Below are 50891 nucleotides of genomic sequence, written 5' to 3' on the forward strand. Positions count from 1 at the left end.
TGCTGGGAAAACTTGGAAAAAAGTTACCAATGGTTTACCTGGTGGTCATGTGGGAGGTATGGGAATTGCCATTTCTTCTGTGGATAGGAATGTAGTCTATTTAATTATAGAAGCACAAGGGGAAACAGGTGGTTTCTTTCGTTCGGTAAATAGAGGAGCGAGTTTTGAGAAAATGGGTGATCATTCTGCCAGTGGACAATATTATAATGAGATTTATTGTGATCCAATCGATGTGAATACAGTATATTCTGTAGAAACCATTAGTAAAGTAAGCCGTAATGGTGGTAAAACATGGAATTCGATTGGTAATAATGGAAGACATGTTGATGATCACGCTCTTTGGATTGACCCTACAGATACCAAGCACTTCATGATTGGTACTGATGGTGGTGTTTATGAATCTTATGATGGAGGTAATAATTATATTTTCAAATCTAATCTTCCCGTAACACAATTTTATAGAGTAGCTGTAGATAATACAGAGCCTTTCTATTGGGTATATGGTGGAACACAAGACAATAACAGTTTTGGTGGACCTAATATGAATACAACAAGAGGAGGAGTAACTCAAGGGGAATGGAAAACAACTCTTGGAGGTGATGGTTTCTGGCAAGCAATCGATCCAGATGATCCAAATATCGTTTACTCAGAATACCAATATGGTAATGTTTCTCGCTACGATAAAAAATCAGGAGAAAGTATTTCAATCAAGCCTCAACCTAACAAAGATGAATTAACACATCGTTGGAATTGGGATGCGCCTATGTTGATTAGTCCTCATCAAGGTCAGACTTTGTATATAGCTGCCAATAAGGTATTTAAAAGTACCGATAGAGGTCACAGTTGGAAAACAATAAGTGAAGACTTAACCCGCAACGAAGATAGAAATCAGTTTAAAATGATGGATAAATATTGGCCATCAGATGCTGTGGTAAAAGATATGTCTACTTCACAATGGGGAACTATTGTTGCGATGGCTGAATCTAAAGTAAAAAAAGGTTTACTTTATGTTGGTACAGATGATGGTTTGATTCAAATAACAGAGGATGATGGTGACAACTGGTTCAAAGTTAGTAGCTTCCCTGGCGTTCCAGAATATACTTATGTTAGTGATATTATGCCTTCTAAATTTGATGAGAATGTGGTTTTCGCTACTTTTAATAATACCAAGGCTGATGATTTTAAACCTTATGTTCTAAAGTCAACAGATAAAGGTCGTACATGGACTTCTATAGCTGCTAACCTTCCTGAAAATGGTTCTGTTCATACTTTGGAGCAAGATTTTGTAAAAAAAGACCTCCTTTTTGTAGGAACTGAATTTGCTTTCTATTTCTCCATTGATGGAGGACAAGAATGGAAGAAATTAAGTGCGGGAATGCCTGACGTTGCTGTGAGAGATATTGCTATTCAAGAAAGAGAAAACGACCTTGCTATTGCAACATTTGGTCGAGGATTTTACATTTTAGATGATTTTACTCCACTTAGAGAATTAAGCACAGATTTATTTGATCAGGAAGCTTTCTTGTTCCCAATTTCTGATGCTTTAATGTTTGTACAAACTGGAAATCGATATGGTCAAGGTTCTATGCCATATTTAGGTAAGAACCCTAAGTTTGGAGCTGTGTTTACTTATTATATAAAGGAAATTCCAAAAACTATTAAGAGTGAGAGAAAGAAAAAAGAAAAAGAACAGTTTGAAGCTGGGGAGAAAATTCCCCAACCAAGTGTTGAAGAATTAAGAGCCGAAGAAAGACAACTTGACCCATACCTCGTTTTTACTATTAAAGATGCAGCTGGTTCTGTGGTTAAGGAAATATTTAAGAAGCCTTCGAAAGGTGTAAATCGTATGAATTGGAGTCTTCAGTATGCCGGTTTTAATCACATAGAAACTGAGGAGTTTAATCCTACAGATAATAAGAATAGTTGGGGATATCCAGTACTTCCTGGTAAATATAGCGTGAGTATTGATATGGTTTTTGATGGGGAAAAGAAAGCGCTTGCTGGGCCTGTTGAATTCACTGCCAAAACTCTTAATAATACTACTTTACCTGCTGCTGACCGTGGCACTTTAGTGGCATTTCAACGTCAAATTACTGAAGTAATTAAGACCATGAATGGTGCTGGACAGTATATGGAAGAGATGGAAAAGAGAATCGCTTCTGTTCGTCAAACTATCCATAATACGCCTGGTATGCCATTTGAATTAAGTTTAAAAACTAAAGCGATTGCCGAACAATTAGATGATCTTTTCTTCTTGATAGACGGAGTGGAAGCAAAAGCTAGTTGGGAAGAAATTCCACCAGCTGCTGTTCCTTTAAGCAATAGAATTCAAAATATAGTTTGGGGAATGTGGAGTTCTACTTCTGAACCAACTCAAACTATGGTTAATAATTATGCTATTGTTGTGGAGGAGGTTCCTCAAATATTAAAGACTTTAGAAAAGATGGATGCCGATATGAAAATGGTAGAGCAAGAGTTAGAAAAAGCTGGAGCACCATGGACACCTGGTCGAATCCCTACTTTTAGAAAATAATAGAATAAGATTATAAATGAGAAAGCCTAGATGAGAATCTGGGCTTTTTATATTTATGGGGTTTCGTATTTTAACTCTAAAAAATAGCTCCAATAATTAAATAAAAGAAAACTAGTGATACCATAGTAATAGGCACTCCACCAATAACTGAAGTTAATATACTAGCGGTTACATTTAAATGTTTTCTAATTCTTTTATAAAGATAGGAAATAGCAATCATCATTGGAAGACCATAAAACAAATAACCTTGAGCAAGTCTCCAACCGAATATTTGATGAAAATAATCAGTGTCTTTATCGATCCATATTAATAAAATAATTGATAATGATACAAGCAAAAAAATAAAAAAATAAGGCGCAATTTTATTTAAAATTTTCATAGAAATGTTTTAGTTCAAACGAAATAGGAAATATTTTATTGCAATGATATGCACGTAGTTGCGCATATACCTAGTTATGTGTTTTCACATTCACATATTTACGCAACCAATGCAACCATCGTTGTATCGTAACCATCGTCACCACATAACCATCGTCACCTCGTAATTTTCTATGTATATTTAAAATAATGCCCTATTTTTGCCCAACATATTTAAAATCAAAAACAATGAGAAAAAGAATTGTCGCAGGAAACTGGAAAATGAATAATAATTTCGAAGAAGCTGATGAATTATTATTTCAATTAGCTGAAGGAATTAAAGATTTAGAACTAGAAAATGAGGAAGTTATCATTTGTCCTCCAGCATTATACCTTGAAATGTCAACAGATGTTGGATTAGAAAATGGTTTTTCAGTGGGTGCACAAAACTGTTCTACTCAAGATAAAGGAGCCTATACTGGTGAAATTTCAGCTTCTATGCTAAAATCATTAGATGTTAGCTGTTGTCTTGTAGGCCATTCAGAAAGAAGAAAGTATTTCAATGAAACACACCAAGATTTAGCTCTTAAAGTAGATCAACTTTTAGAGAATGAAATATTTCCAATCTTCTGTTTTGGTGAATTATTAGAAGAAAGAGAAACCGAAAAGCATTTTGATATTGTAAAAGCTCAAATCGCTGATAGCTTATTCCATTTGAATGCTGAAGAAATGGAGAATGTAATTCTTGCCTATGAGCCAGTTTGGGCCATTGGTACAGGGGTAACCGCCACTACTGAACAAGCTCAAGAAATGCATGCTTTTATCAGGAGTATTCTAACTGAGAAATGGGGTGCTGAGTTAGCTGAAGAAACAACTATCCTTTATGGTGGTTCTTGTAATGCTAAAAATGCCAAAGAACTATTCTCACAAAAAGATGTGGATGGTGGCTTAATAGGCGGTGCTTCTTTGAAAGCAGAAGATTTTATCACTATTGTTAAGAGCTTTAATTAATGGCATATATCGAAGTGAATTTTAGCATTGAGCCTATGGTTCCTGCTGCCGAGATTTTGGTGGCAGAATTGAGTGAAATAGGTTTTGAAAGTTTCGTGGAGGAGGAGGCTAATCTAAAGGCTTATATCCAAGAAAATCAGTTTGACGAGAAATTAGTAGACGAGTTATTTAGTATGAATAATCCCGAATTTAAGGTTTCTTATCAAGTTCAAAAAATTGAAGACCAAAATTGGAATGCAAAATGGGAAAGTGAGTATGAACCTGTACTCATCGATAACAGATGTTATATCCGAGCGCCATTTCACCCTTCTATGCCCAATGTGGAATTTGAAATAGAGATATTGCCTCAGATGTCATTTGGAACTGCCCACCACGAAACCACTCATCAAATGATTCAATTATTGATGGATGAAGATGTGGAAGGTAAATCCGTTTTGGATATGGGATGTGGTACTGCAGTATTGGCCATTTTAGCAGCCATGAAAAATGCAGAAACCGTTCATGCCATTGATAATGACGAGTGGGCTTATCGCAATGCCTACGATAATGTAAGGAAGAATAACTTTCCGAATATTATTGTGGAACAAGGCGATGCCACTATTTTAAAAAATCAAAACTACCAATTGATAATTGCAAATATTAATAAAAACATCCTCCTCAACGATATGCATGCCTATGCTGCTGTTCTTGAAAAAGGAGGAAAGATTTTCTTTAGTGGATTCTATGAGAATGATTTGGAAGACATCACAAAAAAGGCCAATAGTTTGGGCTTAGAATATGTCAGACATATTTCGAAAAACAATTGGGTTGCTGCCGTTTTTATTAGGTAATAAAGTAACAATTAGATATTTAAAACCGTCAGATGATATATAATCACTGATGGTTTTTTTGTGGATGGCTGTTTCTTTTATTAACAATATTCATTATTTCATATCTTTTTTTGTGAACAAAATAGCAGCTGTATAATGCCTGATTGTATTATCTTTGTTTAATTCCCAATAATGTACCTATGACTATGGATATTAGATATTTTAGTAGATTTTATATTGCCTTTGTGTTGATATTGATTAGTTCTTTTGGATATGCCCAAAAAAATGCCAAAACAATGCCTTATTCTAGTGAAGAATATTTTTCAGCATTAGATGAGCTTTTTTCTTCTAAGTCTATCCAAGATAAAGACAAAAAAGGCGTAAAAGTTTTGATGAAAGATTTGGAAGAAAAATGGGAAATGGGCTATTTCTCTAATGATATAAAAGAAAAGATTTATATCACATCAAACTTGATGTTAGAGAATAAAATGAGAGCTGTTCCATTTTTTAGAGATTACTATATCACATTAATCGCTCTAATCGATAATCAATTACCTGATACAAAAGTAAAGAAATGGATGTCTAGTGCAGACTTGGTTTTAAAGAAGAAGAAAAATAGGGATTTTACTACCTATTTGGTTAATTCTTTGGCTTTGTTTGAAGATAATTATATCTTCTCCAATAGAATTATAAAATGGAAAGTAGGAGATGATTGGGATTTGAAAGTAGATTCTACGGTACGTTATGTTTTTTCTAATACTGATTTAGTCTGTTATACCAAAAAAGACAGTTCTAATGTTTATGGAACTTCTGGAGTGTATCATGTATTTGAAAATCATTGGGATGGAGAAGGTGGAAGAATTGATTGGCAGAGAGCAGATTTAGATAAGAATGAAATTTATGCCAATTTGAAGCATTACCAAATAGAAATGAAGATGTCTAAATTTGAGGCTGATTCGGTCGAGTTTTTTAATTATCGTTATTTTGACGTCCCTCTTTTAGGTGAACTGGAAGAACAAGTATTGGCTAGTAGTCGAGGAGAAAAAGCACTTTTCCCAGCTTTTACATCCTATACTAAACAATGGAAAATACCAGAGATATTTCAAGATATTGATTTCTCAGGTGGATTTAAAGTTGAAGGTGCACGATTAATTGGTATTGGAGATGCACAAGACCCTGTGATTCTTACATTTAAAAGAAATGGAAAGAAATTTGTTTCTCTGAGTTCCAATAGTTTCTCAATTAGTATCGACAAAATACGATCACAAAACTCTAGTGTGACTATCCATTATCGGCAGGATAGTATTTATCATAGTGGATTAAGAATGAATTATTCTGATAAAACTCGTGAATTATCCCTAATTAGAGATGAACGAGGCGTAAGGGCAGATCCATTCTTTAATACCTTTCATCAATTGGATATGTTTGTGGAAGCAGCTTATTGGAAACTGGATGAGGATATCATGGATTTTGATATGATTAAAGGAATGAATAAACGTCCCGCTTTTTTCACTTCTAATAATAGATATTCTCTGCAGCATTTTGAAGAGTTGATGGGTATGGATGCTCAACACCCTCTAAGCCTATTAAATAAATACATAAAGGAAACTGGTACCAATAAGATTCATATTTTAGATTATGCCAATTTCTTAAGAATGCCCTATGAACAAGTTAAACTTCAACTTTTATCTCTTGCACACGAAGGTTTCGTTATTTATGATGTGGACAATGACATGGTTATCGTAAAAGATAGAACCCCATTTTATTTAAATGCCAGAACTGGGAAAGTAGATTATGATGTTATTTCATTTCGTTCAGCTAATACAAAACTAACTAATGCAGAACTTCAATTAGATAGTTTTGATTTGAAGATTAATGGGGTACAAAGAATTATTCTTTCAGATTCCCAGAACTTGGTTATTGAACCTGGAAATACTGGAATTGCTGAAGATGAATATATAGTTGTGAGTAAAAATAGAAATTTCCGGTTTAATGGAAAAATTACTGCAGGACGATTTAGCTTCAAATCTTGGGGCTGTACCTTCGATTATAATAGTTTTAAGTTGGATATGCCTCAGATCGACTCTCTTTGGTTTTGGGTAGAAGGAAAACCTTTACCCACTGGTGGTCGGGAACGGAAGCAAGTGCAAACAGCGCTGATAGATTTATCTGGAGATTTGCTCATTGATCACCCCTCTAATAAATCTGGATTAAAACCCTATAAGGAATATCCGGTTTTCAACAGTAAAAAAGATTCCTACGCTTATTATGATCAATATTTTATTGAAAAAGGAGTTTATACTCGAGATAGATTTTATTTTAGAATTAGCCCTTTTGTGCTAGAATCACTTGATAATATTAAAACTGAAGATATTAAATTCGATGGATATTTATACTCCGGTGGAATCTTCCCTGATATTGCAGAACCTTTGCAAGTAATGGATGATTATTCTCTAGGATTTGAAAAAGGGACTCCTGAAAGTGGTTTGCCTGCTTATGGAGATAAAGGAACTTTCTTTAATACAGTAAGTCTGAGTAATCGTGGTTTACGTGGGGATGGAAACTTAGATTACCTTACTTCAAAGACAATGGCAAGTGATTATATTTTCTATCTGGATTCCATGAATGTTCATGCGGAGAGTTTTAATCTATCTCCAGTAAAAGAATCTATTGAATTTCCTCGTGCTTCAGGTAAGAATGTTTATCAACACTGGATGCCATATCAAGATGAAATGCAAGTGTATTCTAAAGCTGAATTCATTAGTATGTATGATGAGGAAACTAGTATCGAAGGAATGCTCAGTTTAAAACCAACAGGCCTTAATGGTGGAGGGAAGCTGCATTACAAAGTCGCATTTATGACTTCCAATAAATACGATTTTCAAAATCTAACCTATCATGCAGACACAGTAGACTTTAAAGATGATGGATGGGAACTTTCTAACTTTAGTGCTGATGGCGATTATACAGAAAGGAAAGTCTTATTTACTTCAAATGATGGTAATTCCTTGGTGAAATTTCCAGATAATCAATATATATGCTATATGGATGAGGCCACTTGGTGTATGGATAAAGATGAAACAACTTATTCGAAAAAAGATGCCACTATGCCCGAAGAGTTTGTTGGGAAATCAATTAGGGATTTGGCTGATATTGAAATTACTGGTTCTGAATTCTACTCAGTGCATCCAAAACAAGATTCTCTCACTTTTACCTCAGCAAAAGCTAGTTTTAACTCTAGAACCAAAGTTATTACAGCAGATGGGGTATTGAAAATATTAGTTGCAGATGCTATAATTTATCCAGTCGATTTATCTGTAACTATTCTTAAGGAAGCTAATATGGTACCATTAGAAGGAGCGAAAATTCTTGCAAACAATACGACAAAATACCATGAAATAAACGAAGCGAAAGTAAAGATTAATGGTAAAAACGATTATTTAGCTTCAGGCTCTTATGTGTATTTAGATAAGTATGACATGAAACAGAATGTCTTCTTTAGTCAGATATCCGTAGATACGACCTTTCAAACAGTTGCTGCAGGAACCATTCTAAAAGAACAAGGCTTTACATTAAGTCCAGCATTTGAGTTTTATGGCGATGTGCATCTATTGGCAAGTAGAGAACCTTTGGAGTTTGATGGCGGATTTAAACTAAAAACAGCTTGCATAACTGGTGAACATTGGATTGGCTTTAAATCGATTATTGACCCAGTAAATGTAATGATTCCTATTCCTAAGCAACCCAGAGTACCTGATATTTCAAATACTAGAAAATATATTGGAATTGCAAATAATAGAGATAATAGAGAGGTTTATTCTATATTTCTAGAGAATAAACAAGAATATTATGATTCTATCCTTATGTCGGCCACGGGTTATATTCTTTATGATCAAAGGACATCAGAATATAGAATTTCGACAGAGGAAAAACTGCAGCAATTTAGTCGTCCAGATAATTATTTTAGTTATAACGCCAATACTTGTAAAACTCATGCTGAAGGTGATTTAAGTTTTGATGTTAGAACTTCTGATTTTCATATGAAATCTTGGGGTATGGTAGATGAGAAAGATAAGGATGCTGAATTTACCGTAGCTACAGCTTTCGATTTCCATTTTTCAGAGAAGGCTTTGGCGGAAATTGTAAATGTATTTAAAACTGCAGATGCTGATTTTTATGACATGGGAGCAGATTTCTATTCAAAGGTAGCAGGTGGATTTATGGGTATTAATGCTGCCGATAAATACATATCCGATATTGCAATGGGTAAGCAAAAGAGAATTCCCGAAGCCTTGCAGCATACCATTTTTATTAATGAAATGAATATGAGGTGGTATACAGGAGCACAAAGCTATATTGCTAAAGGAAAAATTGCCATTGGAGGATTCCTTAAAGATAGAGTTAATGCTGAAGTTGAAGGTTATGTGGAATATAGAAAAATGAGAACCCAAGATGAAATCAATATCTATTTTGAAGTGGGTGGGGAATGGTTCCATTTTAATTATCAAGGACAATTGTTAAAAGTGTTTTCATCAGTAGCCAAATTTAATGAAATAATATTGGAAGATGTAAATGGAAAAGGTGATAAAAACAAGCTGAAGGAGGATAGTGAAAATGGGAAGAAATCAAATTACAGATATAATATTGGAGATACCAAGAAAAAAGATGATTTCATTAATCGTATTAAACCCTATATATAATGAATGATTGGATTCAGCTGTTATTAGGACTTATAATCTCCTATTTATTAGGAAGTATTCCTACTTCCGTATGGGTGGGAAAGTGGTTTTATAAAACTGATGTTAGGGAGCATGGAAGTGGAAATGCAGGAGCCACCAATACCATTCGGGTTTTAGGATATTATGCAGGTATTCCTGTTCTCTTATTCGATATGGCCAAAGCATGGTTTCCAGTATGGGCTGTTGTAAATCTATTAGTATGGCACAACCTTACATTTGATTTAGTTTATATTCAAATTGGCTTTGGTTTGGCTGCTGTTTTAGGTCACGTATTTCCAATTTATATTGGATTTAAAGGGGGGAAAGGAGTTGCTACTCTGGCAGGAATGGCATTAGGATTATTTCCCTTAGCTTTTCTATTTAGCCTCTTCACTTTTGTACTTGTGATTGCTATTACTAGATATGTATCCTTGGGATCCATGCTAGCTGCTGTTGTTTTTCCATTGGTCTTAATTTTTATCTCTGATCAACAAAGTTTCCCTTTGATAGCATTGGGTGTTTTTGCATCTATATTCATTATTTTTACACATAGGGTTAATTTGAAGAAACTATTAAATGGCACTGAAAATAAGTTTGGTGCTAAAAAAACTTAAGTGGATGGTGATTTTTGTAGGAATGATTACATTTACCAATTAATAGAAATACATATTTTGATGGGCATATCAAAGATTTTGAAATATATTTTTATCAGCATCTTGTGGCTGAGCTTCCTTGTTGGATTTACTCAAAATGAGTTCGATTCCTCAGAAGAAATGGCTGATAAAGCAGCTGTTCTATTTCAAGATGAGCAGTACCTCGCAGCCTTTCCATTATATTCTCAGTTATTGAGTTTAGATAGAAATAATCCTGAATTAAGCTATCGATTTGGAGTTTGCTTACTTTATTCAGATCGTAGAGATACATATGCACCTATTACTCATTTAAAAAAAGCCATCAATCAAATATCAGATCCCAATTTGTATTATCACCTTGGTTTTGCCTACCATATTAATTATAATTTCCCTGCAGCTATTTCATTTTATGAAGATTACAAAAGCAAAGCTGGAAGAAAAGTCAGTCCGAATTTTGAGGTGGACAGGAAGATCGAAATGTGTAGAAATGGAATGCATATGATGAAAAGTGTTAAAGATCTTTTTGTCTTAGAAAAAAATGAAGTGTCACGAGATGAGTTTTTCAGGTCTTATAACTTACATGGTTATGGAGGAAAGATGATTCGTAAACCTGAAGATTTCCTATCCAAAGAAGACCAAAGGAAAACTTCCAACGATTTTATCTTTTTCAATTCCAAAGCAAATGATGTTTATTATTCTGCATATAGTAAACAAAACAAGGACCAAAAGGATATTTATAAAAGGACTAAACTTCTTGAAGGAGGATGGTCAGAACCAGAAAGGCTACCAGATATCATTAATACCCCTTATGATGACGATTATGTGGTGATGATGCCTGACGGAAAAACTATGTATTTTAGTTCAAAAGGTCATAATACTATTGGTGGGTTCGATATATTTAAATCAGTGTATAATGACCAAAGCAAAACTTGGTCTGTTCCTGAAAATGTAAATTTCCCATTCAATACTCCAGTAGATGATATCCTATTTGTTTCGGATACTTCTGAAGCTACGGCCTGGTTTGCCTCAGTGAGAAGCAGTGTGGATGATCAAATTATGGTTTATAAAGTAGGTATCATTAAACGACCTGATGGATCAGATGATTTAGCTGCTATTTATGCCAAAAATAAGATGCTTACCGAAGAGGATTTAAGGAATATTAAAAATCGAGCAAGTCTCGATGTCAATATTAGTGAAGAAGAGTTTGATGAGATTCCAGTAGTTGATCATATTGCAGCAGCTCAAATTTTACATCAGCAAAACGAGGAAAAGATTGCTGCAGATATAGAAAAGAAAAAACAAGAACAGGTAGTTATTGATAGTGCCAAAGTAGTTATTTCTCGCTTTGAGAAAAATATGGATGCTTTTGATAGTGTAAGGCAATATGCATTGTCGTTGGCATCAAATAAAAAACTCGAATCACATCGACTAAGAGAGGAGGTGAAACAAAATATGAAATTGGCTGCCAGCTCCAATGATAAAGAGGGTTTAACAAAGCTTATCAATACTTCAAATTTCGCCATTGGGAAAGCTGAACAATTGGATTATATAGCAGCTAATTTAGAAACTTTTGCTAAAGAAACTCAGCGTAAAATTGAAAGGCAGGTACAGAATTTTGCTACTTTAAATAGACAATATGGTGATGCTGAAAATGCAGTGATTAATGGTGATTTAGATAGAGCCCAAGCTACTATTTTAGCCATGAAATCTATTCAGTTGAATGCACCAAAAGTGATGGAATTAGAAGCAGAAATGCCTATTAATGAAGGGGAGAATACTAATAGGCAATTTCCTCTAGAAATTCAGGAAGCCATTGTTTATCAAGCTTTTAAATTGGAATCTGAAACCCCTCAGCTAGAAATTGTTGCATTATCTGCTGAATTCGAATCTTATATTCCTACTAAGGAAGTAAAAGAAGATTTAATAACTGAAACGACTGCTTTTTCGAATAATCCATCGAAAAAGTTAGAGGAATATTTAATTGTTTTAGAACAACAACAACCTAGTATTCTGGTTTTAATCGGAGAGAAAGAAGGCCATATAGAGGAAATGATTAAGTCTTTTGAACAACTAGAGGATGCTGAAAAATCGGAGGCATTACAAGCCGTCAACCAGGAGCAAGAAGAATTAAATAACTATCAAAATGCAAAAGCTTGGTCGGACAAGATGATTGCGAAAACAAGAAGTGATCTTCAAAATACTCAGATGTCTAGTGTAGATCCTGATGAGAAATTTGAGGCCTATCAAGCCATGGCTCTGGAGCTGGAAAAGGGATATGATTTTTCTAAAAACACCTTTAACTCGGATGAACTAAACCTCCAGAATAATCAATCCATTACCACGACTGAAACTTCCTCGTCAACTCTTAAAGCTACAACATCTATTTATATATTAAATTCCAATGGAGAAATAGCCAAACAAATTATTGATAGTGACCATTTAATACCTTCCTCTCAATTGAATTTTAGTGCAGGAAACGAAGATTTTTTAAGGGCTCAAAGCCTACAAATGATTGCTGCAGTAAGAAAACAAAATAAGCTAAATTCATTTGGACAAAGAAAATTGCAAAACCGAATTTCTACATTAGAAACCGAATCTCAACAGAGCTTTACAAAAGCTAATCAGTTGTTAGTTTCTACAAAAAATGCACCGGTTTCTACACAGCAAGATTTATTGGCTCAAACCAATAAAGAGTTTAATAATCTTCAAAATAAAGTAACAGAAATCAAAACATTAAATCTCGTAGATCAACAATTAGAATCAGCAAATAACGATGCCGCTCGGATTTCTGTGAAGATGACGCAACAATTTGAATTGTTGGAAACAGAGTTGAAGAATAAAAAATTCAATAATATAGAACAGATATATATAGGAATAGAAAGAGACTATAATAATTATAAGGTGATTACAGATTTTTCTAGTGATTTCAATATGGAAACAGGAGCGCTGATCAAACCAGTTACAACTTCTTCTGTTTTAATTCCGACATATCAAATTACTTCTCAAGGTGATCTAGTTAAGTCTTTCGGTCAAGCTTCAGAGGATTGGAATAATGTTGAAGAGTTTATGGAGGATGCCAATAATAGTGAAGTTCAGCAGAATTTAGTATTGTCACCAAATGTAGATCTGAGTTCTAGCGAGGAGAGATTCACTAGGATTTTTAGCCCTTCCACACAAAAGGAGGCAGAGAATCTATATATCATAAAACCCAGATTTAATTCTTTTGTTCAGAGCTCAACTAATTCCTTAATTCAAAACTCTTTAAACCAAATTAATTCATTGGTAGGAGAAACAGAATTTCTTTTGGCTAAGAGAAATCAAGTAAACCAATATTATTTGAAACAATTAGAGGAGGCCAATAAATTCGAGCAACAGAGTATTACTAAAATTTCTTCTGCTAATTTGTCTACTCCTGAAATAGCTGAAGCCAATAGCTTGAGTTTAGAGAGTAAGAAAGGTTTTTATAAAGCTTCGGTTGCTGCCTCATTCATTAAGCAATACGACCAGCAAATTGTTCAACAAAGTTTATTACTCGATGAAGCAGCAGAAACTGTTCAGACCATGCAAAGTGATTTGGATAATAATTTACCAGATGAAGCTTTACTTAAAAACGTCCAGCTTCAAAGAAAAATGGCCGCATTAAACAAGACAGAAATTGATGACAGTGCTTATAATTTCTTCGTTAATGAATTGTTTGTTCCAATTCCTGAGATTTTCAGCGAAAGTGAGAATCAAGAATTTTTAATCACTAATGGGCAGGTACAAAGAAATGATCAGGTCATTTTGAATCAGTTCTTCTATCAGAATACACCTCAGGTAGGAGTGGATATTTTAGAGTTACCATCATTAAGTATTGGTAAACCAGATATTATTGAAGAAGAAACAAAACACACAACAGAAGTATTAGCTACCTATTCTTCAAATAATCCTACCACGACCCATCCATCTTTGAATATCCCAAATACTACTAATAGCAAATCCAATGGTAACGAAACCTCTAGTGTTAATGGTTCTGGCTCTGTTTCAACAGGCTTAGTGATATCTAACCCTGTAGAGAATACTTCAGAAGGTATTGTAAAAGATATCAATTTAAAAGCTATCAATGCTAAAGAATTTAAAACTGACGATGATATTAGAGATGCTTTAGGTAGCTTAAATTTGTATGCTCAAGCCCATATGACAGAGGTTGATTTGATGCAAAAACGATTGGCTATTTCAGCTGAGAATAAACTAAATACTAGTAATAAATATAGTTTGCAATTAGAGACACTAAATGATCCTATATCAAGAAGGCCAGTGAATGATTCAGCTAAATCGTACCTATATCAAGCTTTAGCATTAAAAGCAGTTTCCGATGAGTATCAAACTTATTTAGATGGAGAGCGAAATATTCAAGATCAAATCACTCAATATTCTTTTGACATTGAAAAAGATTTAGAGAAGAATAATTTGAATGCAGCAACTGTTAAGTTTGAGAAAATGCAAACAGAAATATCTTCATTTGGAGAAGAGCCAGAAATCAAACTTTTAGATATTCAATTGCAATTGATCGGGCAGATAAATTCTTCAAAAATAAAGATGGATTCTGCTTTCGCTTTGTCTATGGATTTAGCCAATCAATCGGTAAAATTATTGAGTGAAGCATCCGAAGAGAGACAAGAAGCTGAAGGAAAAAGAAATGCTTTCAAGAGGAGGGAAGCCCTAAAAGCTGCGGAATCAAAAGAAATTGAAGCTACCAAAATACAAAATGAGTCTGAAAAAGCATTGGCATTCGGAAATAGTATGCATGAAGAACATCAGATATTTTTGTCACTAGCAAGTATAGAAGCCGAAGTGAACGCCTTATCTAAAGCCCCAGTGCAGCAAAGTCAGATGGTGGTGAATCAGGAATTGGTTTTCGAAGGTATTGATAATAGAAAGAGCGAAGTTTTGGGAAGACCAATGAATACAGCCATTTCTCAAGTAACTGAGCCTAATACTAACAAAAATCCGTTAGGTACTAATGATGATCTTCATGTTTATGAACGTGAAAATTTTAAAGCAGAAATGTTAACTGAAGAATTAGAACTAATCAAGAGAGAAATTGCTCTTTTGGTTCAATCTCAAAACACAAACTTAACACCTAAAGAGGCTTATTTGGTCGAAAAGAAAGTGGATATTCTTCGTCAAAAAGCTGATAGTTTGGAATATGAAGCCAATAGAGTATTCGATTTGGCAGATCGCATCCTTGAAACACTTTCTGAAGAAGAACAGAAGGAAGCTAAGAAATCGAATCGTGATTTTAACAGTTATTTGAGTGATCTAAAAGATAAGATTGAAGTTTTATTATCAGAGGCCAGTTCTTTAAAGCAAAGAGCACAACGTTCCAATAATATTCAAACCCGAGAAGATTTGTTTCAGCAAGCCAAGGATAAAGAAGAAGTGGCTATGTATTTGATTTTGGAGGAATTTGAGGTGATAGCTCAAAAAAATAAAACCAGGTATCGAAAAAATCAATTGTTATTGGAGCAGCTTATGATGGATTTAGCCAGCACCAAGGAACGTGAATTAATGAGAAATATATTTGCTCAAATAGATGATTATTTTGCCCAGGCTCAACTTAAAAGAGCGAAAGCCAATCAACCAGGAATATCATTTAGTTTAAAAAAGGTTTTATTACAAGATGCCTATTCCTTAGAAATGAAAGCACTTGACTTGCAACAGCAAACTAAAACGATGTTAGAAAAACATGATATGAAAAGTATGATGGCTTATCAAGTGGTCACTGAAGAGGAACAAGAGTTGGCTAAAAACAACTTGGTAGTTAATCCATTACGAAATGAAGGAGAAGCTGCCATATCGAAGAATAATATAGTTCCTAGTGATATTCCACCATCTCAAATCACTATTAAATCTCAAGGTACTAATCTCATTAAAGAAGATGCTGAGGAGTCCATCGCAAATAATAGCGGTGTTAATTCCCAAGTTCAGAAGCCTCCTATAAATTCTCAAGAAAGTATTTCTGCAGGACAAGAAGTGGAGTATATCTCCTCAGTAGATGATGGGATTGTTTATAGGGTTCAGTTTACAGCATTAAAAGAGTTGAAAAACGAGTCTTTCTTCAATAGAGTAAGTGATATCAGTGCTGAAAAAGTAACAGGAACAGATTTTATTAGATATTTCTCAGGTAATTTCAATGAGATGGACGCAGCAATTATCAGAAGAAATGCATTACGTTCTTCAGGTTACCAAGATGCTTTTATTCGTTCTTGGAAAAATGGAGAAGCAGTAACATTATTGAGTTTACGAGAGGATGAGGGAAGTACTGATTCACCAATAAATTCTGTTGCAGCAGTAAGAAGAACCAGCGTTGGGAATATTGATTTTTCAGCTACTAACATATCGTCTCTACCAGGTGTTTATTATACTGTTCAAGTGGGAGTTTATAGTCGTCCGCGTACTAGTGCCATGATTTTTGGAATCAAACCATTATATCATAAGCGAATGCAAAATGGTTATTGGATTTATTATTCTGGTATCTTTAATAGTATTGCGGATGCCACTGTCAAAAAGGACGAAATAGTAGAGCAAGGAGTGAAAGACGCATTTGTGGTAGCATTTAGTAATGGGAATTCTGTTGGTTTAGCTGAAGCTCGTCAGCAAATCAATAGAGGAGTAGATTCTCCGAATGATGAAGATATTGTCATTCTCGAGGATGCTAGTTTGCAGATTGATAACCAGTGGGATATGAGTCAACAAGCAAGAATAATTTCTAATTCTAAACTGGAATATAAAGTTCAAGTTGGAGTTTATTCTAATCCTATTGATTTGAATTGGATTGCCTCTCAGTTAGATGGGAATTATTCTGTAGTGTCTTATCAGAATTCAAATAGGAAATATGTATATACCATTGGCGATTTCTCTAATGACAGTGATGCTAGAATTCTTCTAAAAGAAGTTCAAGAAATTGTTCCTGATGCGTTTTTAGTTGGTTTCCAGAATGGTGATAAAAAATATATCAGATAATATTAATATCTAACTTTATCGAAATAATACAAGTTTTCTGGTTCATTACTGTGAAATATTTTTATCAGATCTTCTAAAACTATATCAGGTCTAAAACTTGCTGTTTCCCAATAATCATTTGCTCCATTTTCGTTCATTCTGTTATGGTAGGAATAAACTTTATGCTTTTTTACGGCATTAAGTGATTGATATTTTGGTTTGGCAAATAACCCAAGTCTATCTTCACTAGAAGCACCAGTATACATCCAAATATCTGCTTTAGATGCTTGGTGCATTAATACCTCAAAATCCAGCATCAAACTTCCAGATGTGGAATCATCGCGCATTAAATATTGCCCTGAGGCATCGTCAATAAGTTGGGCCATATAGCTTTTCCCACCAGCTGAATACCAGATGCCTTGGTATTCTGAACCATTAAATACAATAGGTTGTTTATCGAAAGTCATAAACTCCTTTTGTTTTATATAATTGCTCTTAACCTCTTGGAATAATGCTGTTGCTTTTTCTTCCTCATTAAAGAATGAGGCCAATAATATCATCCATTCTGCTTTTCCAAGAGGATGGTTTTCTTGCCAATCATACATCAAGACAGGAGTCATTTTCATTTGAATCATTTTCTCATAATCTGGACTTAATTTATCCCAACCACTACCTATAACCAAATCAGGTTGCAGCATTATCATTTTTTCCATATTGATTTGTATGCTTTTACCAATATCTTCAATTTCGCCTGATTTCACACGATTTAAAATGTCTTCATTATAGATAAGAAATGGGTCGCTAACCCCTTTAATATTTGCCGATAGATCCAGTAAATTCATCAGGCCAACCATTGGAGATGAAAGAGCGACTACTTTTTTAGGAATATCTTTGATAATAAAAGAGTATTCTGGATTCTTTACACTTTTATGATGCCCCGCATGTGGAATATAATATTCCATGTTTAAATTTTCATTACTCCACGGATTTAGAATCAGTATCTTTTTATAAGATTTATAATATTCTATTTGAAAATATTCTGCATATTCTGGAGTGAAAATAGACTCTGGTTTTTCGTTTTTTTGTTCTTTATCAGTTTGACAAGAACTGGCTAGTAGTAATAGAATACTGAAAAGAAAATATATTATGTTTTTCATCATGAGTTTTTTAGTGATATGGGACAAAACCAAAATTCGGAGCTGATTTCTGGATTATCATTAGGGTATTTTTTCAAGATAGATTCTTCTGATTTGACTTCTAAAGGAAATTTAAAATAGGGTGTATCAATTACGAAAGTATGAAATTCTCCATTTTCCCCACATGGATCTACATCTACTGGAAGTTCTTTTATTAATTCTTTGGTAATGATTTCTCCTACAAAATACTTGGATAATTTAGAGGCATCCACAGCGGAAATCATGGTTTTATATCCTTGATCAATAAAATCTAATATCAAAGTTTTAGTATCTCTTTTCCATAAAGGAAAAACCGCATTAAATCCTATTTTCTGGAGTTGGTTTTCTCTATATTGTCTTAAGTCCTCTAAGAAAATATCACCGAAAATAGAATCCTCAATTCCTTTTAATTTTGCTTCTCGCATCAGGGATGTCAAGTGCTTTTCATAGGTTCCCATATCAGGGAGCTCTGGAAGTTCTAAAAATGTGATAGGTAACCCTACGGATTTTGCCTGTTCCAACATAAGACTTTCGTGAATTCCATGCATACTCACACGACGGTTTTCTTTGGCTATAGAAGTCATTAAAAAAGAAATATCATATTCCTTTTTCATTAAAACTTCTCCCAATGCAAAAGCAGAATCTTTTCCTCCGCTCCAATTAAAAATGGCTTTTTTCATTTATAGTTTTAACCTCTTTTTAAATCAAACAGTCTTTTTTCTATCTATTTATGATTTTTTTCCTTTGCCCCAGCCCTAAAGGGCGGTCAAAAAATCAGACTCCCTTTAGGGTAAGGGCAAAACTGATTTTGCTTCAAATCATATCAATACTGTTTGTATTAATCAACAATTGTATTCTTTTAACTATGGTATAAAAAATGAAAAATAAATCAGAAATTATCGTCTTTATTCGTCGCCTTTTCACCGAAAGCTGAACATGTAAACTATCATTTCAGGTATTCTGACTCGTCCAACTTCATTTCCTTCCCATTCAAAAGCGAATAGTGGATGTGGGTGAATCAAGCGCAATAGCACTTGGGACTTACAGCAGCGGGAACTGTTCCTGATTTCCACAGGATTCCCTGAAACTTGAGGCAAAAGTACATAAAATATGTATTTAAGATGAATAAATTAAGACCCAATGAGTATTGCCGAAATGCTTTTTATATAATATTTGCTGTCGTTCAGCTAAAATTTGTACTGCACTGATGTCATATCATCTTCTTTTGCAATAAAAGAAAATAGATGAAAAATACCATCCTCATCATAAGCTGTCTCATCATATCAATAGTCGGTTTTGCACAAAAAAATATTTCTGGAAAAATAGTTGGAAAGGAAACCAAAACGGAGCTCCCTTTTGCTAATTTACTATTAAGCCAAAACGATACCAGCAAGGTATATGGTATCATTTCAGAATTGGATGGAAGTTTTAAATTCCAAAAAATTCCTAGAGGAGTCTATCAACTCAAAATATCTGTTATTGGTTACGAAACTCTTGTTGTGGATGCTATTTCAGTTGCAGATAAAAATGTAAAAATGGGATCTATCAAGTTGGCCAGTTCGTCTTATGAGTTGCAAGAATTTAATGTGGTTGCTGAGCAAAGCCATATCGAGACCAAAGCAGGTAAAAAGGTCATTAATGTGGGAGAGGATATTGTTAACTCCGGAGGTTCAGCTGTTGAGGTGTTGAGTATGGCGCCATCAGTAGAAGTTGGAGTGGGAGGAGCCATCAGCATTAGAGGCGACAGTGATGTTATGGTTTTAATTAATGGAAGAATAACAGCATTATCGTTTATTGGTGCTGGGAATGCCTTAAAGCAAATTCCAGCTTCTAGCATTGAGAAAATAGAAATTATCACAAATGCTGGAGCAGAGCATGGCCCCGATGGTATGGGAGGTATGATAAATGTGATTCTTAAAAAAGAAAAGAGCAATGGTTGGGAATTCACCTCAGGAGGAAACTTAAGATATGCCCCGTTTTCAGGTTCTGTAAATGCAGGATTGGCCTATAAAAAAGATAAATTGGGATTCAATTTTAATTATAGTCTAGAAACAGAAAACGATATAGTTGAAAACACTGAAAAAAGAGATTACCTCACATTTGTAGACCAAAACAAAAGCATACTGAGCAAGTCAGAGGATAAGATAAAGGGCATTACTAATTTTTTAATTGGCGGGGCTTCCTATGCTTTTAATGATTCCACCTCACTCGAATTGAATTTATTCTATGAAAATGGGAATCATTCTGGAAATACAGAAAGCTCCTACGACATTGAGAAAACTGATGGTAGTTTATCTCATTCAAAAGTAAGTAGCAAACATGATGGAGGAGAGTCGTTTAGTGGTTTTGAAGCCAGTTTTATGAAACATTTTAAAAACGACTCAGAACTCTCCATCTTCGGAACTTTAGGTACAGGGAACTTCTATAATAATATAGAAAACAATAATTTACAAGCAGATATTCCGGTGATAAGCTCCTCAAAAAGTGACAGTAGGTTTTTTGAAAGTGAGATGGGTGTAGAATATCAATGGCCAGTATTCGATTTTCTAAGTTTTCATATGGGTGGTGAGGCCAGTTTAATGAAGTTTAATGTGGACCAAAAAACAATTCTTGAAGAAGAAATAAAACTTAAAGATTATCAATTTAATCAAGATAAATACGCTGTATATGCCATAAGTAACTGGAACCTTGCTTTTTTTGAACTAGGTTTAGGAGCACGATTAGAATCCTATAAAAGCCTTGGCGAGCAAAAAGATGGAACTTCATTTACTCAAAATTATCAAAATATTTACCCTAATATTCAATTGGCCACTGGATTTGGTGGAGCTAAAGTAGAACAAGGCATTATGTTTTCATATTCAAAAAGAATCAATAGGCCAGAATATGAGCAATTAAACCCTACTATCGATTATAGTGACCCATTAAACCTGGTAAAAGGAAATCCAGATTTGGAACCTGAGTTTGCCCATGTTTTAGAACTTTCCCATGAGTTGAGTGTCAGTGACATTACTTTATTCACCACACTATTTCATAGGGTAACGACGAATGTCATTCAGGAAAAGAAAGAAATATTAGAGGATAACGTAATATTAACAAGCTATGTGAACGAGTCCAATAGAACCAATTCTGGAGTAGAGCTGTATTTAAAATACGATGTGTTTGGCTGGCTCGATTTAACCAATGATTTTTCTATTTACAAAAAGTCATTTCTAATAAAAGAAGGAGAGATTGGAAATAAAGATGGAGTCAATTGGCATAATAAAACCATATGTAATATCAAACCTGGAGGAGGCTGGAAAATGCAATTACAAGGGAAATATATTGGAAAATCTAATAGTCTTTATTATACCTATGACCCTTACTATACCTTAAATATTGGTGTTAATAAAGATGTTTTAAAAGGAAAAGCCAAGCTTAGTTTAAGTGTGAAAGATGTTTTCAATAGCACCAAACTTGTATCTAAAGGTCAACAAGAAGATTTTATTATTTACAATACAACCAAGTATAATACGAGAATGATTATCTTGGGTTTTTTTATTAATATTTAGTAATGGAGAAAATAGATTTTAAAAATAAGGCCTTTTTGTTTCATGTCATTTTTTGGCTTGGATTCTGGTTAATTGAAGTGGTTAGGGGAGAAGAGGATGAGACTCTATTCGAAATAATGATGTATAGTGCTGTTTCTGTGTTAACTATTGCAACTGTAGTAACCTTAAATACAAAAGTTTTAATACCGAGGTTTTTATATAAAGGACAATATGTTATTTATTTTGCATTACTCCTTTTAGTGGTGAGTCCTATTTTTTCAATACTTTACTATTTCGATGAAATTCCTTTAAATCATATTCTTCCAGAGGTAATTGAGAACTTGGTTTATATTGCTGGACTTTCTTCTGTATGGCTTATCCTAGACCAATTAAGGTTAAGGGAAGAGTTAGCTGTTAAAGAAAAGGAGAATATTGCAGCCAATTTAAAATTTTTGAAAGCACAAACTAATCCCCACTTTCTATTCAATGTACTCAATAATATCAACTTTTTGATTGAAAAAGATGGTGAAAAAGCACAAGAGGTTCTGCAGTTATTGTCAGATTTACTGCGCTATCAATTATATGAAACCAATACTGAAATGATTGCTTTGGAGAAAGAAATAAATCATTTACAAAATTATTTGGAATTGGAGAAGCTAAGGATGGGAGACCGATTGCAGTTAAATAGTGAATTTCCTCAATTGATGAATTCCTATAATATCGCACCATTTCTATTATTACCTATTATTGAAAACTCTTTTAAACATGGTGCTTCAGCAGATAAGTGTATCATAAATATTAGCTGCACTTTAAACAATAATCGATTAAACCTGAAAGTTAGTAATCCTATGAGTACCATCGAATCTGCCAAGAATAATGGTGGAATTGGCATTCAAAACTTAAAACAGAGATTGGAATTAATCTATCCAAATCAATATGTATATGAATATAAAGAGGAGGATGGTTTGTTTAATGTTCACTTAATTCTTGACTTATGAAATGTATTGTAGTTGACGACGAGCCTATTGCTTTAGCTGGGATGGCAGACTTTGTGGAAAGAACACCATTTTTATCATTGGTTTCTGCATGTAAAAATGCAATGGAAGCTTTACAAGTCATATCAGAAGGACAAGTGGAATTAGTTTTTCTAGATATCAATATGCCTCAATTAACTGGAGTTGACATGTTGGAATCTATTGAAAATCCTCCTATGATAATTTTCACCACAGCTTATCCTGATTATGCACTAAAAGGCTTTGAACTTAATGCGATAGACTATATTTTAAAACCCATTTCCTATGCTAAGTTTTTAAAAGCAAGCCAGAAAGCCTATAAAGCCTTTTGCCTGTCGCAGAAATCTGAAGAATTAAATGAGGATGATTTTATCTATATAAAAGTAGACAAGCGTTTGTTGAAAGTGAAAATAGCTGAAATTCTATATATCGAATCTCTCAAAGATTATATCAGCATACATACCGCTAAACAAAACTATATTACCTACTTAAGTCTTAACAAAATGGTAGAGACCTTACCGAGTAAAAGCTTTGCTCAAGTCCACAAATCCTATATCATCAATATTCACGCTGTTGATGCCATTGATGGAAATGTTTTAGAAGTCAATAAAAAAGCCATTCCGCTGGGGAGGGCTTATAAAGAAAATGTTCTGGTTAAGATTCTAAATAATCGTCTGCTAAAAAAATAATCAATAAGGAGAAGTATGAGTTGAGCCATGTGTAAAGCATATGGCTTTTTTATTTCATCTAATTTATACAATTATTAGGGTGCAAAGCATAGAAATATCTACAAAAAACTAAGGTTGTTCCAACAAGGTGCAGCGCATCAAGATAACGACCGAAGCGTCTTTACCGCAACATCTATTGAAATATGAATGTCATGAATATTTCAAAGTCGCCTGAAAAGCATCAGAGGAGAACAGAAAGAACAGCGACGAAACAATAAACCCAAAAAATCCAACCTTTATTCCGCTCATCAATGGCTATATAATCCATTCATCTTTTCATATAAGCACTTACATTTTTTACCGTTGGTAGTGCAACAGATGTCGATGGGCTAAAAAATGAAACCAATACGATAGGAATCAATTTATTTGCAACAAGAAAAAGAGAAAACAATCTCTTGCAATTAAAACTATGATAAATACGAGTATGATAAAGCAATTGGTAGAACAGAATTTCCAAACTTCCCTTCAGAATAATATAAACTGCCACCAATCACAGGCCATATTGAATGATTCTCCTAATCATCCAGCCAATAATTATTATCATCAGTAATCAATATTTTCAAAACAATATCCTCCAAAATCACCTTATAGAGAAAAATCTACTATTCAAATTTCAAGTGTTTAATTGTCCAAAGTATAGCTGTTTGTAAGAATACAGCTTCAGAGCAGGACTACATAAACCCTATGAGCGGATTATGTTTCATTATCATTTAATTGATGAAGCCAATACATTAATAATAAATTAAATAGAGATTTTATTGAATGACAATCTTATTGAGAAATAGATGCTTTGTAAAAGTTGTAGCCTGTTATTTAAGCCTTGCCTTGAGCTTATTTATGATGTTAAATCATTCTTATGCAAATAGTCAGACATTAAAAGGTCAAATACTTGATGCAGAATTTAATGAGCCATTACCAGGAGTTAATGTCTTTATCAATCAAGGAGCATGTGGTACCAGTTCTGATGAGAATGGTTTCTTTACTATTGAAGGTCAGTTCAGTAATCAAGATACACTCACATGTAGCTTTATAGGATTTGAAAAACAAATGCTTCCTATTTCAAGTATATCCAATAAGGGGAGCGTGGAGATATACCTAAACGAAAACCATATGCTCTTAAATGAGGTGATTGTGAAGCCTGATGATAGCTATGAGCAATGGTTAATGTCGCAAATTATAAAGCATAAAAAGCAAAACAATCCAGCAGATAAAAGCTATCCTAAACAAATTCAATATCAGCGCAAATCTGTGTTTTTAAATAATGTTTCCCAGGGCTTTACGAGTAGTAATATTTTTGACAAGCAGCAAGATGCATTTTTAAAACTAACAGACTCAACCAATGCTGTTCCAGTATTGATAAGTGAAAAGAAAGAAGAAGTAAAGAATAGCGAAGAAGGTGAGGAGAGAATTTTATTGAAAGAGAGTTCGGAATGCTTAATGCCTCAACTAGAGAAGAGTATAAATGTTGTACTAAATGAAAAGGTAGCTGGAAATATCAATTTCTATAATAACCAGACGGTGCTATTGTCTCATGGCTTACCTAGCCCCATCTCGTCCAACTATAAAATGTACTACCATATTTACATTGTAGATAGTATTGGAGAAAAGTTGAATAAGCAATATAAAGTGGATTTTACTCCTAAAAACAAAGAAGGCATAGCCTTTATCGGTCATTTTTGGGTGGACAGCAGCAGCTTTGCTCTTACTTCTATTCATGCAAAACTAGCCTCCTCTAAGTCGTTTAATTTTGTAGATGCATTTGAAACAGTACTGAAGTTTCAGGAAGTAAAAGATATAGGTTGGTATTTTCATTCCCAAAAGACCAAAGCCATCTTAAGTTTGTCGACTTCACAAGATTCCACAAAAACACCTTTAAATGGATTATTCCAGAATTATATAGAATACCATTGCATTGAAGAGGATACAATAGAAACTAATGATTTTCAAATAGTGGTCAAACCCTACGATTCATTAGAATCTAAAGCACAACAGGGAATTACGCTACTAAAAGAAAATGTTTGGGTGAAAAACTTGGGACGATTCTCCGATATGACCCTCAATGGCTATTACAATATCAACAAGATAGATATTGGTTCTTATATGGATATTTACCGCAATAATGCCATTGAAGGAAATCGTTTCACTTTGCCATTTAGAACCAGTGAGAACTGGAAGAAGAATATTTCACTGGGTGGATATTTGGGTTATGGAATGAAAGACAAAGCTTTTAAATATGGAGCAAAAGTGAATTATCTGCTTCCCTTCGAAAACCGAACGACCTTAATGCTGAAGTATGATTATGATTATTATGCATTAACCAGAGATAAGTTTGTTGAATTTATTCGAGAAAATCCCTTTGAAGGTGGAGGAGGGAATATACTGTCAGCAATCACCAGTCAACAACCAAATCCATATCTACTAAAGCAACAGAAATTTAGTGTCACTTTCGAACGACAATTAAACAATGATATCGGTTTATTACTTCGTCCATTCTATGAAAGATATTATAGTAATAAATACATACCATTCGAAAGTCAGGGGCAAAGTATCAGCTATTTTAATAATTATGGTTTAATGGCAGATTTTCGATTTTCTTTTGGCCAATCCTATGACGATGGCTTTTTCTATCGCATTTATTACGGAAACCAAAAACCAGTTATTCATCTCTCTGCCATTATGGGACAGGTTTCCTATTTAAGTGGACAGAAGTGGACGAAACAAAACTATCTTCATTTAAATGCTTCCATTAAAAACAAAATAAACTTTGGTAGAATTTTTATCAGAAGCATGTTTAATGTGGGCTATATAAAAGGCGAAATTCCTTATCCATTACTGAATACTCCTCGGGGAACCAGAGATTTAGGATTTGCTCGTTACCATTATAATTTATTGCATCATACTTCATTTGTAGCTGATTTATATGCGAATCTACACCTCAGTTTAAATGGAAAAGGAGTTCTGTTGAGCAAAATTCCATTGGTGAAAAAACTCAACGTACGCGAATCCCTTTCCTTTAAAGCATTTTGGGGAGGCTTAGTTGGAGACCATTCCAAGGGCATTGAAATTCCCAAGTATTTGAAAGCACCATTTAGTGAGCCCTATATGGAAATGGGTTTCGGTATCACCAATATTTTTAAGGTTTTACGAGTGGAATATGTCACTCGAATTAATAGAGGAAGTCAATTCAATAAGGTATCTGCCAAGCATGGTTTACGATTAAGATTAGAAGTCAGTTTTTAAATATGAAGATGGAGAAAATACAAAATATCATTTATAGAAATGGAATTCGTTTAGCGATACTCTTGTTTTTATTGCTATTGTGCCGATTGGCTTTTATGATGGCTAATGCTTGGCTTTATGAATCCACAAGTGTTCTTCAAATGGGAAAAATATTTTTTCTGGGGATTAAATATGACCTATTTGCGCTATTTGTTATAAATCTCCCTTATTTCCTATTGACAATAGTTTTTAGGAATAAAACAGGTAAATCAAAGAAATTACTGAACAGTTTATTTATCCTGGCTAACCTGTTGAATCTCATATTTATCATTATTGATATTTTCTATTTCCCATTTTCATTTCAACGATTAGATTTGGGTTTCTTTCAATATTTGACCACCCAAAAAAACATCCACATTCTTTTATATCGATTCCTAAACGATTATTGGTACGCCGCTTTTGGTTTCCTGATTATTATTTGGGGCATTGTTAAAGCCAATTCATTAATTGATAAAATGGAATTAAAGAGAAAACTCTTTATCCAAAACAAATGGTCTATATATTTGATAATAGGGTTGATATCTATTTTGAGCATCTCTTCTTTTTCTGTTTTTCCAATTTCAGTTTTAAAGAAATCAGATGCATGGAAATATGCCAATAATCCTTTTGAGGAGGCTGCTATTAGCAATACCAGTTTTCAATTATTGACATCGATGTTTCAATTTGAAGATTCTGAATTTGATGCACAAGTAGAACGAGTGAAGCACATTCCAGACTCCTCAGCAGTATTTAAGAAGAAAAATGTGGTGGTTTTTATCCTGGAGAGTTTTACGAGTGAGGCATCACTTCTATTAAATCCTAGCTTGAAAAACGAAAGTGAAACCGGATATATGCCCTTTCTTGATTCATTAATGCAGCAAAGTTTATACTTCACCAATGCCTATGCCAATGGCCGTAGAAGCATAGATGCTGTTCCAGCTATATTGGCCTCATTTCCTGCAGCATTAAATCCCATTTTAGAAGCTGATTATCAAGAAAGCCTGCCCAAATTATTGAAGGACGAGGGGTATGTTACTCAGTTTTTTCATGGTGCTCATAATGGTTCTATGGCTTTCGATGAAATGTGTCAGCATCTAGAAATCGATGAATATTATGGGATGGATGAGTATAATCAACATCAGGATTTCGATGGAACTTGGGGGATTTGGGATGAGCCTTTTCTTCAGTTTATGTTGGAGCAGCAATCAAAAACGCCCAAACCATTTTTTAGTACCGTATTTAACCTTTCATCCCATAATCCTTTCGTGGTTCCGCAGGAATATGAAAACAAATCCCCCGAGGGAGGACATCCCATTTGTCGATGCATTTCCTATTCCGACTATGCCATCTCACAATACTTTAGCAAAGCTCGTTTAACCAATTGGTATCACAACACCATCTTTGTTTTTACTGCCGACCATTCTGCTATACCTTGGAATTCTGAATATTACACTCCTCAAAAAACATTTTCTATTCCGCTATTTATTTTCGAACCAGGTACAGATTTGCAGGCAAGAAGAACAGAGGTAGTTCAACAAATAGATATCATGCCCAGTATTTTATCTCATCTCAATTTTCCAAAATCCATTGAAACCTATGGTCGCAATTTTTTCGAAGCAATGAAAAGCGATAGTGTATTAACTATCATCAATAAAATACCTCAATATATAGATGGAAATCATCAAGTCCATTACCCAAAAAAATAATTCAACAAGAACGCAAACAAAAAGATGAATATATGAGTCATATTAAGAGTTTTGAAAACAGTGGAGTAGTAGAGCAGGCCAGGCTATTGAAAGCGAGTAAACTATATCCATATTTTAATTCTGTCAGCTCCACCCAATCTTCAACTGCATTAATCGGAAATAAAGAAGTATTAATGTTCGGTTCCAATAATTACTTGGGACTATCTGGGCATCCAAAAATAAAAGAAGCCATAAAAATGGCAGTAGACCAATATGGAAGTTCCTGTACCGGGAGCCGTTTTATGAATGGAACCATCGATTTGCATTTAGAATTAGAAAACGAATTAAAGTCCTTCTTAAAAAAAGAAGCAGTACTGATTTTCCCAACAGGATTTCAGGTGAATTCTGGAGTTATTCCAGCCATTACCGATAAAAATGACATCATCTTTCTAGATGAATTGAACCATGCTTCAATTATTGATGGATGCCGAATGAGTTATGCGAAAAGGATAAAATACCGTCATAACAATATGAGTGATTTAAATGCTAAACTTGAAAAGTTTAGCCATCATCAGCAAGCCAATAAGCTTATCATTACCGATGGTATTTTCTCCATGGATGGAGACATCACTCAGCTCGATGGAATTACCTGGTTAGCCAAAAAACACAATGCCTTAGTGATGGTAGATTGTGCCCATTCCATTGGAGTTATTGGTGACCATGGTGCCGGAACAGCATCTCATTTTAATATCAGCGATGAAGTGGATTTAATAGGAGGGACCTTTAGTAAATCTTTGGCTTCCGTAGGCGGATTTGTTGCTGGCGATAAAGCAATTATTGAACATCTACAGCATTCCTCACGCTCTTATATATTTAGTGCCAGTTTGCCTCCAGCTTCTACTGCAGCAGCATTAGCCGCCCTTAAAATAATTAGAGAAAGTGATGAGCTGCGCTTAAAGCTTTGGGAGAATACACACTATGCCATTCAACTCATGAGGGAATTAAATATTGATATCGGAAATGCCGAAACACCCATCATTCCTATATATATCAGAAACTCTATAGCCACCTTCAAGATTGCTAAAGAACTCATGAACAAAGGAGTTTATGTAAATCCTGTAGTGGCACCCGCTGTGAAAGAAACAGATGCTTTGTTGAGGTTTTCATTAACAGCATTACACAGCAGAGCACAAATACGAGAAGCCATTATTACCATATCCGAATTGGTGAATATTCATTGCAAACAAGTTCAATTATGTCATTAGAAATAAAAGCAGTTAAAACTAGGGCAGAACTCAAGAAGTTTGTAAGGTTTTATACTGAATTATATAAAAATAACCAACAAGTGGCCATTCCATTACATATGGATGAATTGGCTACCCTATCCTCTAAAAATCCAGCTATGGAGCATTGCGAAATGCAATTGTTTTTGGCTATTGAGGATGGAAAAATAGTAGGGAGAATTGCCTGTATTGTTAACAAACACGAATGTGAAAAAGAAAAGCAGCAGGTAGGTAGATTTGGCTGGTTTGATTTTGTGGACAAGCCAGAAGTATCTGAAGCATTAATGGCCACAGCTATTGATTGGTTTCAGAAAAGAAATATAATTAAAGTACATGGTCCATTTGGTTTTACAGACCTCGATAGACAAGGAATGCTTATTGAAGGTTTTGAGGAGGTTTCCACATTTGCTACCATCTATAATTATAAATATTATCAGCAACATATTGAAAGCCTAGGATTTAAAAAACAGACCGACTGGTTGGAATATAAAATTTTTGCCAAAGGTGGTTCTTTTGAAAGGGTCCAAAAGATTTCAGATTTTGTGGCCCATAAATACCAATTAAATGAAGTGAAGCTTCATTCTAAAAGAGATTTGAAGCGCTATATTTCTAAAGTTTTTCAGCTTCTGAACATTTGCTATCAAGATTTATATGGCTATGTGGCATTAACCGAAAAACAGATGAAACACTATGCAGATATGTTTCTCTTCTTGGTGAAACTAGATTTTTTGAGTCTCATAGAAAATAAAGATGGTGAGCTCATAGGATTTGGTATCGCAATGCCATCATTTTCACAAGCCACACAAAAAGCCAAGGGAAAAATTGCTCCCCTAGGTTGGTATCATCTCATAAAAGCCATGAAAAAGAACGATACTTTGGATTTATATCTATTAGCTGTACTGCCAGAATATCAAAACAAAGGTGTGAATGCTATGATTATGAGCAAAATAATGAATAGTGCCTTGAAGTTTGGAATTGAACAAGCTGAATCAAATATAGAATTGGAAGACAATAAGAAAGTTCAACAAATGTGGCGTTTATTTGAGCATGAACAGCACAAACGTAGGCGCTGTTATTATAAAAACTTGGTTTCATGAAAAATATATTAATAACAGGAGCCACAGGATTTGTAGGAAGCTTTTTAGTGGAAGAAGCCTTGAGGAAAGGTTATCGGGTTTTTGCTGCCATACGTTCCACTTCAAACCTAAAATATATAGCTGACCAAGCCATTCATCTGGTTAATATCGACCTCACTAAAAAAGAAAGTATGGTGAAAGAGCTATATCAAATAAAGCGAAAATTTGGTGTTTTTGATGCCATAATCCATAATGCAGGAATCACAGAAGCTGTTGATGTAAAAGACTATTTTGAAGTGAATTTTCAGGGAACTGTAAATTTAGTGGAGACTTTAAGAGGAATCCAAATGCTGACAGCAAAGTTTGTTTATATCAGTAGTTTAGCTGCACAGGGACCTAATAAGATAATTGGAGATATAGCAACGGAGCTGGCTCATCCATCACCAACATCCTCCTATGGGAAAAGTAAATGGCTAGCCGAACAATATTTACAAAATCAAACTGATTTAGATTTTGTTGTTTTGCGCCCCACTGGTGTTTACGGGCCCAGAAATATGGGTTATTTGAGTTATTTCAAACTGATTAAAAATGGCCTAGAAATTTATCTGAATACCAAATATCAACAACTATCTTTTATTTATGTGGAGGACTTAGCTGCAGTAGCTCTAGTAGCAGCTGAAAAGAAAACTCAATCCAAGATTTTTATTGTTAGTGATGGTAGCAATTATTCCTGTCATGCCTTTGCTTCTTTATTGAAAAAAGAATTTCACAAACAGACATTAAAATTGGTTATTCCAAAGGAACTCGTTCAATTGGTGTGCAGTTTTAATTCGGCATTTAGCAAGATTACAAACCGTTCAACACTCCTCAATAAAGATAAATATCATGAATTGGTAGCTTCTAGTTGGGCTTGTTCTTCAATAAAAATGAGGAAAGAATTGGGTTTTATTCCTCAAACAAAATTAGAGGAGGGTATTAATAAATCAATCATCTGGTATCAACAAAACAAACTTCTATGAGAGTATTCTTGAGTATTTTATTTCTATTGCCAAGTCTAGGTTTTGCTTCTGTATCAATGGATAGCATTCCTAATATCCTATTCTATACACAGAGGAGCCTAAATAGTAATATAGTTATTTATGAGGCAAACTTCGATGAGAATGGGATTTTGAATCCAGAACAACCTATCGAATATTATTGGATACTGCTAGAGGAGGAAGGTAAAAGAGAAGACCTAACTTATACCGAAAATAAGTTGGCTTATGGTTTAGAGTTTGAAAAGATGAACGATAGTTTATATCGAGTCATATTTAAGCCAGACGAGTCTTTAGAATTTTTTTTATGCTTGAAAGCCCCTTTCCTAGCCGAGCTTACAGCACAAATCAATAATATAAAAATGAAGCTATCCCATGTATATGTAAAATCAAAGAAGCAGTTGGTTTTGCCTAAGGTGGAGTATGTTCAATTTTTTGGAATAGATAAATATACACAGGATAGCATTTGTGAGAAACTAAACTATTGAAACTAAAATCATTTATGAATAAATACAAAAAACGAATAACTAAGAAAACCTTTTTAATGACACTTTTCTGTATCACTTTTGTCAGCCTATTCGCACAAAATAAGCATACTATTAGTGGTCGTATTAAAGATGCAGAAACAGGTGAAGACCTAATTGGAGCTACTGTGATGGTCTCCAAAGATTATTCTAAAGGAACCATTTCAAACAGCTATGGCTATTACTCAATGACCCTAAAACAAGGGGATTATGTTTTAGAGTTTTCATATATGGGGTATCAAACTCTTAGAAAAACCATTTCATTAAACGAAAATATGCAGCTGGATATTGAATTAGAGGAAAATTCAATGGAATTAAACGAAGTGGAAATAACCGCCGAAAGTGCCGATAGAAATGTGACAAAGAATGAAATGAGTATCACCAAGATTTCAAAAAAGGATATTGAAAGTATTCCTGTTTTATTTGGCGAGAAAGATATTCTGAAAGTCGTTCAGCTAACTCCAGGAGTTAAGTCGGCAGGAGAAGGAAATAGTGGTTTTTTTGTAAGGGGAGGAGGTGCCGACCAGAACCTAATTCTTTTGGATGAAGCTCCGGTTTATAATGCTTCCCATTTAATGGGTTTTTTCTCTGTTTTTAATTCTGATATCATCAAAGATGCTACTCTTTATAAAGGAGGTATTCCAGCAAAATATGGTGGTCGTGGTTCTTCTGTTTTGGATATCAAAATGAATGATGGAAACAGTAAGAAATTGGGCGTTTCTGGTGGTATTGGTTTGATTTCGTCAAAACTAATGATTGAAGCTCCCATTGTAAAAAATAAAGGCTCATTTGTGGTTTCAGCTAGAAGAACATATGCTGATTTATTTCTCAAACTGTCCAGCAAGAAAGAATTAAAAAACAATCAATTGTATTTTTATGATTTGACGGCGAAGGCCAATTATCAAGTTAGTAAAAGAGACCGGATATATTTGTCTGCTTATCTTGGAAGAGATAAATTGGGAATGGGTTCTAGTTTTGGCTTCGATTGGGGAAATAAAACACTTACACTCCGCTGGAACCATATTTTTGGTGAGAAATTGTTTTCGAATACCTCTTTTATTTATTCTGACTATAGTTATAAAATAAATATGACTGGAGGGACTCAGAAGTTTTCTTTAACATCTCTTATTCGAGATTATAATATCAAACAAGACTTTACTTATTACTGGAATGAAAAAAATACCTTGCAATTTGGTGCTAATATGGTATATCATAAATTCTTGCCAGGTGATTTTAATCAAGATGGAAATAAAACACTGACAATAAGTAACAAACATGCCATAGAAAGTTCAATTTATCTACAGAATAATTATACTGCTACTGAAAGATTATCAATAAACTATGGCTTAAGAATCTCTCATTTTAATTATGTTGGACCCAGTACTAAATATAATTTTGATGATAATGGTACACTCATTTCAAAAGATACTACCATTAAAAAATGGCAATCGATACAACAGTATTTTGGATTTGAACCCAGATTAAATATTAAGTATCAGTTGAATGAAATTAGCTCTTTAAAAGCATCTTATAATAGAGTTTCACAGTATATGCACTTATTGTCCAATTCTACCTCCGGCCAACCAACCGATGCTTGGATTCCAAGTTCTAATAATGTAAAACCTCTGATTGTAAATCAATATGCGGTGGGGTATTTTAGAAATTTCCTCTCAAATTCATTGGAGTTTTCTGCCGAAGCTTATTATAAAACCTTCGATAACCAAATTGATTATAAAGATGGGGCTAATCTATTTTTAAATGAAACAGTGGAAAGTCAATTGGTTTATGGAAAAGGATATGCTTACGGTTTGGAACTTCTATTGAAAAAGACACAAGGAAGATTAACTGGTTGGATTGGATATACCTATTCTAGAGCATTTAAGAAAATACCTGAAATCAACCTTGGTTCTTCTTATCCTGCAAAGCAAGACCGAATTCATGATATATCGATTGTGGTGATGTATAATTTAACTGATAGAGTGAAGTTGGCAGCCAATTGGGTTTATTATACTGGAAATGCAGTAACCTTTCCTTCAGGAAAATATCAAATTGATGGCGATGTTGTTCCTTATTATACTGAAAGAAATGGATACAGAATGCCCAACTATCATAGGCTTGATATTGGTGTAACATTGGAAGGGAAAAAATACAAAGAATCAATAGACCCTAAAACTGGTGAAAGCATTCAAGTAAAAAAGAGGGTTTTCTCTTCCTGGAATTTTTCATTATACAATGCCTATGGTCGACAGAATGCTTATACCATCACTTTTAGACCAAATGAATCAGACCCGTCAAAAACGGAAGCTGTTCAAACTTCATTATTTCGTTTTGTGCCTTCTATTTCTTATAATTTTAAATTTTAATATCATGAAAAAGATTCAGTATATCATTATAATAGCTTTTATATCAATGTTTTACTCTTGTACAAAAGTAATTGATATTGATTTAAACGATGCCAATCCACAATATGTCATCCAAGGTGTTTTATATGCAGGTCAACATGATTTTATCGTAAATATTAGCCAAACAACTAGTTACTTTAGCCCAAGTTCACCCGCTGAAGTAAAAAATGCACAAGTGAGTTTATCAGATGAAAATGGTATTGCCTATGAAATGAGTTATTTAGAGGAGGGTGATTATTTGTTGACTAGTTTTTTAGCTGAAGAGTTAATGGAGTACACTCTTCAGGTTAACATTGGAGAAAAAGAGTTTGTGGCCTCCGCAAAAGTAGCTCCTTTTGTTGCCATTGACAGTATTAAACTAGATATAAGAGAAGATGAGTTTGAAAATAGAGTTGAGAACGGTGTTAAAATATGGTTTACCAATCATTCGGAAAATAACAATTATTATCAAATCGAATCCTTTATAAATAGTCAAGAACCTTATAATAACCAACGAATGATTATCGGCGATTACGAAGATTTCGAAAGTTCAAACAATGCATTTATTTACATAGATGAAGAAACAGAAAATGACGTTGTCATTATGATAGAACTAAGAACAATTGATGAAAAGTCTTATCATTATTTTAATTCACTTGATGAGCAAATAGATGGGGGCGGAGGGCCTGGTGGAGGAGCAAGTCCTGCAAATCCAAAATCGAATTGGTCTAATGGTGCCTTAGGGTATTTTGGTACAGGCAATTCCGATTTTGCTAGCATTGTTTGGGATAATACTCAGAATTAAGTTGTTGATAATCATTTCAGTGTTGTTTAGATAATAGAAATGTGAATTTTCAATTTTTTATCTCACTTTTGATTGAATTAATACAGATAAAACATAGCAAAATGAAAAATATAATAGTTTTATTGACCATCATTTTTAGTATTGGTCTAAGTTCATGTAAGAAAGAAAAATCTACAGTTACTGAACCTCCGATTGTACAAACCGAACAGCAAAAAGTGTTTAAGGAGTTTTGGGATATTTATAATAGATACTATCCTTTAATGCATCGTAAAAATATTGATTGGCAAGCTATTTATGATTCTTATTCTAAGAAAATAAGTACTACATATACAGACCAGCAATTATTCGATGATTTTAATACCATTTTTTCGACAATATTAAAAGATGGACATTCTGGCCTTACTTTCAATCATCAAGAAACAGAGTTTGAACCGAATATGAATGAGAATGTTATAAATATGGTGGCTCATAATACTCCTTTACTCATCAATCTGGAAGAATCGACTCAATCTAACACTTACATTTCTTATGGTAGCTTAAAAAGCAATCCAGAAATAGGTTATATTCTATCAAAGCAATTTGAACCAGTAAATGAGTCAGAGGCTGAATTTAATCAATTTAAAACCATAGTTGATGCTGCCTTAAATGCATTAAAAGAAAAGGAAGGAATTATTATAGATGTGAGGACAAATGGAGGAGGGCAGGGACCATTCGCTTACTATTTGGCTGGAAGATTTTTCAGTAGTCCTGAAACTATTTCATTAGTGAGAATGAGAGTGAAAGAGCGAGAAGGAAGTGCCGTATCCAATCTAAGTGAATGGTTAACAGAAAACTTTGAGGGTTATCCAGACCAAAGAGCAGAAGGTGGATATGTGGCTGGTGTTTGGACTGATGATTTTAATATACAGGCTTCTGGCGAATATCAATTTGTAAAAAAGGTAGCTGTTCTAACTTCAAAAGGGACAGCAAGTGCAGCCGAATATTTTACTGCTGCCATGAAAACCCAGAGTCATATTAAAACTATTGGAGAACAAACTTTTGGCATTTTTGCAGGAAGTGAACATATCACACTCACCAATGGAGGAGGGAAGTGGACAACACGAATTTCTGTTCAAGATGTTGAAATGTTGTACAATGGTGCTTTTCAATCCTTTGAAGGCATTGGTATTAGCCCTGATGTAATATCAATGCCAACAGCTACCCAAGTAGATGAAGGCCTAGATATACATATTGATGAAGCTATTAATTTTATAAAACAATAATATGAAAGACTTGTTGAGAGAAATCAGCTGTTTACTTTTTTTGAGTTTAATATTAAGTTTTGGTTCATGTGCCCAATCAGAAGCCGAGATGATGAAATTAGTAAAGGAACAAAAATGGGGCTATGCTGTGTTAAAGGAGAAAGTAGACACTAATGCAATAAATTTTTCCCATTTACAAATGAAGATAAATGAAGTTGAGGATGCTCAAGTTTTTACCAAGAGTATGTTTACTTATGGTATGGATTTTCGTGCCATGAACCAGGTTTCAAACGATTTCCTGAGGAAGGTCGGAAAGTGTTATCAAGAGATGTTACCACAAGATTCTAGTTTGGATTTAGAACTTCAGCATCGTCTTATTAATACTTTATCTCAATATGCCACAACTATTCCCGTATTATCAGGACATCATAACAAAATGTCAAAGGAAACTGAGCAAGAGATGTTTGCTTTTGAAATGGGAAACTATAGTGTATGCGATGTTATCATGATTGAACCCCAAAGACAAACAATGGAAGTAGTGGAACATCTGTTACATCATATTTCTGATGTGGGCCTGTTTTATATATTTCCAAACGAGTGGGCTTTTAATAATGAAAACGCTACAATTGTAAAATCTATGAATATTGCTATTGACAAGAAATGCTTTAGAATAGAAGATTATAAAGAACTTCAGGAAATAGACGACGAGTTATATCAAAGAATTCTAGTTCAGGAATATGCTTATTGGATAATTAGCACCTATTGGAATATTCAAGAAAAATATGGCCCTAATGAAAAAGAATGGAGGATCAGAAATAAAAAGGAACTTCAGGAGAAGTTACCATTAGCATATGAATTAATAGAAACCACTGTTAATGATATAATAGTTGCCCCTTCAGACGATATTATGTCATCATTTTAGTTCTGAATAGGTGTAGAATATCATAATTGTTTTCATTTAAAAAACTATAGAATATGATATTTTGTTATGCAGCAATTTTTAATGGGTATGAATAGATTAGGATTTCTAAAAAGAAATTGAATAGCACATCAGATGCTTTGAAAAAAAGTATTTACAGCCCCCAGGAGCTAGCAATATGTAGCAATATTAAGAGAGAAGCTAGGCAGAATACAATAATGGATATTATTGAGTTTTTCTTAATGTTTTTTGACATTTGTTGTGTTTTTTTATTTTACATTTTACTTCCTTCGAAATCATATTTCTCAATCGGTTGGTTATCGTTAACGCTGCACCTGCTGGGCAAAAAAATCGGCAATAGAATCAGCAAACATTGATGCAAATCAAGTGTCTATGAAAATGTCTGATAAGTTTGAGGAATTAGAAACAGAATTGAAGAATGGTAACTTTGAAAAAGTGGAACAGATTTACCGTGGACTCGAAAAAGAATATAATAATCATAAGGTGATTACCGATTTCTCCAATGATTATAATATGGAAACAGGAGAAATAGTAAACTCCAATTCTATTATTGAATCAATGCCTGCTTATCAGATAAATGCTCGAGGAGACTTGGTGAAATCATACGGACAAGATCAGCAGGACTGGAGTTCTGCTGAAGAATTTATTGAAGATGCTACAAATAAAGACTTACAGCAGAACTTGGTATTATCTCCAAATGTTGATTTAAGTTCCAATGAAGAAAAGTTCACTAGGATTTTTAGCCCCTCCACTCAAAAAGATAAAGAGAACTTCTATTTCATTAAACCTAAATTATCATCGACAATTTCAAGTTCTGATAATTCATTAATTCAAAATTCCCTAAACCAAATAAAATCATTATCAAGCGAAATCGACTTTATACTGGTGAAGAGGAACCAGCTTAATCAATATTATATACAACAATTGGAGGAGGCCAATCGTTTTGAGCAAGAGAGCATAGAAAAAATATCTTCTCAGAGCTTATCACAAGTAAAAGTTGAAGAGGCAAATAGATTGAGTTTAGAGAGTAAGAAGAGTTTTTATAAAGCCTCTTTTGCAAGCTCTCTTATTAAACAATTTGACCAGAGCATAGCCCAACAAAGTATTTTAATTGATGAATCTGTACAATCTGTTAAAGATATGCAAAGCGATTTGGAAAAGAATATGCCAGATGAAGCTCTTGTGAAAAATGTGCAGATGCAAAGAAAGTATGTGGCGCATATTAAAGCAGAGATTAACGATAGCGCTTTTAACTATTCTGTAAATGAATTGTTTATTCCAATTCCTCAGATATTTAGTGAAGAGGAAAACCAAGAGTTCTTAGTAATTAATGGTCAAGTACAAAGAAATGATCAAGTTAATCTAAATCAATTTTTCTATCAAAATACGTCTCAGATTGCAGTTGATATTAATACAATTCCTGCTTTGAGGTATGGTAAACCCGATATTGAAGAAACTCTCGTAGAAAACCAAAATCAAGAAATAGTTGATTATACTACTCCTAAACAAAATGAAGAGCATCAAACAAATTTAAATATAATTGCAAAGGATGTGAATAAAGTCTTTAGTTCAAATTCATTAGCTAATAATGATGATATTCCGCTTACAGGAGGTGTGCAAATTTCAAACCCTATGGATGAGGATTCATCCATGGTGAAAGAAAAGTTAGAGTTGAAATCAATAAATGTTCAAAATTTTAAATCAGATAATGATATTAGGAACGCGTTAGGAACATTGAATTTGCAAGCTCAAGCACATTTGGTAGAAGTTGATTTGGTGCAAAAGCGATTGGCTATTTCTGCTGAGGGGAAATTGAATAAGAGTAATGGCTTTAGTTTACAACTGGAATCAATTAATAATCCAGTACTAAGAAAACCCATTAACGATTCTGCTAAATACTATTTATATCAAGCTTTAGCATTGAAAGAAGTATCTGATGATTATCAGGTGTATCTGAATGAGGAAAGGAATATTAAAGACAAAATCACTCAATATACTTTTGATATTGAAAAGGATATAGAACAGAACAATCTCGTTGCAGCTAAAGCTAAATTTGTAAGTATGCAGACTGGTTTGTCCGAATTTAAATATACACCAGCATTTAAACTTCAAGAAATTCAATCAAATTTGTTGGCGAAAATTCAAACCTCAAGAAACAGAATGGATTCGGCATATAGTTTGTCTCAAGAATTGGCTAATGAATCTGTGAAATTACTAAGCGAAGCATCAGAAGAGCGCGAAGAGGCAGAAAGAAAAAGAAATGCATTCAAAAGGAGGGAAGCTCTAAAATTTGCGGTGGATAAAGAAATAAAAGCTACTAAGTTTCAAAATGATTCTGAGAAAGCATTGGCCTTGGGAAATAGTTTACATGAAGAACAGCAAGTTTTACTTTCTCTTGTCGATATTCAACCTGAGCTTCTTGTTTTAACAACAGCTCCACTACAAAACAATAATCTCATAGTAAATCAGGAATTAGTTTTTCAAGGTATTGAGCAAAGAAAATCTGAGGTTTTTGGTCGAAAAGTGGCTGTGAGTAATCTCCTTGTTGTTGAAGAAAGACCTTTGAACTCTGCTAATACTTCTAAAGTAGCTTCTTCTAAAGCACAAATTACGGAGGATGATTTACACGTTTATGAAAGAGAAAATTTTAAAGCAGAAATGTTGACTGAAGAATTGGAGCTTATTAAAAGAGAAATTGCTTTATTGGTACAGTCGCAGGGAAGTAGCCTATCAAATAAAGAATCCTATATTATTACACATAAAATAAATATTTTACGCCAAAAAGCAGATAGTTTAGAATACGAAGCCAATAGAGTATTCGATTTGGCGGATCGTATCTTAGAAACTTTATCGGAGGAAGAACAACGAGAAGCGCAAAAATCAAGTCGTGATTTTAATAAATACCTCAGCGATTTAAAAGATAAGATAGAAGTATTGTTATCTGAAGCTAGTTCATTAAAGCAAAGAGCTCAGCGCTCCAATAATATTCAAACCCGAGAAGATTTATACAAGCAGGCTAAAAATAAAGAAGAGGTGGCCATGTATTTAATTTTAGAGGAATTTGAAGTTATTGCTCAGAAGAATAAAACACGCTACCGAAAAAATCAATTGATATTGGAACAATTGATGATGGATTTGGCAAGTGCCGAAGAAAGAGAATTGATGCGAAATATCTTTTCCCAAATTGATAATTATTTCGAACAGGCACAACAAAAACGGCAAAAAGCCAATCAACCTGGTATTTCTTTTAGTATGAAGAAGATACTTTTGCAAGATGCTTATTCATTAGAAATGAAAGCTTTGGATTTGCAACAGCAAGGCAAAACAATGATAGAAGATCATGATGTGGATACCATGATGGCATATCAGGTAGAATCTGATGAGGAAAAAACTTTGACAGAAAATATAACTGCTACAAATCAATCTAATAATAATCAGCAAACGGTAGCTTTAAATCCTAATACAACTGAAGTTATTGTGGAAAATACTCCCATAATTACTACAGCTGCTCAAAAACCTAATGCTTCACAAAAAGTTAGTTCAGCGCAAGAAGAGAATGAGGAGCTTATTGTAAATAACCAAGGAGTAAGCTCTCAAGTAAAGAATCTTCAAAAGAATCCTCAAGTTGAACAAGAAGTAGGGTTTGTATCAGCATCTACTGATGGTGTTGTTTATAGAGTTCAATTTACAGCCCTTAAAGTGTTAAAGAAAGAGACCTTTTTTAATAGAATAAGTGATATTAGTGCCGAAAGAGTAACTGGTACTGATTTTATCAGATATTTTTCAGGTAATTTTGAGGAAATGGATCCTGCTATTATTAGAAGAAATGCGCTCAGAGCTTCAGGTTATCCTGATGCATTTATTCGTTCTTGGAAAGATGGAGAGGTTGTTACATTGTTGAGTTTACAGGAAGAAACAGGAACATCAACTTCAGCTATTAACTCTGTTGCCGTTGTGAGAAGAACCAGCGTTGGGAATATTGACTTTTCTGCTACTAATATCTCGTCATTACAGGGTGTTTATTATACAGTGCAAATAGGAGTTTATAGTCGCCCAAGAACTAGTGCTATGATTTATGGTATAAAACCACTTTATCATAAACGAATGCAAAATGGCTACTGGATTTATTATTCAGGTATTTTTAATAGTATTGCCGATGCAACAACGAAGAAAGATGAAATAGTAGAGCAAGGAGTAAAAGATGCTTTTGTTGTGGCTTTTAGTAATGGAATATCTGTGGGTTTAGCCAAGGCTCGTCAACAAATTAGCCAAGGAGAGGATGCTCCAGACGATGAAGATATTGTGATTCTTGAGGATGCTAGTTTACAGATTGATAACCAGTGGGATATGAGTCAAGAAGCAGGGCTGACAGCAAGTAGTGGTATAGAGTACAAAGTTCAAGTAGGAGTGTATTCTAACCCTATAAATCTTAGTTGGATAGCCACACAAGTGGATGGTAATTATAGTGTAGATTCTTACAAAAATAGCAATGGAAAATACGTTTATACTATAGGACACTTTAAGGATGATGCAGAGGCAAGAACACTGCTAAAAGAAATCAAAGATATCATTCCAGACGCTTTTGTTGTAGGTTTTCAAGATGGGAATAAGAAGTATATTAGATAGAATGGGCATTAATCAGATGATTTTAATTTTTACATTTCAATTTCATTTTCATTTGACTGGTATTTATCCTCAGATTCCAATGGTAGAGGATACTCTGATGCTCAACAATAAATATTTTGTTTTTCCGATCAAAGGGTTTGAAACCTGAAATATCATTTTAGGCTGTGGTTTTATATGGATTTCATAAAGCCATTCAAATAAACTAACCCCATATTTTTTTCATTGAAATAGTAATGTATTGTTCATGATAATCATTGATAATTTCAGATTTTGGTTCTTTAAGGAAATTGAATTTATCATTTATTATTGCCACATATATTATGTATTCAATCTCAATTTAATCTTCAGTAAGGATATACTAATGCTCAATTTATTTGAGAAATTAATTCAACATCAGTAGTGTTGGTTATTATTGTTAATTTGGAATCTTATAAATTAGAAAGTCTTGTCTCACAATTCGAATATGGAATTTAAGAAGGCAATATTAATAGTTGAATAAAGTATTTTATCATTTCTCCTTTAATTCTTCAGATAAAGAATTATTTTGATTCTTCGTTTTGCTTTTTTATCATTTTGATATCAATTCCTTTGACTTTAAGTGCGGCATTATAAATACTCGCATTTAGCTCAAAGCCAATCAGTACAATAATAGAGTTGAAATAGACCCATAAAAGAACTAATAATAAAGTTCCAATAGAACCATATAGTGCATTATAGGTGGCCAAATTATTGGCATAAAAATTAAAACCAATATTTGAAATCATCATCAATATGGCAACTAAACTTGAACCTGCAGACAAAAATTTAAAAGGCGTTTTTTTGGCAGGTCCCCAATAATAAATAAAAGAAATCCCAAAATAGGTGAGAGCCAATAGTGCAATCCACCTGAACCATTGTATCAATTGGACCACAAAATTATCATGCAGCAAATCCTTTGCATCTAAATAATTGAAAAATGTAGTACCTATTACAATGGTGGTTATTACAACAATTAGCAATACTGCTAAAACCAATACCAAAACGATAGCTACCCATCTTTGCATAAAAATCCCTCTAAATTCCATGGTATGATAAGAAGCATTAAAAGCATCAATCATACTATTAATACCATTGGTAGCAAAAAACAAAGCTAAAACAAAACCTAAGGAAAGCAAGCCTCCTCTAGGTCGCTTTACAATGTCGACTACTGTAGAGTCAATGGCCTCCCAAGCTTTGTTAGGAGTAATGTCATGAATCAATTCTAATAATACATCTTGGAAATTTTCTATAGGAATAAAAGGAATTAAGGTGAAGAAAAAGATCAAAGCTGGAAATAGAGCCGAAAACATACTAAAAGAAATAGCAGAAGCACGAGTAGTAATAGCTCCGTTTACTACCCCTTTAAAAAAGAAATCTAAGACATTATATATAGGAACTCCATCGAAACCAGGAATTACAATAGTCTTCAATTTTTTGATGATATAAACTTTCTTCATTATACTATGATATAGCTTGTAAGCTTAAATCTAAGCTTTTTATATGATGCGTTAAAGCACCAACTGAAATATAATCTACTCCAGTTTCAGCATATGCTCTAATGGTGTTTTTGTCAATTCCGCCACTGGCTTCACTTTCATATTTCCCATTAAGCATCACCAATGCTTTTTCAATACCTTTAGGAGTGAAATTATCTAAAAGTACTCTATCCACTCCTCCATGATCAATAACAGTTTGTAATTCTTTTAGGTTTCTGATTTCGATCACGATCTTTAAATCTTTTTTCTTTTCAATTAGATATTTATGACAAGCATCCACAGCTTTGCAAATTCCACCAGCAAAGTCCACATGATTGTCTTTAATCATAATCATATCGTAAAGTCCCATTCTATGATTGGTTCCTCCACCTAATGCTACAGCTTCTTTTTCAAGAAGACGCATAAGTGGAGTCGTTTTTCTAGTATCTAGTAATTTAGTTCTAGTTCCATCTATAATACTCATATACTGACGGGTTTGAGTAGCAATACCACTCATCCTTTGCATAAAGTTTAAGGCCAATCGTTCGGCTGATAAAATGGAAATAGATTTACCAGTAACCTCAAAAATGACATCTCCAATTTCTATTCTTTCTCCATCATTAATGAAAATATTCAATTCTGTTTCAGGATCTACTGTTTTATAAACGAGTTCTGCTATTCTAACTCCCGCAATGGTTCCGTTTTCTTTGGCAACTAACCTTGCTTTTCCTTTGTGGTCAGATGGAATGGTTGATAAGGATGTATGATCGCCATCGCCTAGATCTTCCTCTAGAGCGAACTTTATTGTTTCTTCAATAGTCATTAATCTTCAATTTGTAGTTGGATGATTTTCGATTCTTTGTTCAATAAAACATATACGCTCCACTTTTTTTGCTCACTTTGCATATCGCAAACCGCATAATGGGTTCTTTCATTACTGGCTCCCTTATGTTTTATTTTAAATGCTTTGATTTTGTTTTTTAAAAAGAAGTCTTTTAATAAAACCAGGGCTTGTTGTTTACCAAAAGTTCCATCATTGGTTCCTATACTTAGATCCAAAGTATTAGACATTTGTGTTCCTAGGCTTTTGCTGTCGTTACTCATAAAAGCTTTAGCAATGAGTTCAAAAGAATCTTGATTGTTCTGACTATATAAGCCGGAGCTAAAAAGAATCAGAATAATTGGAAATAGGATTTTTTTCATGGTTCTATAATTTACCCTGCTATCAACAGAATTATAAATACAAAATTAATCATTTTTGGGGATTATGAGTTTTTAAGCCTTAGATAATTGTGTTTTGTTAACATTCTATAAAGCCATTTCATTTTTCAATGTTTTACTTATGTTTGCATAATGAGTAAATAAATATTGTTTTCAAGTGTTAAGTATAAAAAATAGCGAGTTATCATGAGGAATGAAGTCTTCAAAATCCTGTTTTTTATACGAATATTTGAACTTGTGGAATAAATTTAATGATATGAGAATCAGCCTGATGTTGGTAGGTAAAACAACGGATAGTATAGTAGAGAAGGGAATTGAAAAGTATCTGAAAAGAATGAAAAGGTACATTCAATTCAAGTTAGATATTATTCCTGCTTTAAAGAATACCAAGAATATGAATGAGGCTGAAATTAAATTGAAAGAAGGCGAATTGATTTTAAATAAACTAAACCCTTCGGACTTTTTAGTCTTATTAGATGAGAATGGGAAAGAAATGACCTCTGTCCAATTTGCTTCTTTCGTTGAGAAATCGATGTTGCAAAGTATCAAAAACCTTGTTTTTGTTGTTGGTGGAGCTTATGGCTTTAGTGATGCTGTTTATAAAAAAGCAAACCAAAAAATTGCTTTATCACAAATGACATTTTCTCATCAAATTATTAGAATGATTTTCCTTGAACAGATTTATCGTGCTTTTACTATTATTAACAAAGAACCTTATCATCATGAATAAACGATTTTCAACTATACTTTTTGTATTTCTTATTTATGGATTTTCAACCAACACTGTAGCTCAGGATATGGAGTTTTATTGGGCTAAACAATATGGAAACGATAATTATCCAAATGACATAGAAAGTATTGCCTCAGATAATTTGAATAAGATTATAGCTTTTTCTCATTTCGATAATGAATTCACCATTGAAGGAAATAATTATGTGGCTGAGGATGGTAGCGATTTAATTCTTTTTGTTGTCGATGAACATGGTAATTATGAATGGTCTATGACAGACGGTGGAGCAGACGACCAAGTTGCACAAGAAGTTCATTGCGATATTGAAGGCAATATTTATATCATGGGGAAATTTAAAACTCAAATTAGTTTGGGAGGGGAAGTTGAAACAAGTAATGGGAGTTTTGATATGTATATCGCAAAATATCAATCTAATGGTGACTTTGTATGGTTAAAAACATTCGGAGGTCCAAATTCTGAATCTATTGAAACTATGAAGATAAAAAATGATGTGATTCTTTTAGGTGGTAGATTCTATGATTATACTATTCTTGATAATGACACTCTTTTTAGTCAAGATGGAACCGATATTTTTATTGCTAAGATGAATCTCGATGGTGAATTCATTAATGTGATGACAGCTGGAGGAGCCAGTGTAGATAAAGTATCAGGTGTTGACATGGATATTTATGGAAATGTTTATGCTGTTGGCGACTTTTATCAAAACATAACATTTGGAGATGAAACATTTGAAGCAGGTGAAGCTCTTGGCTTATATATGATCAAATTGAACTCAAATTTAGACTTAAGTTGGGCTTATCAGTTTCAAGGTAACGATATGCGCCCGAATACTAAATTGGCTGTAGCCTCAGATGGAAGCATTACTGTTGGCGGAGTATTTAGTTCCAATGTTAGTATTGGAGACGAGGATTATGTTACTGCCGATTTTGATGAAGATATTTTTGTTGCCAATTTCTCTAATAATGGTGATGTAAATTGGTCTCGTCATTATTATTCTCATTCCATGGAAGGCATCGAAAGTCTAAAGGTAGATAGAGTGGGGAATACCTATCTAACTGGTCATTTTCTTGGCGATATTAATTTTGGAGAACTAACATTAACTTATAATCTCTGTTGTGGATATTTAGAGGTGTATTTTGTGAAGATTAATGAAAATGGAGAAGTCATTGATGCAAGTCAATTAACAGGGGAGACCGCAAGAATAAAAACTATGGCGGTTCCCGAAACGAATCAAGTAATATTAGCAGGTCGATTTTACGATGATTTTGCAATGGAAGACATTACAATGAATAGTCCTGTTAGTTTCAATGTATATTTGGCCTATTTTAAAGATGACACTTGGTTAAGTATGGATAATGCTGTTAGTGAAGGAAAAATAATGATTTCACCATCACTATTTCAAGAGTATTTTAATGTTTCAGGCTTAGAAAATGCTGAAGAAATTTTAATACATAATGAATATGGTCAGTTGGTGGAGTCTATAAAGGTAAATTCTCCTCAAAATCAGCTTGGGAAAAATTGGGTTTCTGGGATTTATTTTATGACAATTACTTATGAATCAGGCTCATCAAATCTTCAAAAAGTGATTAAAATCTAATTTGTTGAATAGGAGATTCATTTCTTCAATTATTCATTAAATTTGCAGCCAAATAAACACGATTAGTAAAAGGCTTTCTTCATTAATGATTAACATGATTGAAACTAAATAAATTGATATCCGCATAATGATTTTAGCAAGGAACATGTTATTAGTATTTGTTATGATTTTGATATTTATTCAAAACCCAGTAACAGCTCAAATCAATAATGATTCTGCTTATGCTATTGTTGATTCTTTATTAAACTCACAAGACACTATAAATAAAGGTTTCGATACATTAAAAATTTCTAATGATTCTATTAATGCCAATGATTCATTAATTTCGGTCGCTGATAGTAGTCAAAATGAGATTATCGATTTTTTCTTTAGAATGGATAGTATGGATGTCTATTCTTATTCCTTGTTTTTGGACAGTGTAAACTATAGGCATTTGATTTATATGGATACCTCTAACCATAGAGGAGGAGACTATGACCCCGTTAATTTACTGCCTGTATCATATAATGACCTAGGAAATATTGGGTCAGCTCAGGAAAATCATGTATTTCAGCTCAATGAATCTGAAGGTTTTAGTATAGGAGTAAAGAGCTATAATGCCTATCTTTGGAATACCAAGGATATTAAACTATACAATACGCGAACTCCTTATACTGAGATTTTTTATCTGATGGGAGCAAAGAAGGAAAACAGTTTGAAGTTTTCTCATGCCCAAAGTTTTATGGAACAACAATTGACAATTAATTTCGATTTCCAATTGTTTAATAGGATAGGAGCATATAATAGACAAAAGACCGACGTGAAAGGTTTTATGGGAGGAATGGGTTATAGAACCAAGAACTCAAGGTATAAAGCGGATTTTCAATATTATCATAATAAATTGGTATTGCAAGAAAATGGAGGGGTTACAAGTTTAGCTGATTTTGAAGAGAGTCAAGAAAGTAATCGAAAAATCATCGCTACAAACCTTGCTTCAGCTGAAAATCTGATACGAATATCTGGTGCAGTATTTCAACAGTTTTTCTACCTTTCTAGGCCCGAACCTGATTTCTCAAATATTCCAGATACCAATAAAATTGATTTCGAAGCCTATTCAGTAACTCATTTTAGGAAACCTTATTTCGATCCGGTCTCCCATCTTGGTAAAATCAGTCATTATTTTAATTATGAAAGACAAAATTATCGTTATACTGATGAAGATCAGGAATCTATTATATATGATGGTTTACCCTTTTATCCTAATCCAGATAGTTCCTCATTCTTTGATACTATTGGGATGCAGAAGTATATAAATGAATTCATTTACTCTAATTCTGATTACAGCGATGACCCAAATCATCCTAAGCTTATAAATTTCTTCGCAGGTGGAAGACATGAACTAGTGAATTACTATCAGCACTGCCAAAAGCAAGAATTTAATCATTTGGCTGTCATAGGAGGAGTGTTTCTGAATTTCACCAAATTCATGAGTGTTTCTTCTGATGCCTCCTATTATATAGGAGACTATTTAAATAATGATTTTCAGTTTAATGGTAAACTCTTTTTAAAGTATAGAACAAACTTGCTTACGGGAGGAATTAAAATTGTTCATCGCTCTCCAGATTGGATAATGCAGGAATTCTCATCTTCTAGGTTCACCTGGAATAATGATTTTGATAAAACGGATATTCAAAAACTATTTGTGAAGTATGAGCGGAAGAGATTAAAAGTGGAAGCACAAGTGATGAATATGACAAATTTGGTCTATTTGGATTCTACTATTCTGCCAAAGCAAAGTTCTAAAAACATCCAGCATATTGTCATCTCAGCTGAAAAAGATATCCGCATTGGTCATTGGGGTGCCGATCTACGCTTAACCTACCAGAATATGTCACATCCCGATATTATTAGAGTCCCCGACTTTTCTGGAAAGGCGAAGCTATTTTATCATAATATCTTATTTGAGGGAGCACTTGAATTAGAAATGGGTTTCGAAGCTTATTTTTTCACTAAGTATTATGCTAATAGGTATATGCCAGCCTTACGCTCTTTTCATATTCAAAACGAACAAGAGATAGGAGATTATCCTTTTATCGATGTTTATTTAAATGCTAAGATTGGTAAAGCACGTCTTTTTGTTCGTTATGACCATTTTAATTCCAGTTTCATGGGGAGTGATTATTATGCCAGTCCATACTATCCAGCTGCCGATGCTTCTTTTAAATTCGGTGTAAGTTGGATTCTTTTCAACTAAAAGCGTCTATACTACTTGCTGTTAAACAATTGTTAAGGTGCAACCTGAAAGCATTTTTTGTTGTTTTTTGTAAAGAGTACATTATGTAATTCCTTATATAGAGATCCTAGATTAGAAATCTAATATCAAATATAAGTTCCATTCATTATATACTCCCCTAATCTAAATTCAAAAAATCTAATAACAAAAACTAAACTTATGAAAAACAAATACTCATTTTTTATCGCATTATTGGCACCAACTGCAATGGCATTGTTCTTTGCAGGAACACTATTCCATGGAGGTTCACCAGGAGGTAAATCTGGAAGTCCTGGAGATAACGGAGCAACTTGTACACAATGTCATGCTGGGACTGCAACTCAGCAAGATGGGATGATAAGCACTAATATCCCAGAGTTGGGATATGTAACTGGAGAAACGTATGAAGTCATGTTAAGTGCCACTGATGCCGATGCCGGTCGCTTTGGATTTGAACTAACTGCTGAAGATGCTGATGGTAACAAAGTAGGCCAGTTTATAATTTCAGCTGATGGCCAAACACAATTGGCAAATGGTAATAAGGCTATTACACATACCGCTTCAGGTATTACACCAGTTGGAGATTCTAAAGAATGGGCCTTTACTTGGACTGCACCAAGCACAGATGTAGGCATCATCACATTCTATTCGGCAGTAAATGCAGCTAATAATAATGGTGGTACATCAGGGGATCAGGTTTTAACTTCTAATGTGAGTTATGATGAATCAACTATTGGAATAGGAGAGGAGCCTTTAGAGGCTTTCTTTAATATGTCACCAAATCCAAGTTTTGGTTCTATTAAGATATCCCATGAGTATAATGATGCCAAATTATCTATTATAGATATATCGGGAAAAATTGTTTTTCAAGAAGAGTATTACCAAAGTGATGCTCAAATAGACTTGTCAAACTTAAATAAAGGAGTTTTCTTGGTTCAATTACAAAGTAAAAATCAAGTTAAAACTATGAAATTAATGATAAAGTAGTATTTGTTCCTTCCAAAAGAGGATGTTTTCGCTGGAAGCATCCTCTTTTCGTTTATAATAAGGTAGTAATTGTATAGTTTATTACCAATATTTCCCAACGATTAGATGAGTAATATTAAATATGTAAAAAAAGATAAAAGCATATTCCTCAGAAATAGAAAGACTTACGTATTTTTTAAAAAAATAATATTGATTTACATTAGGAAAAGCGAAATAAAGCAGTACTTTTGCACTCGCAATTACAGCAACGT

Annotated in this window: 31 protein-coding genes and 1 riboswitch (1 of these 32 only partly in view); of the genes, 25 read left to right on the forward strand and 6 right to left on the reverse strand. The window is 33.7% G+C overall.

The genetic code is table 11. From position 1 onward, the window contains the following. Positions 1-2533, forward strand: partial view of a glycosyl hydrolase gene (locus tag HNS38_RS01970; RefSeq protein WP_172278475.1) — the 3' portion only. 752 nt of this gene lie to the left of the window's left edge; only the last 2533 of its 3285 coding nucleotides appear in the window; its start codon lies off the left edge, out of view; its stop codon occupies positions 2531-2533. A 76-nt stretch (positions 2534-2609) separates the two neighbouring features. Here HNS38_RS01970 and HNS38_RS01975 read toward each other — a convergent pair whose 3' ends face one another. Continuing rightward, positions 2610-2912: a hypothetical protein gene (locus HNS38_RS01975; protein ID WP_172278477.1), complete on the reverse strand. Its 303-nt coding sequence runs from the start codon at positions 2910-2912 to the stop codon at positions 2610-2612. A 227-nt stretch (positions 2913-3139) separates the two neighbouring features. Between HNS38_RS01975 and tpiA the strand changes: the two genes are divergently transcribed. The 5 genes from tpiA (at position 3140) to HNS38_RS02000 (ending at position 17065) form a co-directional block, all read left to right on the forward strand. Next, positions 3140-3901: a triose-phosphate isomerase gene (gene tpiA, locus HNS38_RS01980; RefSeq protein WP_172278479.1), complete on the forward strand. Its 762-nt coding sequence runs from the start codon at positions 3140-3142 to the stop codon at positions 3899-3901. Then, entirely contained in the window at positions 3901-4731 is an 831-nt protein-coding gene (gene prmA / locus HNS38_RS01985) for a 50S ribosomal protein L11 methyltransferase (protein WP_172278481.1), read from the forward strand. Before tpiA ends, prmA begins: the two co-directional genes overlap by 1 nt. Positions 4732-4910: 179 nt before the next feature. Beyond that, positions 4911-9410 carry a hypothetical protein gene (locus HNS38_RS01990; RefSeq protein WP_172278483.1) on the forward strand — a complete coding sequence of 1500 codons (4500 nt, stop codon included), beginning with the start codon at positions 4911-4913 and terminating at the stop codon, positions 9408-9410. Next, positions 9410-10042, forward strand: a complete 633-nt coding sequence (gene plsY / locus HNS38_RS01995) for a glycerol-3-phosphate 1-O-acyltransferase PlsY (protein WP_216663612.1) — start codon at positions 9410-9412, stop codon at positions 10040-10042. Before HNS38_RS01990 ends, plsY begins: the two co-directional genes overlap by 1 nt. A gap of 60 nt (positions 10043-10102) precedes the next feature. Then, the gene (locus tag HNS38_RS02000) at positions 10103-17065 is read left to right on the forward strand and encodes an SPOR domain-containing protein (protein ID WP_172345882.1); all 6963 of its coding nucleotides are present in this window, start codon (positions 10103-10105) and stop codon (positions 17063-17065) included. 2 nt (positions 17066-17067) lie between these two features. Here the strand turns inward: HNS38_RS02000 and HNS38_RS02005 are convergent, their stop codons facing one another. Together HNS38_RS02005 and HNS38_RS02010 are read right to left on the reverse strand one after the other, a co-directional pair. Then, on the reverse strand, positions 17068-18201 hold the full coding sequence (locus HNS38_RS02005) for an ABC transporter substrate-binding protein (RefSeq protein ID WP_172345883.1): 1134 nt from the start codon (positions 18199-18201) through the stop codon (positions 17068-17070). Next, positions 18201-18899 carry a diphthine--ammonia ligase gene (locus HNS38_RS02010; RefSeq protein ID WP_172345884.1) on the reverse strand — a complete coding sequence of 233 codons (699 nt, stop codon included), beginning with the start codon at positions 18897-18899 and terminating at the stop codon, positions 18201-18203. The genes HNS38_RS02005 and HNS38_RS02010 overlap by 1 nt, the downstream gene beginning before the upstream one ends. Before the next feature lie 252 nt (positions 18900-19151). After that, positions 19152-19345: riboswitch (cobalamin riboswitch) on the reverse strand. A gap of 118 nt (positions 19346-19463) precedes the next feature. Between HNS38_RS02010 and HNS38_RS02015 the strand changes: the two genes are divergently transcribed. The 15 genes from HNS38_RS02015 to HNS38_RS02085 all read left to right on the forward strand — a co-directional run bounded on the left by HNS38_RS02015 (position 19464) and on the right by HNS38_RS02085 (position 42340). Beyond that, positions 19464-21767 carry a TonB-dependent receptor domain-containing protein gene (locus HNS38_RS02015; RefSeq protein WP_172345885.1) on the forward strand — a complete coding sequence of 768 codons (2304 nt, stop codon included), beginning with the start codon at positions 19464-19466 and terminating at the stop codon, positions 21765-21767. A gap of 2 nt (positions 21768-21769) precedes the next feature. Then, positions 21770-22744, forward strand: coding sequence for a sensor histidine kinase (locus HNS38_RS02020; RefSeq protein WP_172345886.1), 975 nt, complete (start codon positions 21770-21772; stop codon positions 22742-22744). Beyond that, entirely contained in the window at positions 22741-23448 is a 708-nt protein-coding gene (locus tag HNS38_RS02025) for a LytTR family DNA-binding domain-containing protein (protein WP_172345887.1), read from the forward strand. Before HNS38_RS02020 ends, HNS38_RS02025 begins: the two co-directional genes overlap by 4 nt. A 448-nt stretch (positions 23449-23896) precedes the next feature. Then, on the forward strand, positions 23897-24037 hold the full coding sequence (locus tag HNS38_RS02030) for a hypothetical protein (protein ID WP_172345888.1): 141 nt from the start codon (positions 23897-23899) through the stop codon (positions 24035-24037). Positions 24038-24249: 212 nt separating this feature from the next. Next, positions 24250-26727: a DUF5686 and carboxypeptidase-like regulatory domain-containing protein gene (locus HNS38_RS02035; RefSeq protein ID WP_172345889.1), complete on the forward strand. Its 2478-nt coding sequence runs from the start codon at positions 24250-24252 to the stop codon at positions 26725-26727. 8 nt (positions 26728-26735) lie between these two features. Continuing rightward, on the forward strand, positions 26736-28451 hold the full coding sequence (locus HNS38_RS02040; protein ID WP_172345890.1) for an LTA synthase family protein: 1716 nt from the start codon (positions 26736-26738) through the stop codon (positions 28449-28451). Between the two features lie 32 nt (positions 28452-28483). Next, the gene (locus tag HNS38_RS02045) at positions 28484-29695 is read left to right on the forward strand and encodes a pyridoxal phosphate-dependent aminotransferase family protein (protein ID WP_172345891.1); all 1212 of its coding nucleotides are present in this window, start codon (positions 28484-28486) and stop codon (positions 29693-29695) included. After that, the gene (locus tag HNS38_RS02050) at positions 29686-30810 is read left to right on the forward strand and encodes a GNAT family N-acetyltransferase (protein ID WP_172345892.1); all 1125 of its coding nucleotides are present in this window, start codon (positions 29686-29688) and stop codon (positions 30808-30810) included. Before HNS38_RS02045 ends, HNS38_RS02050 begins: the two co-directional genes overlap by 10 nt. After that, positions 30807-31808, forward strand: a complete 1002-nt coding sequence (locus HNS38_RS02055) for an NAD(P)-dependent oxidoreductase (RefSeq protein WP_172345893.1) — start codon at positions 30807-30809, stop codon at positions 31806-31808. The genes HNS38_RS02050 and HNS38_RS02055 overlap by 4 nt, the downstream gene beginning before the upstream one ends. Further along, positions 31805-32311, forward strand: a complete 507-nt coding sequence (locus HNS38_RS02060; protein WP_172345894.1) for a DUF4833 domain-containing protein — start codon at positions 31805-31807, stop codon at positions 32309-32311. Before HNS38_RS02055 ends, HNS38_RS02060 begins: the two co-directional genes overlap by 4 nt. A 14-nt stretch (positions 32312-32325) precedes the next feature. Beyond that, positions 32326-34710 (forward strand): TonB-dependent receptor, encoded by a 2385-nt coding sequence (locus tag HNS38_RS02065; protein ID WP_216663613.1) that lies wholly within the window; start codon positions 32326-32328, stop codon positions 34708-34710. Positions 34711-34714: 4 nt separating this feature from the next. Next, on the forward strand, positions 34715-35533 hold the full coding sequence (locus tag HNS38_RS02070; protein ID WP_172345895.1) for a DUF4249 family protein: 819 nt from the start codon (positions 34715-34717) through the stop codon (positions 35531-35533). 101 nt (positions 35534-35634) lie between these two features. After that, on the forward strand, positions 35635-36795 hold the full coding sequence (locus HNS38_RS02075) for a S41 family peptidase (RefSeq protein WP_172345896.1): 1161 nt from the start codon (positions 35635-35637) through the stop codon (positions 36793-36795). An 88-nt stretch (positions 36796-36883) separates the two neighbouring features. Next, entirely contained in the window at positions 36884-37696 is an 813-nt protein-coding gene (locus HNS38_RS02080; protein ID WP_172345897.1) for a hypothetical protein, read from the forward strand. A gap of 390 nt (positions 37697-38086) precedes the next feature. Then, entirely contained in the window at positions 38087-42340 is a 4254-nt protein-coding gene (locus HNS38_RS02085) for an SPOR domain-containing protein (protein ID WP_172345898.1), read from the forward strand. A 539-nt stretch (positions 42341-42879) separates the two neighbouring features. Here HNS38_RS02085 and HNS38_RS02090 read toward each other — a convergent pair. From HNS38_RS02090 to HNS38_RS02100, 3 genes are read right to left on the reverse strand one after another with little or no spacing between them, the layout of a single operon-like run. Further along, positions 42880-43815, reverse strand: a complete 936-nt coding sequence (locus HNS38_RS02090; protein WP_172345899.1) for a YihY/virulence factor BrkB family protein — start codon at positions 43813-43815, stop codon at positions 42880-42882. Positions 43816-43819: 4 nt separating this feature from the next. Beyond that, entirely contained in the window at positions 43820-44656 is an 837-nt protein-coding gene (gene nadC, locus HNS38_RS02095) for a carboxylating nicotinate-nucleotide diphosphorylase (RefSeq protein ID WP_172345900.1), read from the reverse strand. Next, entirely contained in the window at positions 44656-45036 is a 381-nt protein-coding gene (locus tag HNS38_RS02100; protein WP_172278491.1) for a DUF4783 domain-containing protein, read from the reverse strand. Before HNS38_RS02100 ends, nadC begins: the two co-directional genes overlap by 1 nt. Positions 45037-45310: 274 nt before the next feature. Here HNS38_RS02100 and rlmH point away from each other — a divergent pair, with 274 nt between their 5' ends. From rlmH to HNS38_RS02120, 4 genes are all read left to right on the forward strand, one after another. Beyond that, a complete protein-coding gene (rlmH, locus tag HNS38_RS02105; protein ID WP_172278493.1) occupies positions 45311-45784 on the forward strand; it encodes a 23S rRNA (pseudouridine(1915)-N(3))-methyltransferase RlmH in 474 nt (157 codons plus the stop codon). Further along, entirely contained in the window at positions 45777-47402 is a 1626-nt protein-coding gene (locus HNS38_RS02110) for a T9SS type A sorting domain-containing protein (protein ID WP_172278495.1), read from the forward strand. The genes rlmH and HNS38_RS02110 overlap by 8 nt, the downstream gene beginning before the upstream one ends. Positions 47403-47565: 163 nt before the next feature. Next, the gene (locus tag HNS38_RS02115; RefSeq protein WP_172345901.1) at positions 47566-49635 is read left to right on the forward strand and encodes a putative porin; all 2070 of its coding nucleotides are present in this window, start codon (positions 47566-47568) and stop codon (positions 49633-49635) included. A 198-nt stretch (positions 49636-49833) separates the two neighbouring features. Beyond that, a complete protein-coding gene (locus HNS38_RS02120; protein ID WP_172345902.1) occupies positions 49834-50640 on the forward strand; it encodes a choice-of-anchor V domain-containing protein in 807 nt (268 codons plus the stop codon). Positions 50641-50891: the final 251 nt, after the last annotated feature.

Origin of the sequence: Lentimicrobium sp. L6 (assembly GCF_013166655.1) — a bacterium.
Taxonomy (GTDB): Bacteria; Bacteroidota; Bacteroidia; order Bacteroidales; family UBA12170; genus UBA12170.

What these genes read in the sequence shown, in the direction of transcription:
- HNS38_RS01975 (WP_172278477.1), bottom strand. Translation starts at nt 2,912, where the DNA reads ATGAAAATTTTAAATAAAATTGCGCCTTATTTTTTTATTTTTTTGCTT.
- tpiA (WP_172278479.1), top strand. Translation starts at nt 3,140, where the DNA reads ATGAGAAAAAGAATTGTCGCAGGAAACTGGAAAATGAATAATAATTTC.
- prmA (WP_172278481.1), top strand. Translation starts at nt 3,901, where the DNA reads ATGGCATATATCGAAGTGAATTTTAGCATTGAGCCTATGGTTCCTGCT.
- HNS38_RS01990 (WP_172278483.1), top strand. Translation starts at nt 4,911, where the DNA reads ATGACTATGGATATTAGATATTTTAGTAGATTTTATATTGCCTTTGTG.
- plsY (WP_216663612.1), top strand. Translation starts at nt 9,410, where the DNA reads ATGAATGATTGGATTCAGCTGTTATTAGGACTTATAATCTCCTATTTA.
- HNS38_RS02000 (WP_172345882.1), top strand. Translation starts at nt 10,103, where the DNA reads ATGGGCATATCAAAGATTTTGAAATATATTTTTATCAGCATCTTGTGG.
- HNS38_RS02005 (WP_172345883.1), bottom strand. Translation starts at nt 18,201, where the DNA reads ATGAAAAACATAATATATTTTCTTTTCAGTATTCTATTACTACTAGCC.
- HNS38_RS02010 (WP_172345884.1), bottom strand. Translation starts at nt 18,899, where the DNA reads ATGAAAAAAGCCATTTTTAATTGGAGCGGAGGAAAAGATTCTGCTTTT.
- HNS38_RS02015 (WP_172345885.1), top strand. Translation starts at nt 19,464, where the DNA reads ATGAAAAATACCATCCTCATCATAAGCTGTCTCATCATATCAATAGTC.
- HNS38_RS02020 (WP_172345886.1), top strand. Translation starts at nt 21,770, where the DNA reads ATGGAGAAAATAGATTTTAAAAATAAGGCCTTTTTGTTTCATGTCATT.
- HNS38_RS02025 (WP_172345887.1), top strand. Translation starts at nt 22,741, where the DNA reads ATGAAATGTATTGTAGTTGACGACGAGCCTATTGCTTTAGCTGGGATG.
- HNS38_RS02030 (WP_172345888.1), top strand. Translation starts at nt 23,897, where the DNA reads ATGATAAATACGAGTATGATAAAGCAATTGGTAGAACAGAATTTCCAA.
- HNS38_RS02035 (WP_172345889.1), top strand. Translation starts at nt 24,250, where the DNA reads ATGACAATCTTATTGAGAAATAGATGCTTTGTAAAAGTTGTAGCCTGT.
- HNS38_RS02040 (WP_172345890.1), top strand. Translation starts at nt 26,736, where the DNA reads ATGGAGAAAATACAAAATATCATTTATAGAAATGGAATTCGTTTAGCG.
- HNS38_RS02045 (WP_172345891.1), top strand. Translation starts at nt 28,484, where the DNA reads ATGAGTCATATTAAGAGTTTTGAAAACAGTGGAGTAGTAGAGCAGGCC.
- HNS38_RS02050 (WP_172345892.1), top strand. Translation starts at nt 29,686, where the DNA reads ATGTCATTAGAAATAAAAGCAGTTAAAACTAGGGCAGAACTCAAGAAG.
- HNS38_RS02055 (WP_172345893.1), top strand. Translation starts at nt 30,807, where the DNA reads ATGAAAAATATATTAATAACAGGAGCCACAGGATTTGTAGGAAGCTTT.
- HNS38_RS02060 (WP_172345894.1), top strand. Translation starts at nt 31,805, where the DNA reads ATGAGAGTATTCTTGAGTATTTTATTTCTATTGCCAAGTCTAGGTTTT.
- HNS38_RS02065 (WP_216663613.1), top strand. Translation starts at nt 32,326, where the DNA reads ATGAATAAATACAAAAAACGAATAACTAAGAAAACCTTTTTAATGACA.
- HNS38_RS02070 (WP_172345895.1), top strand. Translation starts at nt 34,715, where the DNA reads ATGAAAAAGATTCAGTATATCATTATAATAGCTTTTATATCAATGTTT.
- HNS38_RS02075 (WP_172345896.1), top strand. Translation starts at nt 35,635, where the DNA reads ATGAAAAATATAATAGTTTTATTGACCATCATTTTTAGTATTGGTCTA.
- HNS38_RS02080 (WP_172345897.1), top strand. Translation starts at nt 36,884, where the DNA reads ATGATGAAATTAGTAAAGGAACAAAAATGGGGCTATGCTGTGTTAAAG.
- HNS38_RS02085 (WP_172345898.1), top strand. Translation starts at nt 38,087, where the DNA reads ATGAAAATGTCTGATAAGTTTGAGGAATTAGAAACAGAATTGAAGAAT.
- HNS38_RS02090 (WP_172345899.1), bottom strand. Translation starts at nt 43,815, where the DNA reads ATGAAGAAAGTTTATATCATCAAAAAATTGAAGACTATTGTAATTCCT.
- nadC (WP_172345900.1), bottom strand. Translation starts at nt 44,656, where the DNA reads ATGACTATTGAAGAAACAATAAAGTTCGCTCTAGAGGAAGATCTAGGC.
- HNS38_RS02100 (WP_172278491.1), bottom strand. Translation starts at nt 45,036, where the DNA reads ATGAAAAAAATCCTATTTCCAATTATTCTGATTCTTTTTAGCTCCGGC.
- rlmH (WP_172278493.1), top strand. Translation starts at nt 45,311, where the DNA reads ATGAGAATCAGCCTGATGTTGGTAGGTAAAACAACGGATAGTATAGTA.
- HNS38_RS02110 (WP_172278495.1), top strand. Translation starts at nt 45,777, where the DNA reads ATGAATAAACGATTTTCAACTATACTTTTTGTATTTCTTATTTATGGA.
- HNS38_RS02115 (WP_172345901.1), top strand. Translation starts at nt 47,566, where the DNA reads ATGATTTTGATATTTATTCAAAACCCAGTAACAGCTCAAATCAATAAT.
- HNS38_RS02120 (WP_172345902.1), top strand. Translation starts at nt 49,834, where the DNA reads ATGAAAAACAAATACTCATTTTTTATCGCATTATTGGCACCAACTGCA.